At 71.4% G+C, this 45,543-nt stretch carries 51 protein-coding genes and 3 pseudogenes; 23 read left to right on the plus strand and 31 right to left on the minus strand.

Translation table 11 applies throughout. The features are described 5' to 3' along the window. Positions 1-88: 88 nt before the first annotated feature. The 6 genes from ACGFYY_RS05735 to ACGFYY_RS05760 all read right to left on the minus strand — a co-directional run bounded on the left by ACGFYY_RS05735 (position 89) and on the right by ACGFYY_RS05760 (position 7,208). The gene (locus tag ACGFYY_RS05735; protein WP_393707267.1) at positions 89-1,093 is read right to left on the minus strand and encodes a hypothetical protein; all 1,005 of its coding nucleotides are present in this window, start codon (positions 1,091-1,093) and stop codon (positions 89-91) included. 94 nt (positions 1,094-1,187) lie between these two features. After that, positions 1,188-2,123: an alpha/beta hydrolase family protein gene (locus ACGFYY_RS05740; protein WP_393707268.1), complete on the minus strand. Its 936-nt coding sequence runs from the start codon at positions 2,121-2,123 to the stop codon at positions 1,188-1,190. A 125-nt stretch (positions 2,124-2,248) separates the two neighbouring features. Beyond that, positions 2,249-2,875, minus strand: a complete 627-nt coding sequence (locus ACGFYY_RS05745) for a hypothetical protein (protein ID WP_393707269.1) — start codon at positions 2,873-2,875, stop codon at positions 2,249-2,251. Beyond that, a complete protein-coding gene (locus ACGFYY_RS05750) occupies positions 2,872-4,671 on the minus strand; it encodes an AMP-dependent synthetase/ligase (RefSeq protein ID WP_393707270.1) in 1,800 nt (599 codons plus the stop codon). Before ACGFYY_RS05750 ends, ACGFYY_RS05745 begins: the two co-directional genes overlap by 4 nt. Before the next feature lie 70 nt (positions 4,672-4,741). Further along, positions 4,742-5,389, minus strand: coding sequence for an acetoacetate decarboxylase family protein (locus tag ACGFYY_RS05755; RefSeq protein WP_393707271.1), 648 nt, complete (start codon positions 5,387-5,389; stop codon positions 4,742-4,744). After that, entirely contained in the window at positions 5,370-7,208 is a 1,839-nt protein-coding gene (locus tag ACGFYY_RS05760) for an FAD-dependent oxidoreductase (RefSeq protein ID WP_393707272.1), read from the minus strand. Before ACGFYY_RS05760 ends, ACGFYY_RS05755 begins: the two co-directional genes overlap by 20 nt. Before the next feature lie 255 nt (positions 7,209-7,463). Here ACGFYY_RS05760 and ACGFYY_RS05765 point away from each other — a divergent pair, with 255 nt between their 5' ends. The 3 genes from ACGFYY_RS05765 to ACGFYY_RS05775 all read left to right on the plus strand — a co-directional run bounded on the left by ACGFYY_RS05765 (position 7,464) and on the right by ACGFYY_RS05775 (position 11,761). Beyond that, the gene (locus ACGFYY_RS05765) at positions 7,464-8,810 is read left to right on the plus strand and encodes an NAD(P)-binding domain-containing protein (protein ID WP_393707273.1); all 1,347 of its coding nucleotides are present in this window, start codon (positions 7,464-7,466) and stop codon (positions 8,808-8,810) included. Between the two features lie 90 nt (positions 8,811-8,900). Then, positions 8,901-10,985 carry a nitrate- and nitrite sensing domain-containing protein gene (locus ACGFYY_RS05770; protein ID WP_393707274.1) on the plus strand — a complete coding sequence of 695 codons (2,085 nt, stop codon included), beginning with the start codon at positions 8,901-8,903 and terminating at the stop codon, positions 10,983-10,985. Between the two features lie 32 nt (positions 10,986-11,017). Next, entirely contained in the window at positions 11,018-11,761 is a 744-nt protein-coding gene (locus tag ACGFYY_RS05775; RefSeq protein WP_393707275.1) for a hypothetical protein, read from the plus strand. Positions 11,762-11,979: 218 nt separating this feature from the next. On the opposite strand, the pseudogene ACGFYY_RS05780 reads toward ACGFYY_RS05775, so the two are convergent. Beyond that, positions 11,980-12,315 (minus strand): annotated as a pseudogene (locus ACGFYY_RS05780) (transposase); the annotation flags it as partial. Positions 12,316-12,606: 291 nt separating this feature from the next. Here ACGFYY_RS05780 and ACGFYY_RS05785 point away from each other — a divergent pair. From ACGFYY_RS05785 to ACGFYY_RS05800, 4 genes are all read left to right on the plus strand, one after another. Further along, positions 12,607-12,774 (plus strand): hypothetical protein, encoded by a 168-nt coding sequence (locus tag ACGFYY_RS05785; RefSeq protein ID WP_393707276.1) that lies wholly within the window; start codon positions 12,607-12,609, stop codon positions 12,772-12,774. A 49-nt stretch (positions 12,775-12,823) separates the two neighbouring features. Next, complete coding sequence (locus ACGFYY_RS05790) at positions 12,824-13,168, plus strand: hypothetical protein (protein WP_393707277.1); 345 nt, start codon at positions 12,824-12,826, stop codon at positions 13,166-13,168. 90 nt (positions 13,169-13,258) lie between these two features. Continuing rightward, on the plus strand, positions 13,259-14,440 hold the full coding sequence (locus ACGFYY_RS05795) for an RNA-binding domain-containing protein (protein WP_393707278.1): 1,182 nt from the start codon (positions 13,259-13,261) through the stop codon (positions 14,438-14,440). 439 nt (positions 14,441-14,879) lie between these two features. Beyond that, the gene (locus tag ACGFYY_RS05800) at positions 14,880-15,002 is read left to right on the plus strand and encodes a hypothetical protein (protein ID WP_393707279.1); all 123 of its coding nucleotides are present in this window, start codon (positions 14,880-14,882) and stop codon (positions 15,000-15,002) included. A gap of 69 nt (positions 15,003-15,071) precedes the next feature. On the opposite strand, the gene ACGFYY_RS05805 is transcribed toward ACGFYY_RS05800, so the two are convergent. Further along, positions 15,072-15,659 (minus strand): TetR/AcrR family transcriptional regulator, encoded by a 588-nt coding sequence (locus ACGFYY_RS05805; protein WP_393707280.1) that lies wholly within the window; start codon positions 15,657-15,659, stop codon positions 15,072-15,074. A gap of 106 nt (positions 15,660-15,765) precedes the next feature. Between ACGFYY_RS05805 and ACGFYY_RS05810 the strand changes: the two genes are divergently transcribed. Next, on the plus strand, positions 15,766-16,326 hold the full coding sequence (locus ACGFYY_RS05810; protein WP_393707281.1) for a carboxymuconolactone decarboxylase family protein: 561 nt from the start codon (positions 15,766-15,768) through the stop codon (positions 16,324-16,326). 102 nt (positions 16,327-16,428) lie between these two features. Here the strand turns inward: ACGFYY_RS05810 and ACGFYY_RS05815 are convergent, their stop codons facing one another. After that, positions 16,429-16,950, minus strand: coding sequence for a DM13 domain-containing protein (locus ACGFYY_RS05815; RefSeq protein ID WP_393707316.1), 522 nt, complete (start codon positions 16,948-16,950; stop codon positions 16,429-16,431). Positions 16,951-17,243: 293 nt separating this feature from the next. On the opposite strand from ACGFYY_RS05815, the gene ACGFYY_RS05820 reads away from it, so the two are divergent. From ACGFYY_RS05820 to ACGFYY_RS05830, 3 genes are all read left to right on the plus strand, one after another. Next, positions 17,244-17,729 (plus strand): hypothetical protein, encoded by a 486-nt coding sequence (locus ACGFYY_RS05820; RefSeq protein ID WP_365928257.1) that lies wholly within the window; start codon positions 17,244-17,246, stop codon positions 17,727-17,729. A 251-nt stretch (positions 17,730-17,980) separates the two neighbouring features. Further along, positions 17,981-18,232, plus strand: coding sequence for a Crp/Fnr family transcriptional regulator (locus tag ACGFYY_RS05825; RefSeq protein ID WP_393707282.1), 252 nt, complete (start codon positions 17,981-17,983; stop codon positions 18,230-18,232). Next, positions 18,232-18,597, plus strand: coding sequence for a Crp/Fnr family transcriptional regulator (locus ACGFYY_RS05830; RefSeq protein ID WP_393707283.1), 366 nt, complete (start codon positions 18,232-18,234; stop codon positions 18,595-18,597). The genes ACGFYY_RS05825 and ACGFYY_RS05830 overlap by 1 nt, the downstream gene beginning before the upstream one ends. Before the next feature lie 19 nt (positions 18,598-18,616). Here the strand turns inward: ACGFYY_RS05830 and ACGFYY_RS05835 are convergent, their stop codons facing one another. Beyond that, positions 18,617-19,186, minus strand: coding sequence for an alkylmercury lyase family protein (locus ACGFYY_RS05835; RefSeq protein WP_393707284.1), 570 nt, complete (start codon positions 19,184-19,186; stop codon positions 18,617-18,619). Positions 19,187-20,093: 907 nt separating this feature from the next. Between ACGFYY_RS05835 and ACGFYY_RS05840 the strand changes: the two genes are divergently transcribed. After that, positions 20,094-20,642: a Uma2 family endonuclease gene (locus tag ACGFYY_RS05840; protein ID WP_393707317.1), complete on the plus strand. Its 549-nt coding sequence runs from the start codon at positions 20,094-20,096 to the stop codon at positions 20,640-20,642. A 190-nt stretch (positions 20,643-20,832) separates the two neighbouring features. Here ACGFYY_RS05840 and ACGFYY_RS05845 read toward each other — a convergent pair. From ACGFYY_RS05845 to ACGFYY_RS05860, 4 genes and pseudogenes are all read right to left on the minus strand, one after another. After that, a pseudogene (locus ACGFYY_RS05845) lies at positions 20,833-21,102 on the minus strand (IS982 family transposase); the annotation flags it as partial. Positions 21,103-21,148: 46 nt separating this feature from the next. Then, positions 21,149-23,809 carry a DEAD/DEAH box helicase family protein gene (locus ACGFYY_RS05850; RefSeq protein ID WP_393707285.1) on the minus strand — a complete coding sequence of 887 codons (2,661 nt, stop codon included), beginning with the start codon at positions 23,807-23,809 and terminating at the stop codon, positions 21,149-21,151. A gap of 884 nt (positions 23,810-24,693) precedes the next feature. Beyond that, positions 24,694-25,047, minus strand: coding sequence for a hypothetical protein (locus ACGFYY_RS05855; RefSeq protein WP_393707286.1), 354 nt, complete (start codon positions 25,045-25,047; stop codon positions 24,694-24,696). Between the two features lie 100 nt (positions 25,048-25,147). Continuing rightward, positions 25,148-25,423 carry an isoamylase early set domain-containing protein gene (locus ACGFYY_RS05860; RefSeq protein WP_393707287.1) on the minus strand — a complete coding sequence of 92 codons (276 nt, stop codon included), beginning with the start codon at positions 25,421-25,423 and terminating at the stop codon, positions 25,148-25,150. Between the two features lie 199 nt (positions 25,424-25,622). On the opposite strand from ACGFYY_RS05860, the gene ACGFYY_RS05865 reads away from it, so the two are divergent. Together ACGFYY_RS05865 and ACGFYY_RS05870 are read left to right on the plus strand one after the other, a co-directional pair. Then, positions 25,623-25,817, plus strand: a complete 195-nt coding sequence (locus tag ACGFYY_RS05865; RefSeq protein ID WP_365928243.1) for a hypothetical protein — start codon at positions 25,623-25,625, stop codon at positions 25,815-25,817. 596 nt (positions 25,818-26,413) lie between these two features. Beyond that, positions 26,414-26,743, plus strand: a complete 330-nt coding sequence (locus tag ACGFYY_RS05870; RefSeq protein ID WP_393707288.1) for an alkylmercury lyase — start codon at positions 26,414-26,416, stop codon at positions 26,741-26,743. 64 nt (positions 26,744-26,807) lie between these two features. Here the strand turns inward: ACGFYY_RS05870 and ACGFYY_RS05875 are convergent, their stop codons facing one another. Further along, a complete protein-coding gene (locus ACGFYY_RS05875) occupies positions 26,808-27,458 on the minus strand; it encodes a type III effector protein (RefSeq protein WP_393707289.1) in 651 nt (216 codons plus the stop codon). A gap of 127 nt (positions 27,459-27,585) precedes the next feature. Between ACGFYY_RS05875 and ACGFYY_RS05880 the strand changes: the two genes are divergently transcribed. The 3 genes and pseudogenes from ACGFYY_RS05880 to ACGFYY_RS05890 all read left to right on the plus strand — a co-directional run bounded on the left by ACGFYY_RS05880 (position 27,586) and on the right by ACGFYY_RS05890 (position 29,053). Beyond that, the gene (locus ACGFYY_RS05880; protein ID WP_393707290.1) at positions 27,586-28,017 is read left to right on the plus strand and encodes an Hsp20/alpha crystallin family protein; all 432 of its coding nucleotides are present in this window, start codon (positions 27,586-27,588) and stop codon (positions 28,015-28,017) included. Between the two features lie 104 nt (positions 28,018-28,121). Further along, positions 28,122-28,517 carry a DUF2267 domain-containing protein gene (locus ACGFYY_RS05885; protein WP_365925778.1) on the plus strand — a complete coding sequence of 132 codons (396 nt, stop codon included), beginning with the start codon at positions 28,122-28,124 and terminating at the stop codon, positions 28,515-28,517. Between the two features lie 93 nt (positions 28,518-28,610). Further along, a pseudogene (locus tag ACGFYY_RS05890) lies at positions 28,611-29,053 on the plus strand (DUF2267 domain-containing protein). A gap of 193 nt (positions 29,054-29,246) precedes the next feature. On the opposite strand, the gene ACGFYY_RS05895 reads toward ACGFYY_RS05890, so the two are convergent. The 8 genes from ACGFYY_RS05895 to ACGFYY_RS05930 form a co-directional block, all read right to left on the minus strand. Next, a complete protein-coding gene (locus ACGFYY_RS05895; protein ID WP_365925780.1) occupies positions 29,247-29,444 on the minus strand; it encodes a hypothetical protein in 198 nt (65 codons plus the stop codon). Positions 29,445-29,475: 31 nt separating this feature from the next. Next, complete coding sequence (locus tag ACGFYY_RS05900) at positions 29,476-29,676, minus strand: hypothetical protein (RefSeq protein WP_393707291.1); 201 nt, start codon at positions 29,674-29,676, stop codon at positions 29,476-29,478. Between the two features lie 113 nt (positions 29,677-29,789). Further along, positions 29,790-30,281: a Chromate resistance protein ChrB gene (locus ACGFYY_RS05905; protein ID WP_365925784.1), complete on the minus strand. Its 492-nt coding sequence runs from the start codon at positions 30,279-30,281 to the stop codon at positions 29,790-29,792. A 176-nt stretch (positions 30,282-30,457) separates the two neighbouring features. Beyond that, entirely contained in the window at positions 30,458-32,176 is a 1,719-nt protein-coding gene (locus ACGFYY_RS05910; RefSeq protein WP_393707292.1) for a PhnE/PtxC family ABC transporter permease, read from the minus strand. Next, positions 32,173-32,925 carry an ATP-binding cassette domain-containing protein gene (locus ACGFYY_RS05915; protein WP_365925788.1) on the minus strand — a complete coding sequence of 251 codons (753 nt, stop codon included), beginning with the start codon at positions 32,923-32,925 and terminating at the stop codon, positions 32,173-32,175. Before ACGFYY_RS05915 ends, ACGFYY_RS05910 begins: the two co-directional genes overlap by 4 nt. Then, a complete protein-coding gene (locus ACGFYY_RS05920; protein ID WP_393707293.1) occupies positions 32,922-33,830 on the minus strand; it encodes a putative selenate ABC transporter substrate-binding protein in 909 nt (302 codons plus the stop codon). Before ACGFYY_RS05920 ends, ACGFYY_RS05915 begins: the two co-directional genes overlap by 4 nt. Before the next feature lie 59 nt (positions 33,831-33,889). Continuing rightward, positions 33,890-34,789, minus strand: a complete 900-nt coding sequence (locus ACGFYY_RS05925; protein WP_393707294.1) for a hypothetical protein — start codon at positions 34,787-34,789, stop codon at positions 33,890-33,892. After that, the gene (locus tag ACGFYY_RS05930) at positions 34,782-35,879 is read right to left on the minus strand and encodes a radical SAM protein (protein WP_393707295.1); all 1,098 of its coding nucleotides are present in this window, start codon (positions 35,877-35,879) and stop codon (positions 34,782-34,784) included. The genes ACGFYY_RS05925 and ACGFYY_RS05930 overlap by 8 nt, the downstream gene beginning before the upstream one ends. 98 nt (positions 35,880-35,977) lie before the next feature. Between ACGFYY_RS05930 and ACGFYY_RS05935 the strand changes: the two genes are divergently transcribed. The 3 genes from ACGFYY_RS05935 to ACGFYY_RS05945 all read left to right on the plus strand — a co-directional run bounded on the left by ACGFYY_RS05935 (position 35,978) and on the right by ACGFYY_RS05945 (position 37,584). Next, positions 35,978-36,622, plus strand: a complete 645-nt coding sequence (locus tag ACGFYY_RS05935; RefSeq protein WP_365925796.1) for a class I SAM-dependent methyltransferase — start codon at positions 35,978-35,980, stop codon at positions 36,620-36,622. Between the two features lie 292 nt (positions 36,623-36,914). After that, on the plus strand, positions 36,915-37,244 hold the full coding sequence (locus tag ACGFYY_RS05940; protein WP_393707296.1) for a hypothetical protein: 330 nt from the start codon (positions 36,915-36,917) through the stop codon (positions 37,242-37,244). Then, complete coding sequence (locus ACGFYY_RS05945) at positions 37,219-37,584, plus strand: transposase (protein WP_393707297.1); 366 nt, start codon at positions 37,219-37,221, stop codon at positions 37,582-37,584. Before ACGFYY_RS05940 ends, ACGFYY_RS05945 begins: the two co-directional genes overlap by 26 nt. Here ACGFYY_RS05945 and ACGFYY_RS05950 read toward each other — a convergent pair. Next, a complete protein-coding gene (locus tag ACGFYY_RS05950) occupies positions 37,541-38,083 on the minus strand; it encodes a hypothetical protein (RefSeq protein WP_393707298.1) in 543 nt (180 codons plus the stop codon). The two genes, ACGFYY_RS05945 and ACGFYY_RS05950, sit on opposite strands and share 44 nt — an antisense overlap. Before the next feature lie 266 nt (positions 38,084-38,349). On the opposite strand from ACGFYY_RS05950, the gene ACGFYY_RS05955 reads away from it, so the two are divergent. Further along, positions 38,350-38,991: a carbonic anhydrase gene (locus ACGFYY_RS05955; protein WP_393707299.1), complete on the plus strand. Its 642-nt coding sequence runs from the start codon at positions 38,350-38,352 to the stop codon at positions 38,989-38,991. A gap of 19 nt (positions 38,992-39,010) precedes the next feature. Here ACGFYY_RS05955 and ACGFYY_RS05960 read toward each other — a convergent pair whose 3' ends face one another. Next, positions 39,011-39,988 (minus strand): L-threonylcarbamoyladenylate synthase, encoded by a 978-nt coding sequence (locus ACGFYY_RS05960; RefSeq protein WP_393707300.1) that lies wholly within the window; start codon positions 39,986-39,988, stop codon positions 39,011-39,013. 332 nt (positions 39,989-40,320) lie between these two features. Between ACGFYY_RS05960 and ACGFYY_RS05965 the strand changes: the two genes are divergently transcribed. Then, on the plus strand, positions 40,321-40,635 hold the full coding sequence (locus ACGFYY_RS05965) for a hypothetical protein (RefSeq protein ID WP_393707301.1): 315 nt from the start codon (positions 40,321-40,323) through the stop codon (positions 40,633-40,635). Between the two features lie 656 nt (positions 40,636-41,291). Here the strand turns inward: ACGFYY_RS05965 and ACGFYY_RS05970 are convergent. Genes ACGFYY_RS05970 through sigK form a run of 4 tightly spaced genes read right to left on the minus strand, consistent with a single transcriptional unit; the run spans position 41,292 to position 43,608 of the window. Next, the gene (locus ACGFYY_RS05970; protein ID WP_393707318.1) at positions 41,292-41,822 is read right to left on the minus strand and encodes a transposase; all 531 of its coding nucleotides are present in this window, start codon (positions 41,820-41,822) and stop codon (positions 41,292-41,294) included. After that, positions 41,741-42,223 (minus strand): peroxiredoxin, encoded by a 483-nt coding sequence (locus ACGFYY_RS05975; RefSeq protein ID WP_393707302.1) that lies wholly within the window; start codon positions 42,221-42,223, stop codon positions 41,741-41,743. The genes ACGFYY_RS05970 and ACGFYY_RS05975 overlap by 82 nt, the downstream gene beginning before the upstream one ends. A 48-nt stretch (positions 42,224-42,271) precedes the next feature. Then, positions 42,272-43,024 (minus strand): anti-sigma factor, encoded by a 753-nt coding sequence (locus ACGFYY_RS05980; protein WP_365925810.1) that lies wholly within the window; start codon positions 43,022-43,024, stop codon positions 42,272-42,274. Next, positions 43,021-43,608 carry an ECF RNA polymerase sigma factor SigK gene (gene sigK / locus ACGFYY_RS05985; RefSeq protein ID WP_393707303.1) on the minus strand — a complete coding sequence of 196 codons (588 nt, stop codon included), beginning with the start codon at positions 43,606-43,608 and terminating at the stop codon, positions 43,021-43,023. The genes ACGFYY_RS05980 and sigK overlap by 4 nt, the downstream gene beginning before the upstream one ends. 375 nt (positions 43,609-43,983) lie before the next feature. Here sigK and ACGFYY_RS05990 point away from each other — a divergent pair, with 375 nt between their 5' ends. Then, a complete protein-coding gene (locus ACGFYY_RS05990) occupies positions 43,984-44,223 on the plus strand; it encodes a chaplin (protein ID WP_393707319.1) in 240 nt (79 codons plus the stop codon). 185 nt (positions 44,224-44,408) lie between these two features. On the opposite strand, the gene ACGFYY_RS05995 is transcribed toward ACGFYY_RS05990, so the two are convergent. Both ACGFYY_RS05995 and ACGFYY_RS06000 read right to left on the minus strand, forming a co-directional pair. Then, positions 44,409-44,819, minus strand: coding sequence for an ATP-binding protein (locus ACGFYY_RS05995; RefSeq protein WP_365925816.1), 411 nt, complete (start codon positions 44,817-44,819; stop codon positions 44,409-44,411). Between the two features lie 103 nt (positions 44,820-44,922). Then, a complete protein-coding gene (locus tag ACGFYY_RS06000; protein ID WP_393707304.1) occupies positions 44,923-45,330 on the minus strand; it encodes a hypothetical protein in 408 nt (135 codons plus the stop codon). Positions 45,331-45,543 lie beyond the last annotated feature (213 nt).

Below are 45,543 nucleotides of genomic sequence, written 5' to 3' on the forward strand. Positions count from 1 at the left end.
GCCGCGGGCCGGGGCGCGGGCCGGGCGGGGGGGGGGGCGGGCGGGGCCCCCCCCCCCCCCCCCCCCCCCCCCCCCCCCCCCCGCCGCATCAGTAGGCCTGCTGGACGGTGACCGCGGGGTCCGAGGCGTCGCCCCAGTAGCGGACGTAGGAGCGGGCGAAGGCGTCGCCCAGCGCCGCCTTGAGGAAGAGCGCCGACCAGCGGGCGGACGTACGGATGCCCTCGACCTGGTCGGTGGTCTGGGCCGAGGGGTCGGGGACGGCGCCGGGCGGGTTCTGGACGCCCGTGACGCCGTAGTGGTTGACCCCGGCGACCGTGACGAGCGCCTTCGGCGTTCCCTTCAGGGCCTCGTACGTGGCCTGCGCGGCTGCGGGGGCGGCGATACCGTCGGCGGAGCCCTGGATCAGGGCGACCGGCACGGTGTTGTTCACCGGGGCGACCGGACCACCGCCGGGCGGGGCGTTGTTGGTGCCGAAGAAGGCGGCCGCCTTGAGTTCGGCGGGCTTGACCGCGCCCGGCGGCAGGCCGAAGCAGAACGGCGGCGCGCACTGGCCCTGGACGATGGCGACGCCAGCGGCGCCGCCGAAGGAGTGGCCCAGCAGGGCGAGGACGGTGGGGTCCAGCCGGCCGGCGAGGGGGCTGCCCGCCCGGGTGTTCTCGGCCTTCGACCAGGCGACGGTGGTCAGGCCCTGGTCCGCGGAGGCCCACAGGCCGGGGACGCCGAAGACGGAGCGCAGGTGGTTGGGGACTACCACGACGAAGCCGAATGCCGCGACGGTGCGAGCGTATCCCTCGTAGTGGCTCTTGTCGACGTTGGCGCCTTGCTGAAGCAGGACCACGGGGAGCCGGCTGCCGGATTCCGGGTAGTAGACGTCGGCCGCGTCGGCCCCGACGGAGGCCGTGTAGACGAGGGTGGGGACGGGGGTGGGGCTCTGCGGGGTCTCGGCGGCGGTGGCCTGACCCGAGGTGCCCACGGCGGCCAGCAGGGCGAATCCGAGCAGGCCTGCCGCGATGCCGCGGCCGGCGCTGCGCCGTGCGTGGGGGTGCCTGGCGTGTGCCATCAGTAGTCCGATCTTCTTCGCTGTCGTCGGCATGTGTGGTGCGTTCCTGGGGCTGAGCTCCGTTTCCCGGCCGGGGGCGGGTGCGCTGACCCTGGCCCCCCAAGCGGGTCGGTCGGTCGTGGCGGGGTCAGGGCTTGGCGTCGTACACGACGCCGGGCAGGTTCTGCGCGGCGGCGCCCCACACCTGGTCCCGCAGGGAGGCGTCGAGGCCGAGCGTGTAGAGCAGGTAGGTGGTGGTCACCGCGCGGGTGAGGCGCTGCTGTTCGGCGCGGCTGACCGATCCGCTGTCGCAGCCGAAGCCGCCGCTGTCGGTGAAGCCGCAGTGGAAGCCGCCGGTGATGACGCGCAGCTGGGTGGGGGCGGGCTTGGCGTCGTACATCTTGCGCTGGTGGCTGCCGACGCCGGCGACCGTGTCCTTGCTGCCGCCGACGTACTGGGCCGGGATGGCGAGGGCGGCGGAGGCGCTGACGGCCGAGGGGTTGGTCTCGGCGGCGGCGAGGGTGCTGACGGACTTGACGGCCGGGTTGCGGGAAGCGGCGAGCAGGGCCGCGCCGCCTCCCATGGAGTGGCCGGACAGGGCGTAGCGGCTGGTGTCGACGGCGCCGGCGAAGCGGGATCCGGTGGTGGAGTTCTGCGCGGTCAGCCAGGTAAGGGCGGCGTTGAGGTCGTCGGCGAAGCCGGTGTGGCTGGGCGAGATGCCGCCCTGGGACTTGGGGGTGACGGTGATGAAGCCCCAGGAGGCGTAGTGCCGCAGGGTGTTCTCGTACTTGGAGATGTCCTGGAAGAAGCCGTGCCCGAAGGCGAGACCGGGGTGGAGGCCCGGGGCGACGGGGGCGTTGGCGCCGGCGCTCGTGCCCGGGTACCAGACGCGGGCGCTGTAGGAACGGCCGGCGGCGGAGACGGTGAGGTCCGAGTAGGCGACGGGGAAGGCCCCCGGCGCGGCGGGATCGGCCGCGACGGCGGGAGCGCTGGCGGGGGTGGCCGCCAGCGCGGTGGGGGCGGTCAGGGTGGCGGCGACGGCCAGCATGATGGCCGGGACGGCGCGCATGAGTGTGCGTAGCACGGGGTGCCCTCCTGTGGGGGGTATCGGAGAGGGAAACTCTGTATGCCAGTTCAGCACACTGACGCATACACGCCAAGAGGTGGGAGTTTCTTTGAGGGGAACGACGTTCGCTCCTACGCAACGGATCAGAGCCGGGTGGCGGCGGGCTCCGGCACCCGGCCACCGCGCAGCGTGGCCACCAGCCCGGCCAGCATCAGCCCCTCCCCCAGGTTCCCCAGCGGCGGCGCCGCGAAGGCCGCGGCCGACGCCGCGAACACGGCCATGGCCCCCAGGGCGATCCAGGGCGCCGCCCGCCGGATCCAGGCGGCGACCCCGATCACCAGCAGGGCGACGATCGCGAGGACGGCGGCCACGGGGAACGCGCCCGGCTCGGCGTCCGCGTACCGCAGGGTGTCCGCCCAGGTGCGGGGGCGCAGGTGCAGCCCCGGCAGGGTGGTGGCGGCGCCGAGTACGGCCAGTGCACCGGCGGCGGCCCAGGCGGCTGCGAGAGCACCGCGCCCGGCCCGCAGCGCGAGGGCGGCACACGGTAGGACCAGGGGCGTGCCCAGGGCGTGGACGACGAAGCGGCCGGCGCTCAGCGCCTCCAGCGGCGCGCCCTCGCCGAGCAGGACCCCGGCCGCCACGACGGCCGAGTCGTACGCCAGGGCGCAGCCGAGGAGCGCCGTGGGCCGGCAGGCCGGGCCGGTGCGCCGGGCGGCCTCGGCCAGCAGGAGCTGGAGGCCGGCGAGCAGCGCCAGCGCGGCCGAGATCACCGGCCCGTCCCGGCCTGCCGGTACAGGGCCTCGATCTGGCCGGCGTACCGGCCGGTGACGGCGGCCCGGCGGACCTTCAGCGTCACGGTGAGCTCCGGTCCCCCGGGGGCCCATTCCTCGGTGAGCACGTCGTGTGCCCGGATCCGTTCGGGGCCGGACAGGCGGGTGTTGGCGTCGGCGACGGCGTCGGCGAGCGCGGCCGCCAGGTCCCCTGCGTGGGTGTCCCAGGGGGCTGCGGAGGTGATGCCCGTGCGCCGCGCCCAGGCGGTGACGGCTTCCCGGTCGGGTACGAGGAGGGCGACGTTGAAGGGCCGGCCGTCGCCGACGACGACGGCGTGGCCGATCAGCGGCGAGGCCTCCTTGAGGACGCCTTCGATGCGGGCGGGAGCCATGTTCTTGCCCCCGGTGTTGATGATGAGGTCCTTCTTGCGGTCGACGATGCGGACGTCCCCGGCGGCGTCGACGGTGGCGAGGTCACCGGTGTGCAGCCAGCCCTCCGGGTCGACGGCCCGGGCGGTCAGTTCGGGCTCGCCGCGGTAGCCGCGCATCAGGAAGGGCGCCCGGACGAGGAGTTCGCCGTCGTCGGCGATGCTGATCTCGGCGCCGGGGACGGGCCGGCCCACGGTGCCCACCCGCGGTCCGCCGGGCGGGGCGATGAGGGCGATGCCGCTGAGTTCGGACATGCCCCAGGCATCGGTGAGGGGCAGGCCGAGGGCGTGGAAGAACTCCTGGAGGCCCTCGGGTGCGGGTGCGGCGCCGGTGATGCAGACCCTGGCGCGGTCGAGCCCGATGCGGCGGCGCAGTTCGGCGAGGATGCCGTCGGCTCGGTCGAGTTCGGCGCGCTCGGGCGGGGTCAGCGGGCCCGTCCACCGCCGGGGCGCGAGACGGCGGCCGGTGGCGAGGGCGTCCTCGCCGAGTGCGCGCAGCGCGGGGTCGGCGTCGGCGAGCGCACCCTCCAGGCCGGTGCGTAGCCGCTGCCAGACGGAGGGGACCGCCCCGAAGAGGGTGGGGCGGACGCTGGTGAGTGCCTCGCCGAGCCGGGAGAGGTCGTCCAGGCAGGTCAGCCGGGTGCCGCAGTAGATGTTGGTGTAGTGCGAGCCCCAGCGGTCGGCGATGTGCGCGGCGGGCAGGAAGGAGATGTGGCTGTCCTCGCCGGTGACCTCCAGAACCTGCTGGGTGCCGGCGAGCTGGCTCAGCATGGCGCGGTGGGTGATCTCGACGGCTTTGGGGCGGCCCGTGGTGCCCGAGGTGTGGATCAGGGTGATGAGGTCGTCGGGGCCCACCTCGCGCAGGGCGGCGGCCAGGTCGAGGGGACCGGGGGCGCTCGCCTCGGCGTCCGCGAGCGAGAGGACACCCTCACTGTCCTCGGCCGGGCCCTCCGGGCCGTCGACGGCCACGAGGTGGCGGACGGCGGTGTCGGCGGAGGCGGCGCGCAGCACCGGCAGGAAGCGGCGTTCGGTGACGACGACGCGGGCTCCCGTACTGGCGAGCAGCTCGTGTATCTGGTCGGCGGGCAGGCTGTTGTAGAGGGAGTAGGGAACGGCGCCCAGGTGCAGGGCGGCGCAGTCGACGACGTGGAACTCGGGCCGGTTGGTCAGCATCAGGGCCACCGGCTCGCCCCGGCGCACCCCGAGGTGGCGCAGCGCTCCGGCGACGGAAGCGACTCGCTCGGCGTACTGGGTCCAGGTCAGGGCGGTGCCGTCGAGGGTGAGCAGGGCGGCCGCGTGCGGCCGGGCGGCGACGGTCCGCCGGAAGGCCTCGCAGAGGGTGGCGGGCGGAACGGGCGTGGGCGTCATACGGACTCCTCGGGAAGGGGGGCCGCCGGGCCGCCGGGCAGGGCCCGCCGGTGTCCGCCGCGGCGGCGTCTCAGGCCGTACGGGCGGACGGGGCCAGGGCGGGGCTGCCGAAGGTGAGGCGGAAGTCGTGCAGGGTCAGGCTGAGCAGCGGCGGCCGGCCAGCCGGGACCCGCAGGGGGCTGCCGGGCGGGATCCGCCACTGCGCCCGGGCCGGGCCGACCGCGCAGCGGCTGCGTACGGGGCTGGTCACCAGGCGTCCCTGCATCTGCTGGAGGACGCGGTACGCCAACGGCCACCGCCCGGGGAGCCGGGTACCGGGGCGGAAGGACGCTGAGCCCAGCTCCCCGGACGCGGTCCGGGCGGAGGCCCGCAGGGCACCCTCCCCGCTGGTGACGAGGTCGAACTCGGCCAGTTCCTTGGGGATGCCCCACAGTTCGCGGCCGCCGGCCATCGACGCCGGGCTGTCCACCCAGATGTCGGTGATGGTGACCCGCGGCCGCAGGCCGTCGCGCACCAGGACGGCGGAGAGGACCTCGTCGTAGCGCAGGACGCTGTCGCCCTCGTAGCGCACCCAGGCGGCCCCCGTCAGGGCGCGTCCGGCGACGGTGAGCGGCCGTACTCCCGCCGGCAGGGGTGGCAGGGCGCTGCGCGGTACGGCCCACAGTGAGAGGTACATCTGCCCGGCCAGGTGCCAGGGTTCAGGCGGGTACGTCGGCATCGGGGTCCTGCCCTTCGGGCGGTCGGGGGGCGGTGGCGGCGGGCCGCAGCGCGGCGGGGGCGTGCGGGGGCACGGCGGGGCGGCGCGGTGCCACGGGCTCCACCCGACGGTAGGGGTCGCCGGCGCGGGGTCGCGGGTCGGCGTCGCCGTGGTTGGGCCACAGGGCGGCGGCGCGTTCGGCGAGGGCGGTGATGGTGAGGGAGGGGTTCACCCCCAGGTTGGCGGAGATGGTGGAGCCGTCGACGATGTGCAGCCCGGGGTGTCCGTGGACGCGGTGGTAGGGGTCGACGACTCCCCGCTCGGCGTCCGCGGCGACGGTGCAGCCGCCGATGAGGTGCCCGGTGGCGGGGATGTCGAGCAGGTCGCCCCAGGTGCCGCAGGCGAGTGCGCCGTTCTGCCGTGCGGCGGTGCGCGCGAGGCGGTGGCCGGCCGGGATCCAGGTGGGGCTGGGCTCGCCCTCCCCGGGCCGGCTCGTCAGGCGCGAGCCGGCCGACCCGAAGGGGCCTCGCCGCAGCAGGGTGGTGAGGGAGTTGTCGGCGGACTGCATGACCAGGAGCACCACCGTCTGACGGGCCCAGCGGCGGGGGCGGTGCAGCGCCGGCAGGGTGCGGGCGTTCGCCGTCATCGCGGCGAGGCCGGCCATGATCCGCGCGCGTCCGGGGACGGGGTCGGTGAGGGTCGCGCCGAGCAGGGCGAGCAGGTTGCTGCCGGGCCCGTAGCGAACGGGCTCCACATGGGTGGTCTCGTCGAGGTGCACGGACGAGGTGATGGCCACGCCCTGGGTGAAGTCGGCGTCGGGGTCCGTGGAGCGTACGGCGAGGATGGCCTCGGAGTTGGTGCGGGTGAGGTGGCCCAGGCGTGGGGAGAGGCCGGGCAGGGCGCCGGTGGCGCGCAGCCGGTGGAGCAGGCGCTGGGTGCCGAGGGCGCCGGCGGCGAAGACGACGTGCCGGGCGGTGGTGGTGCGGGCGTCGCGGCGCAGGGTGCGGCCGGTGCGCTGGGAGGTGACCGTCCAGCCGGCGCCCTCCGCGGCGTCCGAGGTGTCCGTGCCGCGGCCGGTGGGGCGGACGTCGGTGACGGTGCGGTCGGCGACGACGGTCACGCCGGCCGCTTCGGCCAGTCCGAGGTAGTTCTTGGGGAGGGTGTTCTTGGCGTTGTGGCGGCAGCCCGTCATGCACGCCCCGCAGTGCAGGCAGGTGCCGCGGGCGGGCCCGGCGCCGCCGAAGTAGGGGTCAGGGACGGTCGATCCGGGGACGGTGCCGGGCGGCCCGAAGTGCACGCCTACGGGGGTGGTACGGAAGGTGTGCTCGCAGCCCGTCTCGCGGGCGGCCTCCTTCAGGACCCGGTCGGCGGGGGTGAAGCGGGGATTGGCGGTGACGCCGAGCATGCGGCGGGCCTGGTCGTAGTAGGGGGCGAGTTCGGTGCGCCAGTCCGTGAGGGACGCCCAGTGGGTGCCTTCGTAGAACCGGGGCGGCGGATCGTAGAGGGTGTTGGCGTAGCCGAGTGAACCGCCGCCGACGCCCGCGCCGGAGAGGACGAGGACCCTGCCCAGCAGGGTCATCCGCAGGATGCCGCGGCAGCCCAGGCGCGGGGCGAAGAGGTAGTCGCGCACCCGCCACGAGGTGCGGGGGAAGTCCGCGTCGGCGAAGCGCCGGCCGGCCTCGAGGACTGCGACGCGGTAGCCCTTCTCCGCCAGGCGCAGGGCGGTGACGCTGCCTCCGAAGCCGGAGCCGATGACGAGGACGTCGACGTCGTCGGGCACCGGGGGTTCCGCGGAGGCGGTCCGCGGCGGCGTGTCCGGCGGTGGTGAAGAGGTGGGCATCACGGCTCCTGCACTGTGGCCGACCGGCGGTCACACCCGTGGGGGTGGGCATCACCCCGCGGCATGACCGGGCGGTCATGTGACCGCCCGGTCATAGTGCGGTGCCCCCGGAGCCCTGTCAATGAACCCGACACCGTCGGCCCGGGTCGCCGATTTCCCAACTGCATTTTCCCGCAGGCTGGTTGACAACGCGGGAGCACCGGATGAGCCTATGACCACCCGGTCACATGACCGGGTGGTCATACCGGAGGTCCCATGGAACGCGTCTGTGTAATCGGAGCCGGATCCTCCGGCATCGCCGCCTGCCAGGTGCTCGCCGAACGCGGCATTCCCTACGACTGCTACGAGAGCGGCTCCGAGGTGGGCGGCAACTGGCGCTACGAGAACGACAACGGCATGTCATCGGCCTACCGGTCCCTGCACATCAACACCTCCCGCCAGGTGATGGAGTACGCGTCCTTCCCCATGCCGGCGGACTGCCCCGTCTATCCGAGCCACTTCCACATCGCCCGCTACTTCGACGCCTTCGTCGACCACTTCGGCCTGCGACCCTCCATCACCTTCCGCACCGAGGTGACCGGCGTCGCGAAGACACCCGACGGCCGATGGTCCGTCACGGCCCGCCACCGCGACGACGGCGCGACGACCAGCCGCGCCTACGACGCCGTCCTCGTCGCCAACGGCCACCACTGGAAGCCCCGGATGCCGCAGCCCGCGCTGCCCGGAGCCGACTCCTTCACCGGCACCCAGACGCACTCGCACCACTACCGCACCCCCGAGCCCTTCACCGGCGCGCGGGTCCTGGTCCTCGGCATAGGCAACTCCGCGTGCGACATCGCCGTGGAGACCTCCCGCGTCTCCGCCCGCACCTTCCTGGCCATGCGCCGCGGCGCGCACATCCTGCCCAAGTACCTCTTCGGCACCCCCACCGACCACCTGACCGGGTCCTGGCTCGCGCGGGCGCCGCTGTCCGTGCAGGCCGCCGGGCTGGCGCTGCTGCTGCGACTCAGCCGCGGCCGGCTGGCCTCGTACGGGCTGCCGGAACCGCGCCACGGCGTGCTCGGGGCGCACCCCACCATCTCCGACGACCTGCTCTCGCGCCTGGGCCACGGCGACATCACCGTCACCCCCATGATCACCGCGCTCGACCGGGGCGGCGCCGTCTTCGAGGACGGGCGGCGGGAGGAGATCGACGCGGTCGTCTACTGCACGGGCTACGACATCGCCTTCCCCTTCCTCGCGAAGGAGCTGATCGATCCCGCCGACAACGCGGTGAGCCTCTACCGCCGCGTCGCCTCCCCCGAGCACCGCGGCCTGTACTTCATCGGCCTGGTCCAGCCGCTCGGCGCCATCATGCCGCTGGCCGAGGCCCAGTCGCACTGGGTCGCCGATCTGCTCCAAGGGCGGTGCGAGTTGCCCCCGCAGGCCGCCATGTACCGCGAGATCGCCGACTACCACGCGCGCACGGCACGGCGGTACGTCGCCTCCACCCGGCACACCATCCAGGTCGACGCCCTGAGCCACCTACGCGAACTCCGCGACGAACGCGCGCGCAGGACGGTTCCGCGCCGGCCGAAGACGCCGACGCCGGCGAGCAGTTGACGAGCCGCCCCCGCCACTCTACTTTTTCGAAACAGAGTTTCACTCAACGAAACGCAACCCCCAACCGGGCCCCGCCGTCAGGAGTGCGTCTTGTCGATCCGCTGGCCTTTCCTCCGCCGGTCCGGGCAGCGCAGGCACGCGGTCCCGCAGCCGCCCGCCGAGCGGCGCGCGAGCGGTATCAGCCCGGTGAACTGGGGTTTCACCTGGCGCTTGGCGGCCATCACGGTGCTGCCCCTGCTGGCGTTCTCGGTCCTGGGCACGATCCGCACGCTCGACAGCGCCGGCGCGGCGGACCGCGCGGCCCAGGCGGCCCGGACCGCTCACCTCTCCGGTCAGGCGGCCGCCCTGACGGCAGCCCTTCAGGACGAGGCGGGAGCCGCTGCTCTGACCACGGACAACGCGGCGGCCAAGGCGGCACAGAACGGGCCGCCTCCGCCGTGGACGGGCAGCGTCGCCGCCACGGACGGCGCCATGGCCGACTTTCTGGAGGCGGCCGCGGCGACCGGCCACTCGCCGCCCGCGCTGCGCAGGCGCCTCGAGGAGTTCACGAAGCGCGCCCCCACCCTGTCCGCAGCGCGTCGCAACGCCTCATCGGCTCCGCAGGGCGCGCCGAAGTCCTCACCCGGCGGCTCGGGACAGACCGCGAAGACGGCCGACGCGGCTCGGAGCACGCTGGACGTCCAGACGCAGTACGAGGACCTGATTGCTCCCCTGCTCGGGCTGCACAACGAGATCGCACTGAATCCCGGTGCCAGCACCAAAGGCAAGGCGCTGTACTGCGTGTCGGTCGCGAAGTCCGCCATGTCCACCCAGCGCTCGCTGATCACCATGGTGCTCGCGGGGCGCCTCGACGCCACGCAGGCAGCGGAACGGGTGCAGGTCGCGGCGGGCCTCGAGCGGGCCGCGCTCGCCGAGTTCGCAGCGGGAGCCGACCCCGCCGACGCGCAGTTCCTCTCGGCGACGGTCTCGGCGGCCGGCATGGAGCGGTTGGCGCAGCTCCGTACGACCGTCCTGGCCGGTGCCCCGTCCGGCGCCGGGCTGGCGACCACGCCCCAGGCGTTCTACGGGTTCGCGGACGCGCAGATGCAACAGCTCCAGAAGGTCGAGGACGAACTCGGCCAGGACCTCGTGGCCGCCACGACCGCAGCCCTCGCCGACGCTCGGGGCACGGCCATCCGGTCGGGGTGGCTGACCCTTCTGGTGGTGCTCCTCTCCGTCGGGCTCGTCGGCTGGATCTCGCGTACCACGCTCAGGGAGATCCGGACGCTGCGGAACTCGGCTCTGTCGGTGGCTCACCAGCAACTGCCCCGCGCCATCGAGAGCCTGGTCGAGGCACCGGACCGCACAGTCGACCCGCTGGCCGCCACACCCGTCCACGGCAGCGGTGATCTCGCCCAGGTGGCGCAGGCGTTCGACGCGGTGGCACGCCAAGCCGTCCGCCTGGCCTCCGAGCAGGCCCTGCTGCGCTCGCACGTCAGCGACCTCTTCGCCAGTCTCGCCAAGCGCACCCACAGCCTGACCATGCGCCAGTTGGAAGTGATCGGGGAACTGGAGCGGGACGAGACGTCACCGGAGCGGTTGGAGCGCCTCTTCCGACTCGACCACCTGGCCACCCGCATGCGCCGCAACGGAGAGAACCTCCTGGTCCTGACCGGAGAGGGCATCGACAGCGGCTGGGGTGAGCCGGTGCCGCTGCAGAACGTGCTGCGCGCGGCCCTGGGCGAGGTCGAGCAGTACCAGCGCGTGCGCATCCTCGGCGCGCCCGACCTGCGTATCGCCGGAAACGCGGCCAAGGACATCATCCATCTCCTCGCGGAGCTGTTGGACAATGCGACCTCCTTCTCAAGCCCGCAGAGCGCCGTGCTCGTCACCGCGACCGAACTCCCGCAAGGCAGCACTCTAATCGAGGTCAGCGACTTGGGCTTCGGGCTCACCAGCAAGGAGCTCGACCACCACAACACCCGGCTGGCGGCGCCGCCTCCGCTGGACGGTTCGGTGGCCCGCAGGATGGGGCTGTACGTGGTGGCCCGGCTGGCCGAGCACCACGCCATTCACGTCGAACTCCGCGCGGTGCGACAGGGCGTGGGCACCACCGCCATGGTCACGCTGCCGCCGACGCTGTGCAGCACGGGTGAACCGGAACTCGAACCCCGCCTCCTTCGCCACTCCCGCTGAACACCGGACCACAACCTGATCGGAGCATCGACATGACCAACGTGGTGGGCGCACGCGCCGTGTTCGGGGTCATCGTTCCGAGCACCAACACGGTCGTCGAGCACGATTACTGGGGTGCGCGCGTTCCCGGTGTCGCCTACCGGACCGGCTCCATGCACATCGCGGACCCGGCCATGCGGAACGACCGGGACTTCGAGGCCCTGCTCGTCCAGATCAGGGCGTCCATCGACACGGCGGTCCGCGACGTCCTGACGGCCGAGCCGGATCGGATGGTGATGGGCATGTCGGCGGAGACCTTCTGGGGCGGCGTCGCCGGCAACGCGGCCTTCGAACGCCGGCTGCGCGAGCGCACCGGCCTGCCGGTGACCACCGGTGCGAGCTCCTGCCGGGCGGCCCTGCGAGTACTCGGATGCCGGCGCGTTGCGGTCTTCTCCCCGTACCAGCCGGTCGCCGACCGCGAGGTGGCCCGCTTCTTCACCGAGGCCGGATTCGACGTGGCCGCCATCTCGGGGTTGCGCTGTCCGAGCGCGACGGACATCGCCCGGGTCGGCCCCGATCGCATACTGGACATGGTCGCCGCGCTGGACGACCCCTCGGTGGAGGCCATCGTCCAGGTGGGCACGAACCTCTCCTTCGTCTCCCAGGCCGACATGCTGGAGGCCGAACTCGGCAAGCCGGTCATCGCGATCAACGCGGCCACGCTGTGGCACGCCCTGCGCGAACACGGCCTCACTGACCGCATCCCGGGTTCAGGGATCCTGCTCAGAGAATTCTAGATCGCGCTCATCGAATCGAGATCTACGAAACAAACCGGCCAGCGTGGCAGCGCAGAGGCGGCGTCAAGCCCGCGGAACCGTCGATGCCGCCCACCACCCCAAGGACGGACGCCCGCGACCGGCACCCACCGCCATGGGAAACCGACAGCACAGACATGCCCCCGGGTGTGTCCCAGCGACTGGCCCTGTCTCACATTCGGTGGTGACCGAGGGTGGCGCTATCCGAGGAGGATGCGGTGGCGGAGCAGGGGGAATCCGGCTCGGCCGTGCATCTGGCGCGCGATTCGCTTGGTCTTGGTGTTGACACCTTCGGTGGGGCCGTTGCTGTACGGAAGTGTGAGTGCGGCGTTCACAGCGTCGCGGTCTCGGTCCAGGCCCCGGGTGAAGGCGTGGAGATGGGGCAGATCGGCTGAGCGAGCCTGGACGATCCAGTGCGAGAGCCCGTCGGTATTTCCTGCGCAAGGAGTCAGGAGTTCCGCGAAGCCGCCGACAGCGAAGGCCAGTTGGGTCATCTCGGGGCAGGCGGCGGTGAGCCGTGCCAGAAGATCGTGATGTGGCAGCCGTCGACGCGTACGACGGCTCCGTCCTCGTGGACACCCTCGTCCACCCCGGCCCGAACATCACCATCCCGGTCGGGGCGACCCGGGGTGCACGGCATTACCAACAGCATGGTGGCCGGCGCCTGGCCTGGAGCGCCGTCCTTCCCGAGGTCCTGGACGCGGTCGACCGACGGATCGTCCTCGCCTACAACTCCTCGTTTCGACAGGCAGACGACCGTCGGCCACGCCCGCGCGCTCGGCGTCGATCCGGGCCGGCTGCACTCGGTTCAGGCGTGGCAGTGCCTGATGAAGCGTCGCTCGATGTGGCTGGGAACCACCACCCGTCTCCGGCTCGGCGGCCGGCACCGCGCCCTCGGTGACGCGGTCGCGGCCCGCGACCTTCTGCTGTCCCTGCGGGAGCGGCCGCCGCACACCCTGCCCGCGCCGCAGCCTTACCTGAAACTGCCGGGGTGAGCCCTCGGTGCACCACGATGTCCACGAAGACGGCATTCGAAAGGGGCCCATGAACCCGCACCCGCCAGGCACCCACCCGCTGTACGGGTACGAATCCGAGACCCGCACCGCCACGTGCCGAGCCTGCCGCATCTCCGAGCTGGACCTACCGCCGGAGGAAGCCGGCCCCTGGCTTCTCACCGTCGTCACCTCCGCGCCGCCCGGGGAGCGGCCCGAGGAGCGTGCGGCGCGGCTCGCCGTCCCCTTCCTCGCCTACCTCCGGCCCGGCTCCGAGCTCGAGGACGCCCGCGAGATCGCACTGAGCTTCGCCCTGTGGGCCGGGCAGGACCTGGCCGCACTGATGCAGTACGACGCCGAGCGGATCGCCGGCTACACACAGGCGCGCGCGAGCTGACAGGAACGCAGCCGGCCAACCCTCGCCCCTGCCGTATGCGCTTGGGAAATCCGGCCGCGGGAGGCCGGTGCGCCAGTGGATACTGCCGAAGTGGTGAAGGATCTGAAGAGCGCCCTGGTTGCGCTGGAGGCCCATCGGCCCGGCTCTCTGCTCGGGCTGCGCGAGACACAGTGGCTCGACGCGAAGAAGGCTCTGTACCGGCTGACGGAGGACCCCAAGGCGGTCGAGGAACTCACCAAGGCCGTCGCGGCGTTCGCCAACGGGGGCGGCGGGGTCATCGTCGTCGGCATCGCTACCCGACTCGAGCACGACGAAGAGGTCTTGGACCATGTCGTCGGCGTCGACCCGGCTGTGGTGAACGTGGACCAGATCCGCAAACTGATCCGTCAGCGGGTGTCCCCGGCTCCCCGTGGAGTGCGCGTCGGATGGTCGGGGGCGGAGGGCGCCGAGCGGGTGCTGTTCATCGAGATCCCCGCGCAGACCGACCATGCGCTCTTCGCCGTGCCGGCCGCGGTGGGCAAGCCCGGGGCGCCGCGCCCGGACACGGTCGCGGTGCCGATGCGGGACGGAGACAGCACGTACTGGCTGCCCCGGGCCGAGATCGTGCAGCTGTTCTCCGCCGGCGTCCGGGCCTCCGGCGTGCCCACCGCCCAGGCTCTCGCCGACCTCGTACGGCAGGCCGTGTCCGAAGCGGGGCCTGTCAGCGGGCCGCGCGTCGGCCAGGGCCTGCCGGACCGTGAGCGGGAGATGAAGGCGGCCTACGAGGAGCTCGCCGACGCGGGCCTGGGGGAGCCCGCCGGGGAGGCGTGGGCCCAGGGGGCGGCCGCGCTGCAGGATCTGCGGCACGAAGTCGGTGGCGAGCCGGGCTGGGTGCTGTGCCTGGTGCCCGGGCACCCCGCGGTCGTCGTCGCCGAGCCGGTCTGGCAGGCGATCGTCGAAACTGGTCGCCGGGCAGCGGGCGGTCAGGATCCGCTCGCGGCCGTCGGGTTCCCCCTCCCGCCCGCGGGCACGGACGCCCCGTGGGTGATTCCGGCCGACGCCCGACGCGTGGACCTCGACGGCGGCTCGTGGGGTCCGGGGCACCTTACGTGCTCGGGACGTGGCGTATGGCGGTGGCAGCCGGCCCCGCGCTTCAGCCTGGACCGGGGCCGCTCGGCCGAGATCGGGACCGGCGGCCAGACGCCGGCGCTGCGCCTGCGGGCCCCTGGTGAACCTGCCCTGGGCCGAGGCGAGCACGCTGGAGGTCGACAAGTCCCGGCGCACGCAGCTTGAGCAGCTGCTTCCGCACAGTGCTGTGGCCGGCGCGGTGACGCTCCTGTCGCGCCGCCGGGGCGCCGAGCTGCCCGCCGCTCTCTGGGAGCGGCGGCCTTTCGGTAACTCGGGTCGGTCCGCCGGCTACTCGTGCACGATCGCCGGCCCCGACGGCGCCCCAGCCGTGACGGCCTCCGTCGTGCTCGCGCTGCCCACCACGATGGAGTCCACGTGGTTGCCTGCGCGGAAGTCACCGCCCGCAGCGCGGCTCGCACAGCTGTGGCGGACGGCCTCCTCGGCTACGCCCTGCTGATCGCCGAGCGCACGGCCGGGTAGGTCATTTGGGCGACAGGCCCGCTGCGAAGACGTATCCCTGTTCCTGCTGGACTGCACCGTCCGGCTGGCCCAGGGGAACCTGGTCTTCGGCGGCGGTGAGAAGTTCAAGAACATCGAGAAGAAGGTGACGTTCGCGGTCATCGGCGGGACCGGGCAGTACAGCGGAGCCGCAGGCCAGGTCGAAAGCACGCCCACCACCGTCCAAGGACAGAAGGCGGCACTCCTGGACTTCCAGCTGCGCGGCTGAGGCGGCACCCGCTTCCCGAGAAGGCGCGCGCCGTCGGCGGGCCGGCCGCGTGGTGTCTTCACGGCTGCGTCAGGGCGTACCTTGCGGCAGTCGGGCGGCCAGGAGGAGTTCGGCCGTCGCCTTGGCCGTCAGGGCACTGTTCGGTGATCCGTCGAGGTGAGCGGCCGAGATGGCACCGTCGCACAGCTGGACCAGAGCGGCGGCCAGTTCGCCGTCCTCGCCCGCGCCGAGCGGCTGCAGGAGGCGGCTGAACAGAGCCGGCAGCCAGGCGCGGTCGTAGGCGATGACGGCCCGGATGCCCTCGTGATGGGGGTATTCGGCGGCGGCGTTGGTGAAGGGGCAGCCGCGGAAGCCGGGCTGGGAGATGGCCTCGTGGAAGACGTCGAAGACGGCCAGGATGCGGCCGGTCGGCTGCCGGGACCGTACGCCGACCTCTCGCACCACATGCTCGCGCCAGGTATCGGTGCGGCCCCGGAGGTATGCCTCCACCAAGTCTTCCTTAGTGCGGAAGTGGACGTACATCGATGACTTCGCGACGCGGCTCTCGGCGATGACGCGGTCGATGCCGACCGCGCGAATGCCCTCGGCGTAGAACAGCTCGTCCGCTGTGGCGAGCAGCCGTTCGCGTACGGACGGAACTCCTGACTTGTGGCCCATGGCAACACTATCGAACGAACAGATCTGTTTGACAAGGCAGATGGGCGCTCCTACTTTGATCAAACCGAACAGACAGATCTGTTCGATTCGACTTCAAGGAGCCTTGATGTCCCGCGTGCACCTCATCGACCCGGCCACCGCGACCGGCGCCGCAGCCGAGCAACTCGAAGCGACGCAGCGAACGTTGGGCGTCACTCCCAACATGGCGAGGGCGATGGCCAACAGCCCGGCAGCCCTCAAGGGCTTCCTCGGCCTGTTCGGCGCCCTGAAGGAGGGCGTCCTCTCAGCCGGCATACAGGAGCGGATCGCTCTCGCCGTCTCCGAGCTCAACGGCTGCAGCTACTGCCTGTCGGCCCACACCATGGTGTCCCGGAACGTCGCCAAGCTCTCCGACGAGGAGATCGAGGCCGCCCGGAGAGGAACGAGCGCCGACCCGAGGGCCGCGGCCGTGCTGCGGCTTGCGGTCGCGATCACTGAGAGCCGAGGTCGGATAGGCGACGACGCGTTCGCCGCTGCCCGCGACGCCGACCTGACCGACGAGGAGATCGTCGAGACGATCGCCAACACGGTCCGCAACATCTTCACCAACTACGTCAACGAATCGCTCGACGTGGACGTCGAGTGGCCGCTCGTCACTCCGTTCAGTGCTGCCACCACCGCCATTTGATCCGAACCAGCGGGGCCCGCTTCTTCCGAAGCGGGCCCCGCACCGATCTCCGTACAAACGTGTTGGACGCCGGTCGGTGCTGTCGGGCACGGTCGGTGGCGGTCATGCGGCCTGGAGGGCGGCCGCTCCGAAGGACACGTTGAAACGGTCGCACCAGATCGTGATGCTGGTGTAGTCGGCGAGGTTCACGTCGGCCGGGACCTCGTAATTCTGGTCGCCCCTGTTGCCCTTGAGCTTGCCCAGGCTGACGTACTTGCCGTCGTCGAAGACGTCCCAGCCCTCCTTGCCCTCCTTCACGGGGGCATCGGTGAGCCATACGCGCAGGTCCGGGCCGTTGCTGGTGTCGAGGTTCTCGAAGCGGAGCGTGCGGGAGCCGTCGGGGAGACGGATCAGCTTCACCGTGCCCGTAGTGCTGTGCTCGTGGCTGATCAGGGCGCCCTGGGCAAGGGTCTGCGGCCCGGAGGGTGAAGGCGGGGCGGTCGTGCCGGCTGCGGTCGACGAGGAGGCGGGCCCCGGGGCTGCGGAGGCGGTCGGCAGGGCCTCGTTCACCGTCTCGTTCTGCCAGAGCTTCCACGGCTGAAACGCGTACAGCCCGGCACCCAGCACCAGCGTCGCCACGATCAGCACACCGACAAGCAGCCGACCACGTCGACGCGTCCCTGTCCTCGCCACTTCCCTGCCTTTCCCTCGTAGGTTCTTCCCACCGTGATTCAACGCGGCGAGGGACCCCGGCGCCAGACCGCCCTGATGACGAAAGGCTTACGTTCGCAACGCTGCCCTCGCGCGGCGAACGACCGCCGGCGGCCGACCGATCCGGGCTACCGCCCGGTACATGACCGGGCTCACATGCCGCCCTTCCGGGCTGCCCTACCGTCAGCCGTGGAAGGCACGCACCAGCCGACGAGAGGATGTGCGCCATGGCCGACGCAGTGCAGGTATCCCCCAGGACCGCCGTCATCCCGGTGCACGCCGTCTGGGGCGCCGCGGCCGGTCTGGTCGGCGGGATCGGGTTCGGCATCTGGATGTCGGTGTCGAGGCCGATGATGGACACCGCGATGATCACCATGGTCGCCGGGCTCCTCGGCTCGACGAACGCCTTCGCCGGCTGGCTGATCCACCTGTCGATCGCACTCTTCGCCGGCATCACCTTCGGCGCCCTGCTCGGACAGTGGGCCCGGAAGCCGACTCCGGCCGTCGTCCTCGGCCTGGCCTACGGCGCCGCCTGGTGGGCCGTGGGCGCCCTGTGGATCATGCCCGCCAACATGGGCATGCCCGTCTTCGACTGGAACGACGTCAGCAGTTCCAGCCTCGGCGGCCACCTGGTCTTCGGGCTGCTCGCTGGACTGACATTTGCCACGATCGCCTGGATGACGGCCGAGCGGACGGGCCCGGCCCGAGGATGACAGCGCCGCCCCCGCCCCCCGCGCCCGGCACGCCGCCGCCGTCCGGTGGACCGTATCCCGGCACCCCTGACGGCTACTGTCTGGCAGACGGCGGTGAGGCGCTGGCTCGCCCGGCGTGGGGGCGGCGCCCCCGCCCTGGGCGCCGGGCCGACGCGAGGAGATACGCCACATGACCCACGACCGGTGACGACGCCAACAGCACGTGGTGCATCTCCGAGGTCGACATCTTCCGCGACCTCAGCGAGCAGGAGATGGATGCCATCGCCGCCGCCGCTCCCATGAAGACCTACAGCGCGGGCGAGCTCCTTTACGCGCCCGCTCAGCCGTCCGAGGTGCTGTTCATCCTCAAGAAGGGCCGCGTCCGCATTTTCCGGGTCTCCGCCGAAGGCCGCGCCCTGACCACGGCGATCATCACTCCCGGCACGGTCTTCGGCGAGATGGTGCTGCTCGGGCAACGCACGACAACTTCGCCGAGGCCCTCGACGACGTCACCGTCTGCGTGATGAGCCGCGCCGACGTCCACCGCTTCCTGCTCTCCGACGCGCGGATCGCCGCCCGCATCACCGAAATCCTCGGCCGCCACCTCACCGACCTCGAACAGCGCCTCTCCGGCAGCGTCTTCAAAACCGTCCCGCGGCGGATCGCCACAACCCTGATGACACTCGCCACCGAGACCCGGCCCCACGTGCTCGGTGGCCGCGGCCCGCAGATCGCGCTCACCCACCAGCAGATCGCCGCCCTCGCCGGCACCTCCCGGGAGACCACCACCAAGGTCCTGCACGACCTGGCCGACCAGGAGCTGATCCGCCTCGCCCGAGGCCACATCACCGTCCTCGACACCGAGCGGCTCAAGGACCAGGCCGGCTGACATCACCGCACCTCAGGGGTCAGCCCTCCCCCAGCAGGCCGCCGAAGTTCTGCGCCCCGAGATGCTCGGCCCGCGCATGACCGACCACCTCACCCAGCACGTCCGGGTGCCCCTCGGCCCACCGGCGAGCGGAAGCCTCATCGGTGAAGAAGTTCAGCACGTCGCAGCAGACCGCCGCGGCAGACCCCGTACAGCTGCGGCGGCCCACGAAGACCAGCGCGCTGTCCGGCTCCCACACCATCCGACCGCCCGTCGCGGTGACGGTGACCGGCTCCGTGGACACTGGGTCGCGCGAGGAGATCACCGCATCTGCGTCCAGCATCGCCGGGATACCCAGCGCGTCGATCGCGCACATGGACCACACCTCGGCGCCGCCGGCGATGCTCACCCGGTGACCGGTGGGCACTGCGGAGAACGGATAGGCCGCCTGGATACGGCCCTCCCCGTGCAGCGTCAGGAAGTCCTCGGCGGCCAGCCCGGCCAGCGCCTCGCCGGCAGTTCGGCCGAACCGGGACGCGACCGGCTCCAGCACCGCCGCCCCTGGCGCCCTGCCGGTGGCGGCGAAGTGCCGCAGCACCTGTTGCTGCACGGCTCGCAGCCCGCGTTCAGCCGGAGCGAGCCGCCCGCGTCCGCCCCGCCCAACCGGATCCGGGTAAACCACCCCCCTGTCGCGGACAGCCCGGCGGCCTCCAGTGCACGGCGCAGGTCCGCCACACTCGGCGCGCCTTGGATCCGACCGTCCGCGCCGCGGTAAAGGCGGCAGGACACACTCGGCACCCTCCCCGGCTCGCCGAACGAGTCAACTCCGTCGAGCAGGACCGTGGGCGACCCGGTCATCCCCCACCGCTCCGCCTGCCCCGGGTCGCCGACCTCGACCAGGTCCAGCGGCACCGCCCGGCCGGCGAGCGCCGCGCCGATCCGCTCCCGTACCACCGAGGCGTTCGGGCACTCCGGGACCGCCAGCACCGTGATACGCATGAAGCCGTCCTTCCGGCTCGGATCTCCTACCGCCGACCGTAGACCTTCCAGCGCACTGGAAGGTCAAGCGCTAGGGCAAGGCATGTCACGCGACACTCGCAGGCGCGTCCGCCGCCGCACGGCGGCGCTGCTCCCCGATCCGGCCTTCTTCCTGGGCGGCGGCATCGCGCCGTCGGCTTCCGCCGCCACCGCGGCCCCCTGCCCTGTGAGGAAAGGACGGGGGCTACCACTGCGACCTCGACAACATCAGCAAGCCTGGTGTCGGCCCACCTCGACCCGACGCTCAAGCTGACGTGCTCCACTCCGCCGAAGCAGCTCGTCCATGGACCACGTCGTCCGGATCCACACCGAGATGATCACCGGCCTACGGCGCGTCGGACCCACACGCGCCGAGTAAGAGGTCCGGTCTCTCGACTACGCTGACAGCAGCGTTGGGCCCGCGTCCGGATCCGGGATGAAGGCCCCTGACCTCTTCGAGGCGCCTGGAGGAAGCCGTGACCGCCGAACTCCCCGACTGGATGATCCCGCCCAGGATCAGCGGCTGGGAAGCCGATGACCTCGACCGCCTCGACCAGGCACCGCGGCACACCGAACTCATCGACGGAGCCCTGATCTTCATGATGTCGCCGCAGCGGTCCTGGCACGCCCGGCTGGTGGAGAACCTGACCTTCGCCCTGCGCCAGGCCGCCCCCGACGGGTTCGACGCCGAGCGTGAGATGACCGTCCGTCTCGACAAGAAGAGCCGCCCCGAGCCCGACATCCTGCTCACTACCGCTTCCTATGACCCCGACCGGACCTGGTACGCGCCCGAGGACGTCGCCCTGGTCATCGAGGTCGTCTCGGAGGAGTCGGCGGACCGTGACCGGTCCCTGAAGCCCTTCAAGTACGCACAGGCCAGGATCCCCCACTTCTGGCGCGTCGAGGACGAGACCGGCGCCCCCACCGTCCACACCTACGAACTCGACGTCATGACCAGCACCTACGTGGCCACGGGCATCCACCGCAACCGGTTGAAGGTCTCCGTCCCCATCCCCCTCGACATCGACCTCTACAGCCTCGTGCCCTGACTCTCGGCCGGACGCCGGGGCACGGTTGCACGAGCTGCGAGCCGCCTCACGACCCCGCAAGGACGAAGGCGAACCGTTCACGGGGCTCGTAGTGGCCGGTGACGTCGCCGACCAGGTTGTCGGCGGTCGAGTCGAGGCGGGCGGCGGGGGTGAAGTCGACGTGGTCGAGGCGGTTTCCAGACGATGTCCGGGCTGCTCGCAGCCGCTTGTTGTAGCTGGACTGGTCGGGTACGTAGGGGAACATGCCTCGGAAGTCCGCCGCGACACGGCGCAGCCAGCGCCGCTCGGAGGTGTAGCCGAGCAGCGCCGACATTACGGCGAGGGTGCGCAGTTCGGAGTCACTGAGCGTGGGTGCGATGGCGACCGCCCGGCGCCACGGGGCAAGTTCCGGCGAAGCCTGCAACGTGTCGTCGATCCGGACATAGAGTGCCGTTGCCAGGGCGTTCAGGTCGTTCGTCACAGACTGACCGTGGACGCCCTCGCCCCACGTCCGCAGGCGCACCGGATCAGCTGACCGGCTGAGCCTGGGGATGGGGATGGGCCTCGTGCCAGGCGTCCCAGATGTCGCTGCGGAGTCGGCCTCGCGGTGGCACGTCCATCCCCTGGTCCTTGGCCCACCGCCGCACCTCGGCCACCGGCGGTGTCGGCGCGGATTGTGAGGGCTCCGGTCGGTGGCGCGCGGGGACAACGGGCTGGGCAGGCGGCTGGAGCGGGGTCTCGGGGGTCGTGGCGGTGAATCCGCGGCGTTCGAGGATGCGGCGACGCTTGTGGTGCATGCGTTCCAGCCAGGGCACGTCCGCGTCGAGGTAGTCGTGGGCCTCGACGTGGGACTTCTTCGTCTCGGTGTTGCGCATGATCCGGCCGACCTGCTGAATCACCCGTCCCTTGAAGGAGACCGGGCTGGTGAGGAACAGGGTATCGAGCCTGGGGACGTCGAATCCTTCGCCGGCCAGCTTGTCGATGGCCAGCAGCACCGGCGGGGTGGTCGTTTCATCGGCCAGGCGGGTGCGGACCCGGGCTCGCTCGGCCGGCGGCATACCGCCGTGCAGGAGCAGCGGTTCGATGCCGTGCGCGGCAAGGGACGTGGCGAGTTGGTGGAGGTGTTCGACTCGGTTGCTCAGGGCCAGGCTGCACCGTCCGCGCCGAGAGGCGTCGGCGATGTCGGCGGCGATCTGGGTGTTGCGGTCGCAGTTCGCGGCGAGTTCGCTGTAGATCGCCTGGAAGGAGGCACCGTCGTTGCCCGGCTCGTCGGTGGTGAACGAGGTGGGGTGGACGATGAGGTGCTTGGCGAAGGCGCTGGCGTCGGCGATCTCGTGTCGGATGGGTCCGCACTGCATGGTGATCAGCGGATCCATCTGGTCCGCCCGGTAGGGGGTGGCCGACAGGCCGATCCATCGAGGGGCGCGGGCTTTGCGGATCGCGGCCTCGGCTCCCTGGGCGCCCACGGCATGGCACTCGTCGACGACCACCAGGCCGTAGCCGTCCAGCAGGCCGTCGGGGGCGTCGCGGTGGCTGAGTGTCTGCAGCATGATCAGGTCGACCACGTGGCTGCGGCGGTCCTTGCCCGCGCCCAAGGAACCGACGCGTCCCTCGCCGAGATCGAGGAACGTGGCCAGACGGTCCTGCCACTGGGACAGCAGCTCGGAGCGGTTGACGATGATCGCGGTGGGCGTCTTGTGGTGGGCGATCAGCGCGCAGGCCATCACGGTCTTGCCCGAGCCCGGCGGCGCCACGACCACTCCGCTGGTGTGACCCTTGACCGCGTCGACCGCGCGGGCTTGCACTTCGGTCAGCTCGCCGGTGAAGAATGCGCTGATCAGCTCGGCGTCCGCAAGTTCGCTGGTGACCGTGAGTGTGCCGCCGGCGGCGGCGATGAGCTGGGCCGCTTCGTCGCGCAGCCCGCGCGGCAGCCTCAGCCAGTCCGGGTCGGTGGCGTCGAAAGAGCAGACCAGGCGCGGGGTGTCCCAGGTGGAGTACCGCTGGCTCTGGCGTCGGTAGAACTCCGGGTTGTGGAACGACGCCGTGTGCTTGAGCGCGGCAAGCAAGGCGGCCGGCAGGCCCTTGGTGGAGATCGCGAGCATCGCCGACAAGCGCGCCTCGACGACCTCGGGGGCCTTGCCCAGCGCGCGCCGCCGGGGCTTGGGCGGCAGGACCGGCGCGGTCGCCGATGGGCCCGCCTTGACCTCGCCGAGCTTGTCGACGAGCGCCTCGACCTGGGCCGGGGAGAGCCGCTCGGCCTGGGACAGGTGCGCGAACTGGTCGGGGTACGGCTCCCAGGTGTGCGGGTCGCGGAACACCGTGGTGCCCTTGAGGCGGGAGGCCCCCTGCAGCGGGAGCGCGATCAGGTTGCCGAACCGGGCGCTACCCTTGGCGTTCGTCGGCAGCAGGTCTTGGGCGGGGAAGAGCCGGTCGTAGCTGGACAACGTCATCTGCCCGCGGACGTCGATCGCCCGGCGCAGCAGCGCCATCCCCAGCGTGCGGGCGGTGACCGCGGCGACGGGGTCGGTGAAGAAGGTCCACACGTGCGCGCCCGCCCCGGAGCGGGAGACCTCCACCAGGGCGGGGACACCGGCGTCGTGACAGGCGGAGGCGTAGGCGGCCGCATCGCCGCGCCAGTCGCTGTCGTCCTTGCCGTCGAAGTCGACCGCCAGAAGCCGGCAGGTGTCATCAGCCAGCAGCGGGTACATCCCCAGGTGGGTCTCCCGGGCGCCGGGCTCGGGGCGGGAGAGGTGGTTGTAGACGGCCCGGTCCGTCAGCGGCCAGAACACCCGCTCGGCATCGGCCTTGTTCTTGGCGAACGGGTTGTCCTCGGCGGGGCTCCAGCCCGTCCGGCCCGACTTCGCGCTCACCCACCGGGTGGCGTAGACGTCCTCGCGGCCGGCGAACAGCGCCCGGAACAGGGCGATCTTCGCCTGCGTCCCGGAGGACGCGTCCGCGTACGGCAGCCCGTGGCCGCCTTCCGTGATGATGACCGGTGGGGGAGGCTCGGGGACCGGAGCCAGCGCCCGTGGCGCGTCGGGTGCGGGAACTCCCAGCCGGGTGCGCAGACGCCGATTCTCGGCTCGCACCTCGGCGAGCTCCGCGCGTAGTTCGGCGTTCTCTTCGAGCGCCACATCGAGGCGGATGCGCAGTTCGGCCAGGTCGTTACAGTCGTACCATTCCTCCACCCCTCCATGATCCGGATTCGCGTCCGTGGAGAGGCCGTTTTCGCGTAGATTCCCACGGGGTGATCGAGCCGATGGCCTACCCGTCCGGCGCCGGTCCGCCGGCCGCCCAGGCTTGCGCGGCCGCGAGGTACCGGCAGGTGGCGATGCGCGGCCAGCCGGGACGCGGCGGCATCCGCGTCCCGGGTGCGGACTGCCGGTTCCAGGCGTGCGAACCGCGGGGCTTGTCTGTCCCCTTTCAGCCGCGTGGCCGGGGCCATTTCTCCCGCAGCCACGCCAGGTCGGTCTCGGCGCGGACGCGGGGGAACCTCACTGCGCCCGGCCACCGCCCTCCAGGTCGTCATCGCCCTCAGACACCTCACCCGCCCCCAGAAGGCAGCCGTACGCTGCTGCGGAGCGTGACCGCCGCCCTCGAGAACTGGGCCGTGTCCTGTCAGCTCCTGCGGGTGTTGAAGGGGGGCGGCGCGTGCACGGGTCCTTCAAACCCCCACGGCACTCGTGCAGGCCGACGGCCCCGCGTACCACGGCCGGCCCCCGGGGCCGCAGCACGTCCCGACGCCCGATCCCCTCCGGGCCCGTCCGACGAGGACGCCGACCGTTCAGGCCGGCGCCCTCGCCGTGCTGTTCACCTTCGCTACCAGCCCGTCGACGCCGTCCGAGTCCCCTGCCTGGACTCGGTCCCACAACTCCTCCGCCACCCTCCACGACCACATGTGACACCCGGCCAGACGCACTCCGGCAGACTGGGCCAGGACGGGTGCGGAGCAGGGGCCGCGACCTCAAGCAGGCGGGCCACCCTGCGGAGCCTCACCTGCCACACAGGCATGGGGCCGGGGGCCGCGTGCGGAGGTGCCTCGGCCGTGCCGGCCGCTTGTTTGCCGAGGCGTTCAGGAGGCGAGCTTGTGGTCTTCCCGGGCTTGCCGGACGGCTTCGGCTCGGGTGGTGAAGAGGGGCGGGGCGCAGCCCGCGGCGTTCGCCGTCATCGGCCGTCGGGCCTCGGGCGAGTCGGCGGCCACCGCCAGCGTGATCCCTGAGGCCCGGCACAGGCGGTGGATGCGTGCCACCAGACTCACCACGACCGGCGTCACCGCGCCCGGCAGGATTTCAACCACGACGTGGCGGACGGGGTGGCCGCTGATCAGGTCCTCGGCTTGAACGGCTGCCGCCGCCCGGTCGCCGACACTGATCCCGGACGGGCAGCAGATGACCAGCACGTCCTGGTCGAAAATGTGAGCAAGCATCACGTTTCCCTTCCGCGGCATGTCGAGAACGCCGCACCGCCCTTTCTGCCCATGCCCTTCCTGCCGGCCGACTGAACCAGCGGAGGGAAGGATGGCGATATCACGTGTGGATGCGGCTGTTGATGCCGTCGTGACTGTCGGCCTGCTCGTCGTCGAACCAGTAGTCGCCGGCGGCCAGGTAGCGGAAGGAGTGCGCGCTCTTGCCGGGCAGCGTCACCGTCACCGCGCGCATGCCGTCGCCGCGGGCCTGGAGGGTGTGGGTGCCGGGCTGCCAGTTGTTGAAGTCGCCGACCACGCTGACGGGCCCGGGCGGGGTGTCGGCGGGCAGGACGAAGGTGACCTCGGTGCGTTCCTTGCGGGCTCTGCGTTCCAGCACGGCGGGAGACTCCTGTCGGCGAACCAGCGATGAGTGCGGCCCATCCTGTCTCCCACGGCGCGGCTTCCGGTCCGACGCGCCTCGCTTTCGGGGAGGGACGTCACCCATACGCCCGTCTCTGACTATGGTACGCGCGCACCATGTGCAGTCTTGTGTCATTTTGTGACCGAGTCATTCCTGTACCCGAGGAGTCGTCGATATGGGTGGCATGCAGGACAAGCACCGTCCGCCGGGCAAGAGCCGGGAGGAGCGTGAGCGCCGCCAGCCCAGCCAGGACCCCGTGCACCCCGAGAGCGGCCGCTCCTCCGCGGGAAAGAGCCCTGAAGAGATGCGCCGGCGCCGCGAGAACGGCATGACGGACGACGAGGACGACCTGCGGGACGACGAATTCTGACCGGACAGCCCGCCCGAGGACGCAGGGCCCTGCCGGCCCCGAGGACACACTCCCGGCCGGGCCCTGCCACACCCCGATCCCCGCGCGGCACGACATCGCTCACCCCGCCTCTTTGAGCGGCTGGAAGCAGTTGTTCCCGCCCGCAACCGGGCCACGGCCGTAGAGTCGCCGTCATGAGCGTGCCGACGAAGCGAGCCGCCCTCCTCGTGCGCGGTGACGTGATCGGTTACGAGGGGCAGTGGCGCCGGGTTCGAGTGTGCACGAGGGAATCCACCGCGCTTGGAGGGCCTTCGGTGATCGTGGCATGGGAAGGGCGGCTTCGCGCGGTTCCCGGCCGACGACATGCTGCTTCTCGGTCGCCCCCGGCCCTTCTGAACCCCGCCAGACCAGAGGCACGGGCTTGGGGTGGCCGGCATGTCCGCCCCGTCTGCGGAAGGGCACCGACCGTTGCGCAGGGCATACCCTTCGGCCCGCCGTCACCCCGCCGGCGGCGGCGAGGACGCCGATACGCATACCTCCAGGCTAGCCCCTTGACCTTCCACCGCGCTGGAAGGTCTACCGTTCACAACGGAACCTCCTTAGGAAAGGGGTCCGCCATGAACCGGACGGAGACGAGGACGCACGTTACGGTCCTGACGGTGCCCGACTGCCCGAGCCTGTCGCTGCTGCGCGAGCGGCTCTCCGAGGCACTCGAACGCCGGCACGTGGTGCTGGAGTGGATCGAGGTGCCGGACGCGGAGTCGGCCGCGCGGCAGAAGATGTCGGGCTCCCCGACCCTCCTACTCGATGGCGTCGACCCGTTCGCGCACGACGGCACGGGGCCGAGTCTGTCCTGCCGGCTCTACCGCCACGCGGACGGAACCACCGACGGAGCGCCCACCCTCGCCGAACTGCGCCGTGTCCTGGCCGGGGCCGGCATGCCGTAGCCGCCGGACCAGTGTGATGCCGACAGCGTCCATGACGTTGTGCAGTGGTCGGTCGGCGGGGCGGTCATGTCGGGTTCGTGAGGGTGTCGAGCTGGGCGGCGAGATCAGGGTGGGCGGCCGTCAGGTGGGGACGGGCGGCGGCCAAGGGCGCCAGGAGAGCGGCGGCATCGTCGTGGGCGAGGGCCGCGTGGAGCCGGTCGACGGCGGTGCGGGCGGCGAGAGGGAGGTCGGCGAGGGCTGTGATCTGGCCGGCGAGGCGCCGCAGGTCGGCCGCGTTGCGGCGGGCCAGGCCGGCGGCCATGCGGTCGGCGGCGCGGCGTTCGCGCGTGGCCGTCACGCGCTGCTCACCGGTGGTCCCCGCAGGGCCGGGACGGCCCCGCAGGTAACGGCGCTCGGCGGCGTGCCGACTGGCGACACCGAGAGGAGCCGCGAGGTCGGCCCAGCTGGCCCCCGCATCGCGGGCGGTCTCGATCAGGCCGGTCTCCCATCCGACGAGCTGCTCACGCACCTGCCGCAGCAGCATCAGCGAGGCCAGCGCCTGCTCCGGGCCCGGGCCCGGGCCCGGGCCCGGGCCAGAACCGTGGAGGTCGGGGTCCCCGTGCTGGGCGGTTCGCAGGGCGTCGTCTATAGCGGCCAGGGCCGCCGCGGCGGCGAGGAACGAGGCCGGGCTGTGGGCGTCGGCGTGAGTCGTGGAGGGCGGGTCGGCTGTGGTCACGAGCACCTCCTGAAAGCTGTCATCGAGTCATTGACATCATGTTTGTCATCCATTGGATGACATGTTGCAACGGTGTCAGTGCAGCGCATTGGCAGCAACCGTCTGGACCTGTTGGGGGTGTTTCACGATGTTGATGCGCACTGACCCTTTCCGTGAGCTGGACCGTCTGGCGCAGCAGCTGATGGGCCCGGGTACCTGGTCCAAGCCGTCGTCGATGCCGATGGATGCCTACCGCGAGGGCGACGAGTACGTGGTGGCCTTCGACCTGCCCGGTGTGACCGCGGACGCGATCGACATCGACGTCGAGCGGAACATGCTGACCGTCAAGGCCGAGCGGCGACCGGTGGCGAAGGCCGACGACGTGCAGATGGAGCTGTCCGAGCGGCCGCTGGGGGTCTTCTCCCGCCAGATCGTGCTCGCCGACACCCTCGACACCGAGCATATCCAGGTCGACTACGACGCCGGGGTCCTCACCCTGCGTATCCCGATCGCCGAGCGCGCCAAGCCCCGAAAGATCTCCATCGGCGTCGGCTCCGGCCGCAAGGAGATCTCCGGCTGACATCCTCCGACCGGAGACGGTGCGGAGGACGGGGCTCCTGATCTCCCCCTCACCCCCGCCCTCCGCACCTCCGCGAGCAGTCCCACGAGGTAGGGGTGGCCGAGATGACTCTGCGACGCGAAGCGTTCCTCGACCGCGTGAAGGAACGCGGCGAATACGGCACTGCGGCCGAAGCCGAGCGTGCGGCCCGCGTGGTTCTCGCCCTGCTCGGCGCACACCTCGTCGGTGACATCCGCGCCCAGCTCGCCACACGCCTGCCCGAAGAGTTCGCCCTGATCCTGCTCAACCCGCTGCAGAGCGCCGAGCCGCTGTCCCCGGAGAGGTTCGTCCGCGCGGCCGCCGCGTGGATCGAGGGCGCAACCGAGCAGACCGCGACCTGGGACGTCAGCGCCGTGCTGTCCACCGTCGCCGACGCCGCCGGCGAGGACCTGCTCGGGCAGATCCTGCTCCAGCTCCCCGTCGGCTACGACCTGCTCTTCGGCCGCCCACGGCCCACCTGACTCATCCACGCCCGGCGCCCGAAGCGCCGGGCATCACCTGAGCCCCGGGCGTACCATCCGGCGCCATCGGGCCGCTGACAAAGGCATCCAGACGTGATCACCGACGTGCGCGTACCGCTCGAGCCCCCGCAGCCGTACGGGGCGGCGTACGAGCAGATGCTGGGAAGGTCCGCTACGAGGGTGCCTACCCCACCCGCGAGCGGGCCGACGAAGCCGTCCGCCTCGTCCTCGCGGGACTGGGGCGGCAGATGACCGGCGACGAACGCGTCGATCTGGCCGCCTGCCTGCCCCTGGAGGCCGCACGCGTCCTGACCGCGCAGATCCCCGATACCCAACCGCTGACCGGCTGGGCCTTCGTCAAGGACCTCGCCACCCGTACCGGCGCGAGTCTGGCCACCACCGGCTGGGACACCGGCTCCGTCTTCGCGACCGTCACCGCCTACGCCGGACCCGACCTGATCACCCGCATCCTGGCCCAGCTCCCCACCGGCTACACCCTGCTGTTCGGCCGCGCCGAACTCCATCCGGCCGCATAGAGCAGGCCCGTGTCCTGTCGGCGCCGGGGAGCGTTAGACAGCGCGACGCGTGCACGGGTCGGCCAAGACCCACGGGACTCGTGCCGTCCGCGGTCCCTGGTACCGCGCCCGGAGCCAGGGACCGCAGCACGTTAGGCCTCTCCGGGCCCCGCGACGGCGAAGGTCCCGCCCCCTGCGGCCTTCGCCGCCGCATTCACCCTCCGGGCCAGGGGAGGCGGCGCACCAGCATGGTCCACTCCTCATCGCGCTGTCCGGGGACAAGCCGTCCGGCGGTTCGCCACTGGTGCGAGAGCTCGGTGAAGATCGGCTCCCCGTCGGGCCGGTGAACCGTTTCGTCCCCGCCGTGCGGTACGCCGACGGCACGTGCCGGGCGCATCGTCGTGGTCGTCATACCAGGTTCAACGCGTCGCAGTTCGGACGGGTTACCCGCCTCGGACGGCTTCCCCCAGCGCCGTGCATGCGGCGTCGGAGTCCAGGAGGAGGGCGAACTCTGCGAATCCGATCCGCCGGACGCCCTCGTCGGCCGGATTCCCGCCTTCGCCGGCGCGGGTGCGGGCGAGGTGGGCGGCGCCCAGAGCCAGGATGCGCTCCCGTTCCCCCGCTGTCCAGGTCCGTGTCGGCAAGTGCGGTCAGGACCCGCCGCCACAATGCGTCTGGTCGGTAATGACCCGGCCCCCTCGCTCTGGTGCAGCGCGGCGAAGACTCGCTCCGCGTAGTCCTCGCAGGCCGACACGCACTAACCCAGCCGCTCGGCCGCCCGGGCGGCATCCGGCGCACCGAACACGTCCCGCGCCGTCAGGTCCCGGTGCCAGCGCCGCAGCCGCTCCAGGCTCTGTTCCTCCTCCTCCAGTTCGGCCAGCGTGAACTTGGCGGTACGGATCTCCTTGGCGATCTCCTGCTCGAACTTGTCGCAGTCCGCTAGGAATTCGGCCCAGTCCTCTGATCGTGCCGCGGTGAACATCGCCTCGAAGCGGGCCGCGTCCTCGGGGGAGCGTCCGGACGCCTGAAGGGTGACGGTCTGCCCCTGGGCACGCTCGGCCAGCTCCACCGCACGCCGGGTCCCGTCGGCGAAGACCGGTACGTCCGGCACCGCCCAGATGCCCTGGCCCAACGAGAGCGCGCCGATCTTCCGCAGCTCGCGCCACACCGCCACCCGGTGCCTTGTCGGCTCGGTCGGCAGCTTGATCACGAGCACCAGCCACCGGACCCTCGCATTACTGTTCGCCACGCACAGGAATGTAGCAACCGTTACAGTTACGCCTGTATCGGCTGACGCGGGGGCGACCCGCCTCGGGTTGGGGGTGAGCGATGACCCGACGATCGTTTTCTGTGGATGACATGCGTCGGCGACGTTGAAGATCTTTGCCATGCCGATGATCAGCGCGGAGGTGGCGCGATGTGGGTTCAGGCCCGCAGGGTGCGTCGCAGTCGGCGTCCGAGGACCTCGACGGACATGCTGACCAGCAACGATGCCAGCAGGATGCTGGTGACTACGGGGAAGTCGAAGGCTGCGAGGCGTTCGCTGAGCAGTCGGCCCAGACCCGCGGCGCCGACTACGCCGACGATGGCGGTGTCGCGTACGCAGATTTCGAACCGGTAGAGGGTGTAGGTGATCAGGTGGTTCGCGGAGGGCGGTGCCATGGCCACCGCGGCGGCTGCCGCTCGGGGTACGCCGGTGTTGCGCAGGGACTCGCGGGGGCGCAGGTCCATTGTTTCCCAGGCTTCGGCGACGAGCCGGCCGAGGATGCCGCCGGTGTAGAGCCCGAGCGCCAGGGCGCCGGGCAGGATGCCGGGGAAGAGGGCGAGGAGCGCGATGATGGCCCACACGGTTGGGGGGATCGACCGCAGCGCCAGGAGCAGCGACTGGGCCGCCCACCAGAGGGCCTGCCGGCCCCCGGCCGCCGGGCCGCGGCGGTCGGCGCGTGGGCGGCTGGCCCAGGGGCCGACGACCATGGTGATCAGGACCGCGATCACCATGGCGAGGAGGGCCATGGCCACGGAGTCGAGTGCGGCGCCGGCCAGAACCTGCCAGCCGCCCTCCGGGAGTGTGGGAGGCCACAGGTCGGACAGGAGCCGGGCGCCGAGGTCGTGGGTGCGGTCCGAGGTGAGTCCGGCCGGTGAGAGGCCGGTCCACCACCAGGCGAGGGCGGTCGCGGGGATCACCAGGATCAGAGACCAGCGGGTCGTGCGCGACAGGCCGCGTGGTGAGCGGTCCTCGTCGTGGGAGCGCTCGTGTCCGACCGACCAGTCGGCGCAGGTCACCACCGCGACGTCGGAGCGGACTCGGTTGCTCCACAGTTCGATCAGCCCTGCGAGGGCGAGCAGGGCCGCGATGAGTGTCCAGACCTCGTCCCAGTTGCGTGATTGCAGGCTGACCGTGAGTTCGAATCCCAGGCCTCCGACACCCGCGAACCCGAGCACGACGGTGGAGCGCAGCGCGCACTCGAAACGGTAGAAGGAGTAGGACAGCAGCAGCGGCGCTGTCCCTGGAAGAAGGGTGTAGGCGAGAGCGGAGCCCCGTTTGGCGCCGGCGGCGCGCAGGGCTCGCAGCGGACCGTCGGGCACGCTGTCGAAGGTCTCTGCGAAGACCTGGGCGCTCTGCGCGCCGAACGGCAGGGCGAGTGCGAGGACGGCGACGAGCGGGTTGAGGCCGAGCACGCTGACGAACAGCAGTGCCCATACCAGCTCGTGGACCGAGCGGATGGCCACCAGCGCACCGCGCAGGACAAGGCGCCCGGCACGTACCGGCCAGGGCGGCGAGCTGCTCCACGCCACGTTGCAGAGGATGAGTCCGCCGGTCAGGCCGAGCATCAGCGCGCCCGCCGTCCCGAGCAGGGCCAGGGCGAGCGTCATTGCCGTCGCCTTGAGTACTACCGCGAGGAAGTCGGGGGCGAGGGAGGGATGCAGCGCACTGGCCGCGATGTCGTCGAGCAGGGCCAGACCGCCCTGGTTGACGAGCTCGCCGCCCGGGGGCAGGGCGTGCCGGGCCGCCCAGGCCAGCAGCGCGGTCACCGCCGTCAGGGCCGCGAGTCTGTGGAGCTGTACCCGTCGTCCGCTCGCGGGCTTGCGCCCCGGCACGGGGGCGGGCGGTGGCGGTGGCGGGGTGTCCAGCCGGAGTGTCATACGAGCGCGTAGAGATCGTGCAGGTCGGCGTCGCTGGTGTCGGCGGCGGGGCGGTCGAGGACGATTCGGCCGTGGCGCAGGCCCACGACGCGGGTGCAGTGCTCGCGTGCGAGGGCCGGCTGGTGCAGGCTGACCACGAGTGTTCTCGCGCTCGGAAGGGTCGAGGTGGCGAGCAGGGCGAGGATTCTGGCGGCGCGCACGGGGTCGAGACTGGAGACGGGTTCATCCGCCAGTACCAGTTCCGGTGCCTGTACCAGGAGGCGGGCGATCGCGACACGTTGCCGCTCGCCGCCGGAGAGGCGTTCGGTGCGTTCGTGCAGGGCCCAGCCGAGGTCGACGCGGTCGAGTGCGTCCTTGACCACGTCGAGTGAGTGGGGCCAGACCAGTGAGGCCAGGGCGCGGGTGGTGCTCCATCGGGCGAGCCTGCCCGCGTTGACGTTGTGCACCACCCGGACTCGTTCGATCAAGGCCAGGTCCTGGCTCACCGAGCCGATGCGTCGCTGCAGCAGTCTGCGCCGTGTGGCGGAGAGACGTGCAAGGTTCTCGCCGAAGACCTCCACGCTGCCGGTGGTCGGCTCGAGCGACCCGTTGAGCAGGGCCAGGAGCGTGGTCTTGCCGGCTCCGCTGGTGCCGAGTACCGCGATGCGCTCCCCGGTGTGGACGGTGAGATCCAGATCGCGCAGCGCCTGGTGCGAGCCGAACCGGCGCCCCGCTCCGCACAGCCGGATCACCGGAGCAGTGTCGCTCACTGCAGCAGCCCCAGTTCCCGGGCCACACCTTCGATCCGGTCGTATGCGGAGTTCGTCGTTCGGATGAACGATGTGGCGCCGAAGAGTGTGAGTACTTTGGCGTCCTCTGTGTTTCGGTGGTCGAGCCCCAGGAGCAGGGCCAGGATCTTCTGCCTCGTTCCGGCGCCGTAGGTCTTGTCGAGGTCCGGGCGGGCCAGCCAGTGGTAGTCGGCGTATCCGGGGGTCTGCCACAGCACGACCGCTTTGCTCAGGTCGACCTTGCCCGCCGCTGCGGTGGCGTCCCAGACCTGTTTGTTGACGGCGCCGGCCTCGAAGCTGCCCTTCGCGACGAACTCGATGGTGGCATCGTGGGAGCCGGAGAAGCCGGGCTTGCCCCGCAGGTCACTCTGTTCGAGTCCGGCCTGCCGCATGAAGTACTGGGGCATGAGCCGGCCGGAGGTGGACGTCTCGCTGCCGAAGGTGAGGGTGTGCCCGGCGAGGGCGCGCAACCCGTCCATCCGGTCGAACGGCCGCAGGCCCGAATCGGTGTGGGCGATGAAGAGGCTGTGGAAGTCGGCGTCGATGTCCCGTTGTGCGATGGCCGTGGCCCCCGGTACACGCGCGCGTGCCTGGACGCCGGTCAGTCCGCCCATCCATGCAAGGTGAATGTCGCCGATCTCGAAGGCACGCACCACGGCGGTGTAGTCGGTGACGGGCCGGTAGGCGACCTTGAGGCCGGTCGCTTCGGCAAGCCGTTCGGCCACGGCCGGGTAGAGCCGGTTGAGGAGCTCGGGGTCCTGATCGGGAATGGCGGAAATCCCGAGCTGCCGGGCATCCGACCCGCCCTGGCGGCCGCAGGCGCTCAGCACGAGCGTCACTCCGGCACCGAGGAGCAACGTGCGACGGGTCACCGGTTTCACAGACATGGCCATCTCCCTGTCACTGGTGTCACCGGTGCTGCCGGCCGTGGTGGTGAGCGGCGGCGTCAGTCGCGCGGTGCCGTCCGGCCTGAGGCGGCGACCATTGCGGCGACCACGGCGAGGGACAGCAGGAAAGCAGCCGAGGTCGCGGTGCCGCCCAGGAACGGACCGCTGAAGCCGATCTGGGCGTACAGGGACAGGGCGGCCGCCCCGCCGACGCCCGCCGCCGCCCAGCCCAGGAGGGCGATGTGCCCGCGGGCGGCTACCAAGAGCAGTACACCGGCCAGGAGCAGCACCAGGCCGCCGAAGAGGTTGTAGGAGCCGAGGCCGACCGCGAGACCGGTGGACGTCAGGCCGGAGCCCCGGGTGGTGCCGGGATCGCCGGCGGAGTTCAGCACGCTGTAGGCGCCGACGACCACCGCGAGCACACCCCAGAACTGACCGAGGTTGCGGGCCGGGGCCGTGCCGGAGCGCACCGCGTCCACAGCCAGTACACGCCCGGCCGATGAGAACAGGACCGCCACATGAGCGCCGATCATCAGCCAGTAGGCCCACGGCCACTCACCCGGGGCGGACGCCACCGAGAGGGCGATGGCCAGGGACTGGGCCACCCCTAGAGCCGCGGCCACCCGTACCCACGCACCGGTGAGCAGCATGACCGCCAGTGCGGTCTCGACGATCAGCACCGCCCAGCCGAACACCACCATGTTGGGCAGTACGAGATGTTCCACAATCCAGCTGTACGGAGGGAATACCGGGTGGCTCACGGCCAGGGACGTGAAGTGGAAGAGCCCCCCGCCGGTATCCCTGCCGAAGTCCGGGGGACGTTTCCACTCCACGTTGTACAGCCACATCAGGCCGAGCAGGACCCGGAGGAAGGCCGCGCCGGCTGCCTGCTCACGGCGGACCTCGTCGGTCGCTGGGGCGAGAAGCCAGCGGATGAGTGTGCGTACGTTCTCAGGCACAGCGGAACACCTCACGTCCCGAGCGGGCGGCGGCGTCCTGGACGGCGAGTGTGTCCCGCACGACGCCGAACACCTCGGCCAACGGCAGCGGGGCATCGGCGATCCGAAGACGCGGGTTGGTGACCGCCACCGGATGCCACCAGGCGCCGTCCACGGTGAGTGTCGGCTCGGGCTCCAGATTCTCCAGGGTGACGCGCACACCCGTGGCGGCGAAGCCTTCACGGGCCACCGGCCGGATGACGCGGTCCGCTGCGGCGATCCCGGCGTCGTCCAGGCGCCTGTGCAGCTCGTCGACGCCCTTGGGGTCCTCGTCGTACAACGTGGCTGCCACCCGCACCCGGAAACCCAGCGAACGGGCCAGCTCGATGCCCTCGACCGCCCGCGACCACGACCCCGCGCCCCGCTGCCGGTCGTGCAGATCGGGCGTGGCCGAATCAAGGCTGATCTGGAGCACTACATCGCGGTCCAGGCCTTCCAGGGTCTCCCGGCGCCGGCCCTTGGAGAAGATCATGGCGTTGGTCAGTACGGTGCGATCCAGACCGGCCGCCGCCGCGACCACGGCGCCGAGCTCGGGATGCATGAACGGCTCGCCGCCCGTGAAGAACACCTCACGGCCGCCCTGGGCCACGAACTCCCCGCACACCGCGGTGGCAAGGTCCGGGCCGAAGCGCCGGGCCGCGGCCTTCGGAGTGGACTCGGCGCAGCAGTACACGCAGGCGAGGTTGCAGTCGAAGTTGGTGTAGATCCACAGCCGCCGGCCCACCGGCGTCCGCTCGCCCCGGGAGAAAACGGTGTCGGTCTGGGCGGCCCTGCCCGCCTTGCGCACGGCGAACCACCACGGGCCCCCGGCCGACTCGGCGACCGCGGTGGCCACGTCATGCCCGGTCAGCTCGGCCCAGGCGGGCAGATCGGTGACGACACTGCCCTGCGCGCTGCGCACCCCGAGCAGCTGCCCGGGCTCGAGCCGCCGCATCGCACGGGTGATCAGCAGCAGCAGACCGCTGCCGCAGTCCATATCGCCGCCGTCGACCAGGGCCTCGACCAAGCCGAGGGGGTTCGCCGCCGGGTCAGGATCCGCCAGTTCGACCATGGCGTCATGCTAGCGGCAGAAAGGCCCGATATCCGACATGCGGGACATTACCGAATCATGACGCCGCGGGGCCGTGCCGCCAGGTCTACCCTCAAGCCATGACGGACCACGCCATCCCCCGCCCCGACACCCCGACGGCCCGAGCGGCGTACTGGGAGGAGATCCATCACGGCAAGGACGTCGACGGGGTCTCCTGGTGGCAGTCGGTCCCCGGGCTCTCCCTGAGCCTGGTCGACCGCACAGGCCTCGCCCGCGACGAGCCGATCATCGACGTCGGCGCCGGCTGGTCAACCCTGGTGGACCATCTCGTCGAGCGCGGCTACCACGACCTGTCGGCCATCGACCTGTCGGCCACCGCGCTGCAGACCGTACGCAACCGCCTCGGCCCGGCAGCCAAGGACATCGCCCTCACCGTGGCCGACGTCCTCGACCTGCACACAGGGCGCACCTACGCCCTCTGGCACGACCGGGCCGTCTACCACTTCCTCACCGAACCCGAGGAACGCACCGACTACCTCGCCTCACTGGAGCGCTCACTGCGACCGGGCGGCTGGCTCGTCGTGGCGACGTTCGGCCCGGACGGCCCGACCACATGCAGCGGCCTCCCGATCAACCGCTACTCCCACGCCGAACTCGCCCACCAGTTCCCAGGGTTTCACCTCGTCGACACCGCCGGCGAGGACCACATCACCCCGTGGGGCACCTCCCAACAGTTCACCGCAGTGCTGATGCAACGCCGCTGAACCGCATCGGCGCGCCCCGGGCCCGTGCGGCATCGCGGGTCCGGTTCCGCCTGCCCTCACCTCATCACGCTGTCGGCTCGCCCTGGTCGTCAGCTCGGGCCCACGTTGACTCATGGCGCCCTTCTCTCCCTCAATGAACATGGGTCGCCAAGCTCACGGCACGGGGGCGCCGCCCGGTACCGGGGTGCGCCGCGGTCCGGCCGTTGCTGCCGGTGCCGGGCTGGATGCGAGGCCGCGGCGGGCAGCCGGAGGCGTACTGCCACCGCGCAATGTTGGACGCGATCCGCACCTCGTGGACGACGGAATCAAGTGGCGTGCCCTGCCGGCCGACTTCCCTTGTAGGGACCGGGCATACGCCTTCTTCCGCCGCTGGCGCGACCATGGCCTGGTCAAGGAGTTCCACGACCGGCTGCGCGCCAGGGTCCGCGCGAGGCTGGGCAAGGATGCGGAGCCCACGGCCGGGGTGATCGACTCGCAGTCGGTCAAGGCGGACGCCGTGGTGGGCACCGACAGCCGCGGCTACGACGGCGGCAAGCAGACATCCGATGCGAAGAACGGCACGTCGTGGTCGACACCCTCGGCCTGCTGCTCGGCGGATGGCCACCGCCGCGGATGTCGGTGACCGCATGGCCGCGCAGGTTCTGCTGGCGCGGGTGGCCGCCACGCACCACCGCCTGGCCCTGGTCTGGGCTGATGGCGGCTACACCGGCAGCCTCGTCGAGCACTGCCTGGCCGCGCTCGCCCTGGTGCTGGCGATCGTCAGGCACAGCGACGACATGCGCGGCTTCGTGGTGCTGCCGAAACGGTGGATTGTCGAGCGTCTGTTCGCCCACCTCATGCGCAGCCGCCGCCTGGCCCGCGACCACGAACGGCGCACCGTCAGTGTCGAGGCGATGATCCTGTGGTCGATGACCATGGTCATGAGCCGCCGCCGGGCTGGGCCACACCCGGCGCGGGCGTGAACCGGCCCGGTGCCGGCTCGGCCAGCCAGCCCCGCGCCACCAGGCGTTTCGCCTTCGACCGCAGCGCCTCCACCCGCGCCGGCACCACGTCCGTACCGAAGGCGGCTGCCATCTCCTGGCAGGTCGCCGGCCCCTGACCGAGCCGGGCCCGGTCCGCCCCCAACTGCAGGATTCGCTGGTAGTCCACCGACAGCACTGACCAGGCCAAACCCTCGCGCCACATGGGCACCTGCGACTTCGGCTTCGCCACCGCCGTCGGCTGCGGGTCCTTTCCTGGCTGCCCTTCGGTGGCCGGCGCACTCTCGTCGGCCCGGACAGAGTCCTGCCCGGTCTCCTCCGCCGGGGCGAGCACCTCGCCGACCTTCGAGCGGGCAATCGCCCACTCCTGCCACTCCCGCTCGGCCACGGCCAGTTCGGCCTGGATACGGTCGGCTTCCTCCCGCAGCGCGTCCACCCGAGAACAACCACCCAGCTCGCGCTGTTCCAGCAGTCCGACCACGGCAGCCGGCTGTCGGGCGAGTGGGCACGGCCCGTTCGGCCGACAGCGCGAGCAGCGCCCCGCTCGTTGTGCGGATGTGCAGGACGAACGGACAGCGGTAGACCCCTACGGGGCCGGGCAGCTGCGCTGCGCGCTGAGGTTCCGCATCGAGACCGTCCTCGCCCAGCGCCTGGGGGTGATACCGGCGTCGGTTGCGTCGTCCGACCCGGAGCCTTCCGGCGGGACCAGTTGCTGCGACGGCGGGTACCGCCTCGTAGGCTGCGGCCATGACCGAGACCCAGACCCCGACGCCCCACGACGCCTTCGACCTGCTCATGGCCGGTAACCAGCGCTTCGTCTCCGGCACCCCCGAGCACCCGAACCAGGACGCCACCCGCCGCACCGAGACCGCACCGTCCCAGCAGCCCTTCGCCGTGCTGTTCGGGTGCTCCGACTCCCGGCTGGCCGCCGAGATCATCTTCGACCGCGGCCTGGGCGACCTCTTCGTGGTCCGCACCGCCGGACACGTCACAGGTACCGAAGTCCTCGGCTCCATAGAGTTCGGCGTGAGCGTCCTCAATGCGCCGCTGGTCGTCGTCCTCGGCCACGACTCGTGCGGCGCGGTCGCCGCGGCCTGCTCCGCCCTGGAAAACGGGCAGACACCGGGCGGCTTCGTCCGGGACGTCGTCGAACGGGTGACCCCGAGCGTGCTGGCAGCCCGCGCCGCCGGACGCGAAACGGCCGAAGAGATCCTGGACGAGCACATCGAGCACACCGTGGACCTGCTGCTGGAACGCTCCCGCATCCTGGCCGATGCGGTGGCCGCCGGCCGCCTCGCCGTGGTGGGGCTGTCCTACCGCCTGTCCGACGGCAGCGCCCAGCTCGTCGCCACCCGCGGCCTCGACCCGGCGGTCCCCACCGCATCCTGACCGCCCCGGCAGTGGCTGCTCACGCGGAGGGCCGGGGCCCCGCGGCCCGGCGAAGCCGGTTGGCAACCGCCAGCCCCAGCCCCTCCTCCACCGGCAGGGACGCGACGATGAGGTCGCACCCTTGCTGGTCGAGCTCACGCAGGAACCCGTACAGCCCGTGCGCGTAGGCGTCCAGCGAACCGGGCAGCGCCACCACGGCGTGCGCCTTCACCGTAGCGTCGGCGAGGGACGGGGGAAGAAAGACGCCCACCTGGTGCCCCGCCTCCTGGGCGAGCTCGGCTTCGGCGACGACCTGCTCCGGCTCGACCAGGACGACTCGCGCACGCGGCGCATAGTGCGACGGGTGCTGGCCCGGCACCCGGACACCGCTCGTAGACGGGACCGCGACCGGATGCCCCAGCACCGCTTCGAGGTCCTCACGCGTCACCCCGCCCGGTCGCAGGATGCTCAGGGTCTCGCCCGTGACGTCGACGATGGTCGACTCGACGCCGACCTGGCAGGAGCCGCCGTCCAGGACGAAATCGACGGCGTCACCGAGCTCCGCCCGGACGTGGTCCGCGGTGGTGGGGCTGACCGAGCCGAAGCGGTTGGCGGACGGGGCCGTGACGCCGCTGCCGAAGGCCGACAGCAGGGCGAGAGCCACGGGGTGGTCGGGCACGCGCACCGCCACCGTCTCCAGACCACCGGTCGCTTCGAGCGGCACGCGGTGGCCGCGTCGCAGGACCAGGGTCAGCGGCCCGGGCCAGAAGTGTTCGGCCAGCAGGCGCGCGGTCGCGGGCACCTCCTCGACCCAGTCGTCCAGCTGGTCCGCGGCGGCAATGTGGACGATCAGCGGGTGAGAGGGCGGCCGACCCTTGACCTGGAAGATCCGCGCGACGGCGACGGGGTCCTCGGCGTTCGCGCCCAGACCGTAGACGGTCTCGGTCGGCAAGGCCACCAGGCCCCCCGCGCGCAGCACACCCGCTGCCCTCTCGATGTCAGTGGTTATTGCCGTCACCCTCGTACTTCCCTCTCACGGTTCCATTCGCCACGTACCTGATCTCGCCGGCGCATGACGACGAGACCCATGCACGCCCTACCGCCCCCATGATGCCGCGCAGACCGGATGGCCAGGCCGCGCCGACCGGACCAACATGTGCAGGCCCGACGGGGATCGGACCGAACGTGCTGCGGCTCCGGGTGCCGGGCATGTACCGGGGGCCGCCGACCTGCACAAGTCCAGAAGGCTTTCTACGACCCGTGCACGCGTCACCCCACCAACGCCACCGCGCCGGCCAGGACACGCCCGGCGTCAACGCCGCGCCGCCCCCGCCTGGCACCATGCCCCTCATGCAGTCGCTGCCCACGCCCTACCCCGCCGACTTGGTCCCCGACGCCACCGCGGTCGACGCCTTCAACGCCACGTACAAGCAGGCCAAGCGCCAAAACGCAGTGTTCATCGCCGTCGAGAACCAAGGCCGGCGCTGGACGGTGAAAGCCGACGCACTGACCGCCGGCCCGGACCATACCGTCGGCAACGAGGCGTACGACACAGTCCGTGGCTCCGTCATCCGCCTGAACAGCGCCCGGGAGATCCACTCTGACTCCTCCGCCGGCCCGGTCTACTTCGTGCTGTACGGCGTGGAGACCGAGCCGCGCCCGTGAACTTGCCGCCGTGCTGCACGCGGCGCCGCACGGGAACCTCGAACCCCTCACTCGCGCCGTGCCCGAGGCGTCGTCCTGACGCCCGCCCTCACCTCGTATGAGCCGCTGACACTTCACGTGGCAGGACGACTGACGTTCTCGTGGCAGACGGCACCCAACTGCGGAAACGCCGTGTGAGGCTTGTAGATGGCGGGCCGAGTTGCCGAGAGATCGCCCCTGCGGCCCGCCGCGCTCGCTACGGTGACGACCATGGCGGACCAGAGCGAGGCGCAGGCGTGGTCGGGGCCGGCGCGGCTGGGCGCTGTCGAGCCGCCGCCCTGAGCGCCGCCCGGCACGGTGCGGATGGTCACCGGCACCCGGGCTCGGCAGGTAAACGACCAGGAGGCCCGGGACTTCGGGATCTCCACCGACCGGGTCTGCCTGGTGATCGAGCTCGTCTTCTACGAGCCGACGACGACGTACTGCGGCACACGGTCACCGTCGACTTCAGTGGCCAGCCGTACGTCACCCGGCACGTGCCCACGCCCGAGGACCTGGCGCGGCGGGAGTAGACGGGCTGTCGGGCGGTCTCGGAAATGCGTGAGGCCGGGCTCCCGGTAGTGCCCCGGGCGACCGGCCTCACGTCTTCCAGGAGCCTGCGGCTCCTGAGGACTTCCTCAGGCTGCTGGGCTCGATGAGCGACTCTGTCGGTGATCTTGGTTTGCCAAGGTCACTGTGCTTGGCGCCAACAGCGGGGCCGAGGCACTCCGAGGGCGGCGAGGTATTGCTGGAACGTGGTCGGAGGGCGGGGCCGGTAGTTGGTGTCGGTGGGTTCCTGGGTGCTGAGGCGTTCGATGTTGACGGCGATGGCCGTCAGGACGTGCTGGACGTGGGCTTTTGGGCGTGCCTCGGTAGCGGCAGCGGCGCATCTGGTGGCCGTTGACGATCTCGTTCACGGTGCCCTCGATGCCCGAGCGGGAGGCGTAGAGCCGTCGCCATGTCGGGTCCTGCTGGTCGGCGCGGTTCGATACGCCTCCGGAGTGCTGCTTGCTTCGCAGCGGAGCGCCGGCCGGATTGGAGGCGATGTTCGGCAGCAGGTGAGGAAGACGTGACGGGGGGTGCCGGTTCAGGTGGTGAGGCAGTCCAGGTGCGCGTTCAGGGTGGTGGCGGGCGGGTAGGTGGCGCCGACTGCGGTGACGTGTTTCCAGTGCAGGCGGCTGTCGCTGTCGATGATGAACACCGAACGTCGCAGGCCGATCAGGGGTGCGGTTATCCCGAAGGACCTCGCTACCGTGCGCCCCTCATCGGACAGCAGCGGCATCCGCAGGCCCCTGTTGCGGGCGAACCTCTCGTGACTGTCGACTCCCTGTGGGCTGATGCCCCACACGGTTGCCCCGGCGGACTCCAGTTCGGCCAGGCCGTCGGAGTAGGAGCACAGTTGCGCGGTGCACACCGGGGTGTCGTCGCCGGGGTAGAAGGCGAGAATGAGGGGTTTGCCCCGCTGTTCGCACAGCGTGTAGTCGGCCCGTTGGAAGGTTTCGCCGTCCAGGCGGCCGCCGGGCAGGCGGAAGTCGCCGACGGTGTCTCCGATCTTCGGGGTGTTGGCCATGAGGGACCTCGATGGTTTCGGGTGCGGACACTGGGCGGGGGCCTTCCGTCAGGTGGGAAGGGCCATCAGGAGGAGGGGGTCGGTGGTGGGCTGGGGTGACCCCCCGGTGGGCTCGAGGGTGAGGCCGACCGCTCCCGCGTCGGCGGGGTCGCCGGTGAGGAGGACGGTGCCGTCGTGGTCGATGAATCCGGCCGGGCGCATGGTGCCCTTGTGGTCGAGCCACAGCTGGTACGTCTTTCCCGCTCCGGGGGCGGGGAGGCTGGCGGCGGTGAAGACAGCCTTGTTCTGCCGGTCGGAGGTGACGACCGTGGTCAGGGCTCCGTTGGCTGCCCGTCCGTGGGCGGTGCGGGCGTCGGGCGCTGCCAGGACGGTGCTGACCTCAGCCAGTTGCTGTTGGGCTTGTCGGGCTTGCTGTTTGAGGTCCTGTCCGTTCTGGATCTGCCACACGGCGACGCCGCCGAGTGCGGCAGCGGCCACGCTCGCTGCCAGCGCCAACGGCATAGCCCCGCGGCGCAGCACGCCGCCGAGGGAGGATGACGCCACAGGGGTGGGGGGGATGCGGGGAGGGAGCTGGCGTACGCCGTCGATGGCGGCCATGACCTGTGCCTTGGCTGATTTGGGCGGCGTTTGGGAGACCGCGGCTGCCAGGCGTGCCGCGGTCGCCTTGAATTCCGAGGCTTCCTGTCGGCATGCCTCGCAGGTCTGCATGTGGGTGTCGAAGTCGTTGCGTTCGCTGGGGTCGAGTGCGTCGAGGGCGTAGGCGGCAGCGAGGGTGTGAGTGTCGGTGGCGTGGTGTTTCATGTGGTCACCCCCATGCAGTCGCGGAGCCGGATGAGCCCGTCGCGCATGCGTGTCTTGATGGTGGGAAGCGGTGTGCGCAGGGCTTCGGCGACTTCACGGTAGGTCAGCCCCCGGTAGTAGGCCAGGGTCACTGCCTGACGCTGGAGTTCGGTCAGTCCGCGCAGGCAGCGGCGGACCTGTTCGGACTCGAGGCGGGTCTCGACCTGTTCGGCGACCTCGTCGAAGGCGGTGGTGTGCTCGCGGGCGGCCTGGGCGTGTTCTCGGTCCGTGGACGCCTGGGCGGAGCGGACCCGGTCCACGGCCCGCCGGTGGGCGATCGTCGCCGCCCATGTGGTGACGGAGCCGGCGTCGGGGCGGTAGCGGGCGGCTTGCCGCCACAGGTCGATCATGACCTCTTGGGCGACTTCCTCGGACTGGGCCCTGTCGCGTACGACCTTGGTCACGATCCCGAACACGAGGGGTGCGAGGGCGTCATAGAGGGTGGAGAAGGCCTGTTTGTCTCCGTGGGCGACCTTCTGCATGGTTTCGGTGAGGCCGGCGTGTCCTGCTGCGGGGCCGGGGCCGAAGGGGAGTGGTTGTTTCACCGGCGCCGGTCCCGCCGTGGCGAGAAGACGGAGGGACGGCCGGGCAGGGCCGTCGTGGGGCGGGGTGTCCATCGCATGCCGGTCCTTGAAAGCTCGTCGCTCAAGCGGGGCCGGGCCGCCCCAGGGGGTCGGCCCGGCCACCACAGCAGGTGGGTGTGTCAGCAGTTATTCGTAGCCGACGGGCGCGCGGATGGGAGGCGGTTCGTCACCCGCGCACCCGCGGTTACCTCGTTCGAGGGAAGCGAGAGGTGTCGGCCCAGCCGGGGGGCGCCTGGCAGCGAAGGCATGGGTGTGGGGGCCCCAAGGCGTTCGGAGTTCCCGCACTGGCCGGCGGACCGATCGACCGGTTTCGGGTATCCCATGGAGGTGGTTCAGATGCTTCGTGTGCGACGAGGTCTTGCGGTGGCGTTGGCTGCCGGTGCGGTTGTGGTGGGTGGCGCGTCGGCGGCTTCGGCCGACGCCGGGGCGCAGGGTGTGGCGGCGTACTCGCCGGGGGTGGGGTCGGGCAACCTGATCCAGGTGCCCATCCATATCCCGGTCAACGCGTGCGGCAACACCGTCAGCGTCATCGGGCTGCTGAACCCGTCCTTCGGTAACACTTGCGTCAACGCCTGATCCGGCACTGCTAGAAGAGCCCCGGTTCGCCGCCGACAAGACGGGGTGGCGCGAACCGGTGACCTGCCCGGCATCGGGTGCGTTCGAGGCCCTGGGGGTACGTCGAGCGCGCTGCGGGCCCGGGCGGGTCGGCTGCGGGTGGCTGTCGGCACAGCCACCCGCAGCATCCCGGCTTTTTGCACGGCCTACCAGGTGAGGACCGCGATGACCTGCTTGCCGTGAGCGCAGGGGCTGACGAAGAGATCCGCACCCAGCGCCCGGATGATCTTCAGTCCCCTCCCGCCCGGCTCGAGTCGTTGCCGGCCACCATGGTGGCGGTGGAGTTCTGCTGATCCGTCGCTGACGGCGATGCCGGCCCGGCCGTCCTCCAGGGTGAAGGTCAGCGCGTAGGGTCCGTTCGCGTGCCGGATCGCATTGGTGACCAGTTCGGAGACGATGAGGACGATGTCCCCGGCGATGCTGCGGGGGCAGGCCGCTGACCGGACGGCCATGAGTCGCTCTGCGGTCTGACGTGCTTCGTGCGGCGCCTGCATGCTGGACGGCAGCGGTAGGTGCAGTGTGGCCGGACACGCGCGCGGTGCGATGGCGGTGTCCATGGTGATTCCTCACGGTGAGTGCGGCCCCTGTGGTCGGTGGCCGAACGGATGGAACGGCAAGGGGGCTCCGGTGATTCGGAACCCCCTCATCGGCAGTCCGGCGCTACCACTTGTTGTGGCAGTTCCAGTGGCCGGGAACCCAGTGACTGACGGAGTGGCCGGGCACCCAGTGCTGCTTCCAGTAACCCTTGCCCCACCATCCGTCGTGCCAGTTCCCGTGGTGGTCACGGTAGCCGTGGTGCCAGCTGCCCTGGTGCCACTTCCCTTCCCAGTGGCCCTTGACCCACTTTTCGGCCCGGTGGCCCTGGTACCAGGTGCACCGCTCGTGGCGGTCGTGGCGGTCCCATCGGTCATGGCGGTGGTCCCGGTCGCCGGTGACCGTCGAGGTCACCGCGGACGGCGCCGTCGCGGCGCTCGCCGACGCGGAGAGGCCCAGCACGGACGCGCTGGCCACGAGCCCGGCCGAAGCCGCCCCGGCAACCAGCCGCCGCATGTGCAGGGATGTTCTCATCGCACTCACCTCCTCCCACTCCTCGTTCCGTGTGATCCGAGGCTCCTCACCATCAGGAGCCTCGTGAGGAGATTCGGGACCAATCGCCCGAAGGATTGCCGGGTGCCTCGAGTCCCTCGGAGCCGTTCGGGTGACGTCCGAGGTTCACGCCCATCCCTGATCTGCTCCGGTACCGAATCGGATGAGGACAGCAACGCCGGACGCCACCTGTTC

Source organism: Streptomyces sp. NPDC048331 (assembly GCF_043201215.1).
GTDB lineage: Bacteria > Actinomycetota > Actinomycetes > Streptomycetales > Streptomycetaceae > Streptomyces.

Excerpts from the sequence above, each read along its gene's own strand:
- ACGFYY_RS06000 (WP_393707304.1), bottom strand. The coding sequence starts at position 45,330 with ATGAGAACATCCCTGCACATGCGGCGGCTGGTTGCCGGGGCGGCTTCG.
- ACGFYY_RS05865 (WP_365928243.1), top strand. The coding sequence starts at position 25,623 with ATGGGTGGCATGCAGGACAAGCACCGTCCGCCGGGCAAGAGCCGGGAG.
- ACGFYY_RS05995 (WP_365925816.1), bottom strand. The coding sequence starts at position 44,819 with ATGGACACCGCCATCGCACCGCGCGCGTGTCCGGCCACACTGCACCTA.
- ACGFYY_RS05885 (WP_365925778.1), top strand. The coding sequence starts at position 28,122 with ATGACTCTGCGACGCGAAGCGTTCCTCGACCGCGTGAAGGAACGCGGC.
- ACGFYY_RS05825 (WP_393707282.1), top strand. The coding sequence starts at position 17,981 with ATGGATGCCATCGCCGCCGCCGCTCCCATGAAGACCTACAGCGCGGGC.
- ACGFYY_RS05805 (WP_393707280.1), bottom strand. The coding sequence starts at position 15,659 with ATGGGCCACAAGTCAGGAGTTCCGTCCGTACGCGAACGGCTGCTCGCC.
- ACGFYY_RS05790 (WP_393707277.1), top strand. The coding sequence starts at position 12,824 with ATGAACCCGCACCCGCCAGGCACCCACCCGCTGTACGGGTACGAATCC.
- ACGFYY_RS05965 (WP_393707301.1), top strand. The coding sequence starts at position 40,321 with ATGCAGTCGCTGCCCACGCCCTACCCCGCCGACTTGGTCCCCGACGCC.
- ACGFYY_RS05990 (WP_393707319.1), top strand. The coding sequence starts at position 43,984 with ATGCTTCGTGTGCGACGAGGTCTTGCGGTGGCGTTGGCTGCCGGTGCG.
- ACGFYY_RS05810 (WP_393707281.1), top strand. The coding sequence starts at position 15,766 with ATGTCCCGCGTGCACCTCATCGACCCGGCCACCGCGACCGGCGCCGCA.
- ACGFYY_RS05820 (WP_365928257.1), top strand. The coding sequence starts at position 17,244 with ATGGCCGACGCAGTGCAGGTATCCCCCAGGACCGCCGTCATCCCGGTG.
- ACGFYY_RS05870 (WP_393707288.1), top strand. The coding sequence starts at position 26,414 with ATGAACCGGACGGAGACGAGGACGCACGTTACGGTCCTGACGGTGCCC.
- ACGFYY_RS05760 (WP_393707272.1), bottom strand. The coding sequence starts at position 7,208 with ATGCCCACCTCTTCACCACCGCCGGACACGCCGCCGCGGACCGCCTCC.
- ACGFYY_RS05775 (WP_393707275.1), top strand. The coding sequence starts at position 11,018 with ATGACCAACGTGGTGGGCGCACGCGCCGTGTTCGGGGTCATCGTTCCG.
- ACGFYY_RS05945 (WP_393707297.1), top strand. The coding sequence starts at position 37,219 with ATGGCCACCGCCGCGGATGTCGGTGACCGCATGGCCGCGCAGGTTCTG.
- ACGFYY_RS05755 (WP_393707271.1), bottom strand. The coding sequence starts at position 5,389 with ATGCCGACGTACCCGCCTGAACCCTGGCACCTGGCCGGGCAGATGTAC.
- ACGFYY_RS05910 (WP_393707292.1), bottom strand. The coding sequence starts at position 32,176 with ATGACACTCCGGCTGGACACCCCGCCACCGCCACCGCCCGCCCCCGTG.
- ACGFYY_RS05980 (WP_365925810.1), bottom strand. The coding sequence starts at position 43,024 with ATGAAACACCACGCCACCGACACTCACACCCTCGCTGCCGCCTACGCC.
- ACGFYY_RS05920 (WP_393707293.1), bottom strand. The coding sequence starts at position 33,830 with ATGTCTGTGAAACCGGTGACCCGTCGCACGTTGCTCCTCGGTGCCGGA.
- ACGFYY_RS05855 (WP_393707286.1), bottom strand. The coding sequence starts at position 25,047 with ATGCTTGCTCACATTTTCGACCAGGACGTGCTGGTCATCTGCTGCCCG.
- ACGFYY_RS05750 (WP_393707270.1), bottom strand. The coding sequence starts at position 4,671 with ATGACGCCCACGCCCGTTCCGCCCGCCACCCTCTGCGAGGCCTTCCGG.
- ACGFYY_RS05935 (WP_365925796.1), top strand. The coding sequence starts at position 35,978 with ATGACGGACCACGCCATCCCCCGCCCCGACACCCCGACGGCCCGAGCG.
- ACGFYY_RS05785 (WP_393707276.1), top strand. The coding sequence starts at position 12,607 with ATGAAGCGTCGCTCGATGTGGCTGGGAACCACCACCCGTCTCCGGCTC.
- ACGFYY_RS05765 (WP_393707273.1), top strand. The coding sequence starts at position 7,464 with ATGGAACGCGTCTGTGTAATCGGAGCCGGATCCTCCGGCATCGCCGCC.
- ACGFYY_RS05895 (WP_365925780.1), bottom strand. The coding sequence starts at position 29,444 with ATGACGACCACGACGATGCGCCCGGCACGTGCCGTCGGCGTACCGCAC.
- ACGFYY_RS05735 (WP_393707267.1), bottom strand. The coding sequence starts at position 1,093 with ATGCCGACGACAGCGAAGAAGATCGGACTACTGATGGCACACGCCAGG.
- ACGFYY_RS05880 (WP_393707290.1), top strand. The coding sequence starts at position 27,586 with ATGTTGATGCGCACTGACCCTTTCCGTGAGCTGGACCGTCTGGCGCAG.
- ACGFYY_RS05930 (WP_393707295.1), bottom strand. The coding sequence starts at position 35,879 with ATGGTCGAACTGGCGGATCCTGACCCGGCGGCGAACCCCCTCGGCTTG.
- ACGFYY_RS05975 (WP_393707302.1), bottom strand. The coding sequence starts at position 42,223 with ATGGCCAACACCCCGAAGATCGGAGACACCGTCGGCGACTTCCGCCTG.
- ACGFYY_RS05955 (WP_393707299.1), top strand. The coding sequence starts at position 38,350 with ATGACCGAGACCCAGACCCCGACGCCCCACGACGCCTTCGACCTGCTC.
- ACGFYY_RS05840 (WP_393707317.1), top strand. The coding sequence starts at position 20,094 with ATGATCCCGCCCAGGATCAGCGGCTGGGAAGCCGATGACCTCGACCGC.
- ACGFYY_RS05830 (WP_393707283.1), top strand. The coding sequence starts at position 18,232 with ATGAGCCGCGCCGACGTCCACCGCTTCCTGCTCTCCGACGCGCGGATC.